40 protein-coding genes and 5 pseudogenes are annotated in these 45,008 nt (G+C 58.6%); 21 read left to right on the plus strand and 24 right to left on the minus strand.

All coding sequences use genetic code 11. From position 1 onward, the window contains the following. Window positions 1-103 precede the first annotated feature (103 nt). A complete protein-coding gene (locus M653_RS0126380) occupies window positions 104-1,132 on the minus strand; it encodes an ROK family protein (protein WP_245262365.1) in 1,029 nt (342 codons plus the stop codon). Here M653_RS0126380 and M653_RS1000000137875 point away from each other — a divergent pair. The 8 genes from M653_RS1000000137875 to M653_RS0126415 all read left to right on the plus strand — a co-directional run bounded on the left by M653_RS1000000137875 (window position 1,131) and on the right by M653_RS0126415 (window position 8,397). Beyond that, window positions 1,131-1,331, plus strand: coding sequence for a hypothetical protein (locus M653_RS1000000137875; protein ID WP_245262366.1), 201 nt, complete (start codon window positions 1,131-1,133; stop codon window positions 1,329-1,331). The genes M653_RS0126380 and M653_RS1000000137875 overlap by 2 nt on opposite strands. Before the next feature lie 135 nt (window positions 1,332-1,466). Continuing rightward, the gene (locus M653_RS0126385) at window positions 1,467-2,720 is read left to right on the plus strand and encodes an ABC transporter substrate-binding protein (protein WP_245262368.1); all 1,254 of its coding nucleotides are present in this window, start codon (window positions 1,467-1,469) and stop codon (window positions 2,718-2,720) included. Between the two features lie 66 nt (window positions 2,721-2,786). Next, complete coding sequence (locus M653_RS0126390; RefSeq protein WP_027146019.1) at window positions 2,787-3,722, plus strand: sugar ABC transporter permease; 936 nt, start codon at window positions 2,787-2,789, stop codon at window positions 3,720-3,722. Then, the gene (locus M653_RS0126395; protein ID WP_027146020.1) at window positions 3,715-4,620 is read left to right on the plus strand and encodes a carbohydrate ABC transporter permease; all 906 of its coding nucleotides are present in this window, start codon (window positions 3,715-3,717) and stop codon (window positions 4,618-4,620) included. The genes M653_RS0126390 and M653_RS0126395 overlap by 8 nt, the downstream gene beginning before the upstream one ends. A gap of 52 nt (window positions 4,621-4,672) precedes the next feature. After that, complete coding sequence (gene ugpC, locus M653_RS0126400) at window positions 4,673-5,779, plus strand: sn-glycerol-3-phosphate ABC transporter ATP-binding protein UgpC (protein ID WP_027146021.1); 1,107 nt, start codon at window positions 4,673-4,675, stop codon at window positions 5,777-5,779. A gap of 14 nt (window positions 5,780-5,793) precedes the next feature. Continuing rightward, window positions 5,794-6,561, plus strand: coding sequence for an SDR family oxidoreductase (locus M653_RS0126405; protein WP_027146022.1), 768 nt, complete (start codon window positions 5,794-5,796; stop codon window positions 6,559-6,561). A 26-nt stretch (window positions 6,562-6,587) separates the two neighbouring features. Further along, on the plus strand, window positions 6,588-7,568 hold the full coding sequence (locus tag M653_RS0126410; protein WP_027146023.1) for a sugar phosphate isomerase/epimerase: 981 nt from the start codon (window positions 6,588-6,590) through the stop codon (window positions 7,566-7,568). A 16-nt stretch (window positions 7,569-7,584) separates the two neighbouring features. After that, a complete protein-coding gene (locus M653_RS0126415) occupies window positions 7,585-8,397 on the plus strand; it encodes an SDR family oxidoreductase (protein WP_027146024.1) in 813 nt (270 codons plus the stop codon). Between the two features lie 543 nt (window positions 8,398-8,940). On the opposite strand, the gene M653_RS0126420 is transcribed toward M653_RS0126415, so the two are convergent. The 9 genes from M653_RS0126420 to M653_RS0126455 all read right to left on the minus strand — a co-directional run bounded on the left by M653_RS0126420 (window position 8,941) and on the right by M653_RS0126455 (window position 16,862). Next, window positions 8,941-9,159: a hypothetical protein gene (locus tag M653_RS0126420; RefSeq protein ID WP_027146025.1), complete on the minus strand. Its 219-nt coding sequence runs from the start codon at window positions 9,157-9,159 to the stop codon at window positions 8,941-8,943. 425 nt (window positions 9,160-9,584) lie between these two features. Continuing rightward, window positions 9,585-10,289 carry a hypothetical protein gene (locus M653_RS0126425; RefSeq protein ID WP_156938277.1) on the minus strand — a complete coding sequence of 235 codons (705 nt, stop codon included), beginning with the start codon at window positions 10,287-10,289 and terminating at the stop codon, window positions 9,585-9,587. A gap of 131 nt (window positions 10,290-10,420) precedes the next feature. After that, complete coding sequence (locus tag M653_RS1000000137880) at window positions 10,421-10,915, minus strand: hypothetical protein (protein WP_027146027.1); 495 nt, start codon at window positions 10,913-10,915, stop codon at window positions 10,421-10,423. Window positions 10,916-11,205: 290 nt separating this feature from the next. Next, window positions 11,206-11,973 (minus strand): hypothetical protein, encoded by a 768-nt coding sequence (locus M653_RS0126435; RefSeq protein ID WP_027146028.1) that lies wholly within the window; start codon window positions 11,971-11,973, stop codon window positions 11,206-11,208. Window positions 11,974-12,167: 194 nt separating this feature from the next. Further along, window positions 12,168-13,265, minus strand: a complete 1,098-nt coding sequence (locus M653_RS1000000136980; protein WP_156938278.1) for a hypothetical protein — start codon at window positions 13,263-13,265, stop codon at window positions 12,168-12,170. Window positions 13,266-13,479: 214 nt separating this feature from the next. Then, window positions 13,480-14,400 carry a M12 family metallopeptidase gene (locus tag M653_RS0126440; RefSeq protein ID WP_027146029.1) on the minus strand — a complete coding sequence of 307 codons (921 nt, stop codon included), beginning with the start codon at window positions 14,398-14,400 and terminating at the stop codon, window positions 13,480-13,482. Between the two features lie 26 nt (window positions 14,401-14,426). Further along, the gene (locus M653_RS1000000136985; protein ID WP_156938279.1) at window positions 14,427-15,254 is read right to left on the minus strand and encodes a hypothetical protein; all 828 of its coding nucleotides are present in this window, start codon (window positions 15,252-15,254) and stop codon (window positions 14,427-14,429) included. A 188-nt stretch (window positions 15,255-15,442) separates the two neighbouring features. Continuing rightward, entirely contained in the window at window positions 15,443-16,123 is a 681-nt protein-coding gene (locus tag M653_RS0126450) for an acyl-homoserine-lactone synthase (protein WP_027146031.1), read from the minus strand. An 82-nt stretch (window positions 16,124-16,205) separates the two neighbouring features. Continuing rightward, window positions 16,206-16,862, minus strand: a complete 657-nt coding sequence (locus M653_RS0126455) for a LuxR family transcriptional regulator (RefSeq protein WP_245262369.1) — start codon at window positions 16,860-16,862, stop codon at window positions 16,206-16,208. An 836-nt stretch (window positions 16,863-17,698) separates the two neighbouring features. Between M653_RS0126455 and M653_RS1000000136990 the strand changes: the two genes are divergently transcribed. Together M653_RS1000000136990 and M653_RS1000000135075 are read left to right on the plus strand one after the other, a co-directional pair. Beyond that, a complete protein-coding gene (locus M653_RS1000000136990; RefSeq protein WP_156938280.1) occupies window positions 17,699-17,908 on the plus strand; it encodes a hypothetical protein in 210 nt (69 codons plus the stop codon). 234 nt (window positions 17,909-18,142) lie between these two features. After that, window positions 18,143-18,586: an SGNH/GDSL hydrolase family protein gene (locus M653_RS1000000135075; protein WP_027146034.1), complete on the plus strand. Its 444-nt coding sequence runs from the start codon at window positions 18,143-18,145 to the stop codon at window positions 18,584-18,586. A 449-nt stretch (window positions 18,587-19,035) separates the two neighbouring features. Here the strand turns inward: M653_RS1000000135075 and M653_RS0126470 are convergent, their stop codons facing one another. Next, entirely contained in the window at window positions 19,036-20,064 is a 1,029-nt protein-coding gene (locus tag M653_RS0126470; protein ID WP_156938281.1) for a hypothetical protein, read from the minus strand. Window positions 20,065-20,752: 688 nt separating this feature from the next. On the opposite strand from M653_RS0126470, the gene M653_RS0126475 reads away from it, so the two are divergent. Next, window positions 20,753-21,322, plus strand: a complete 570-nt coding sequence (locus tag M653_RS0126475) for a hypothetical protein (RefSeq protein ID WP_027146036.1) — start codon at window positions 20,753-20,755, stop codon at window positions 21,320-21,322. A 337-nt stretch (window positions 21,323-21,659) separates the two neighbouring features. Here the strand turns inward: M653_RS0126475 and M653_RS0126480 are convergent, their stop codons facing one another. Continuing rightward, window positions 21,660-24,956, minus strand: coding sequence for a metallophosphoesterase (locus tag M653_RS0126480; protein WP_084636893.1), 3,297 nt, complete (start codon window positions 24,954-24,956; stop codon window positions 21,660-21,662). A gap of 262 nt (window positions 24,957-25,218) precedes the next feature. Continuing rightward, window positions 25,219-25,792: pseudogene (locus M653_RS1000000134710) on the minus strand (nucleotidyl transferase AbiEii/AbiGii toxin family protein); the annotation flags it as partial. Between the two features lie 384 nt (window positions 25,793-26,176). On the opposite strand from M653_RS1000000134710, the gene M653_RS0126490 reads away from it, so the two are divergent. Then, window positions 26,177-26,599 (plus strand): BA14K family protein, encoded by a 423-nt coding sequence (locus M653_RS0126490; protein ID WP_027146038.1) that lies wholly within the window; start codon window positions 26,177-26,179, stop codon window positions 26,597-26,599. Window positions 26,600-26,958: 359 nt separating this feature from the next. On the opposite strand, the pseudogene M653_RS1000000136120 reads toward M653_RS0126490, so the two are convergent. The 8 genes and pseudogenes from M653_RS1000000136120 to M653_RS01000000133605 all read right to left on the minus strand — a co-directional run. Further along, window positions 26,959-27,173, minus strand: a pseudogene (locus tag M653_RS1000000136120) (type II toxin-antitoxin system RelE/ParE family toxin); the annotation flags it as partial. Between the two features lie 27 nt (window positions 27,174-27,200). Next, on the minus strand, window positions 27,201-27,509 hold the full coding sequence (locus M653_RS0126495) for a type II toxin-antitoxin system RelB/DinJ family antitoxin (RefSeq protein ID WP_027146039.1): 309 nt from the start codon (window positions 27,507-27,509) through the stop codon (window positions 27,201-27,203). Window positions 27,510-27,841: 332 nt separating this feature from the next. Beyond that, complete coding sequence (locus M653_RS0126500; RefSeq protein ID WP_027146040.1) at window positions 27,842-28,165, minus strand: DUF736 domain-containing protein; 324 nt, start codon at window positions 28,163-28,165, stop codon at window positions 27,842-27,844. Between the two features lie 615 nt (window positions 28,166-28,780). Then, window positions 28,781-29,069, minus strand: a pseudogene (locus M653_RS1000000137885) (nucleotidyl transferase AbiEii/AbiGii toxin family protein); the annotation flags it as partial. Next, a pseudogene (locus M653_RS1000000138260) lies at window positions 29,062-29,142 on the minus strand (transcriptional regulator); the annotation flags it as partial. The pseudogenes M653_RS1000000138260 and M653_RS1000000137885, both read right to left, overlap by 8 nt. Window positions 29,143-29,293: 151 nt before the next feature. Next, a pseudogene (locus M653_RS1000000137890) lies at window positions 29,294-29,383 on the minus strand (methyltransferase); the annotation flags it as partial. Window positions 29,384-29,633: 250 nt separating this feature from the next. Beyond that, on the minus strand, window positions 29,634-31,940 hold the full coding sequence (locus M653_RS0126515; RefSeq protein ID WP_027146042.1) for a molybdopterin-dependent oxidoreductase: 2,307 nt from the start codon (window positions 31,938-31,940) through the stop codon (window positions 29,634-29,636). A 94-nt stretch (window positions 31,941-32,034) separates the two neighbouring features. Further along, a complete protein-coding gene (locus tag M653_RS01000000133605; protein WP_198028837.1) occupies window positions 32,035-32,772 on the minus strand; it encodes a nitrilase-related carbon-nitrogen hydrolase in 738 nt (245 codons plus the stop codon). A gap of 335 nt (window positions 32,773-33,107) precedes the next feature. Between M653_RS01000000133605 and M653_RS0126525 the strand changes: the two genes are divergently transcribed. Beyond that, entirely contained in the window at window positions 33,108-33,374 is a 267-nt protein-coding gene (locus M653_RS0126525; protein WP_027146043.1) for a DUF3892 domain-containing protein, read from the plus strand. Window positions 33,375-33,619: 245 nt separating this feature from the next. Here M653_RS0126525 and M653_RS0126530 read toward each other — a convergent pair whose 3' ends face one another. Further along, window positions 33,620-34,231: a DUF6338 family protein gene (locus tag M653_RS0126530; protein WP_027146044.1), complete on the minus strand. Its 612-nt coding sequence runs from the start codon at window positions 34,229-34,231 to the stop codon at window positions 33,620-33,622. Window positions 34,232-34,776: 545 nt separating this feature from the next. On the opposite strand from M653_RS0126530, the gene M653_RS0126535 reads away from it, so the two are divergent. The 3 genes from M653_RS0126535 to M653_RS1000000135080 all read left to right on the plus strand — a co-directional run bounded on the left by M653_RS0126535 (window position 34,777) and on the right by M653_RS1000000135080 (window position 37,520). After that, complete coding sequence (locus M653_RS0126535; protein WP_027146045.1) at window positions 34,777-35,355, plus strand: hypothetical protein; 579 nt, start codon at window positions 34,777-34,779, stop codon at window positions 35,353-35,355. 5 nt (window positions 35,356-35,360) lie between these two features. Beyond that, complete coding sequence (locus tag M653_RS0126540; protein ID WP_027146046.1) at window positions 35,361-36,305, plus strand: nucleotidyl transferase AbiEii/AbiGii toxin family protein; 945 nt, start codon at window positions 35,361-35,363, stop codon at window positions 36,303-36,305. 381 nt (window positions 36,306-36,686) lie between these two features. After that, on the plus strand, window positions 36,687-37,520 hold the full coding sequence (locus M653_RS1000000135080; protein WP_051442813.1) for a thermonuclease family protein: 834 nt from the start codon (window positions 36,687-36,689) through the stop codon (window positions 37,518-37,520). Between the two features lie 98 nt (window positions 37,521-37,618). Here M653_RS1000000135080 and M653_RS0126550 read toward each other — a convergent pair whose 3' ends face one another. Together M653_RS0126550 and M653_RS0126555 are read right to left on the minus strand one after the other, a co-directional pair. Further along, complete coding sequence (locus M653_RS0126550; protein WP_245262370.1) at window positions 37,619-38,662, minus strand: cytochrome-c peroxidase; 1,044 nt, start codon at window positions 38,660-38,662, stop codon at window positions 37,619-37,621. A gap of 389 nt (window positions 38,663-39,051) precedes the next feature. After that, complete coding sequence (locus tag M653_RS0126555) at window positions 39,052-39,762, minus strand: winged helix-turn-helix domain-containing protein (RefSeq protein WP_027146048.1); 711 nt, start codon at window positions 39,760-39,762, stop codon at window positions 39,052-39,054. 573 nt (window positions 39,763-40,335) lie between these two features. Between M653_RS0126555 and M653_RS0126560 the strand changes: the two genes are divergently transcribed. From M653_RS0126560 to M653_RS1000000136125, 5 genes are all read left to right on the plus strand, one after another. Further along, entirely contained in the window at window positions 40,336-41,730 is a 1,395-nt protein-coding gene (locus tag M653_RS0126560; RefSeq protein WP_027146049.1) for a trehalose-6-phosphate synthase, read from the plus strand. A gap of 326 nt (window positions 41,731-42,056) precedes the next feature. Further along, the gene (locus M653_RS0126565) at window positions 42,057-42,971 is read left to right on the plus strand and encodes a LysR family transcriptional regulator (protein ID WP_245262371.1); all 915 of its coding nucleotides are present in this window, start codon (window positions 42,057-42,059) and stop codon (window positions 42,969-42,971) included. Between the two features lie 139 nt (window positions 42,972-43,110). After that, the gene (locus M653_RS0126570; protein WP_027146051.1) at window positions 43,111-43,986 is read left to right on the plus strand and encodes a hypothetical protein; all 876 of its coding nucleotides are present in this window, start codon (window positions 43,111-43,113) and stop codon (window positions 43,984-43,986) included. Window positions 43,987-44,465: 479 nt separating this feature from the next. Continuing rightward, entirely contained in the window at window positions 44,466-44,762 is a 297-nt protein-coding gene (gene groES, locus M653_RS0126575) for a co-chaperone GroES (protein ID WP_027146052.1), read from the plus strand. Window positions 44,763-44,828: 66 nt separating this feature from the next. Continuing rightward, the coding region (locus M653_RS1000000136125; RefSeq protein WP_280940123.1) for a TCP-1/cpn60 chaperonin family protein at window positions 44,829-45,008 on the plus strand (180 nt) is incomplete at its 3' end.

A 45,008-nucleotide genomic window follows, 5' to 3' on the forward strand; every position in this document is an offset into this window, starting at 1 on the left:
ACCTCCAAAAATCAGCGTTGAATCTGATTTGCCCTTCCTTGGGAATCCCAACCCGTTAAATCGTCACTACGTCCTAGGTCCGCTTTCGCGACGTGACCCAAGATCAGCCGAGCGACAGTCTCGTCGTCTGGTGTCTCAGCACCAGGCCGACCGCGCCCAGCAATGCATCGTTCTCGGTGTGCTTGCCGACGATGATGCGCGTGCGCAGGGCCGGAGCGACATCGCGGGACTTGATGAGTGTGTGGCGTTCATAGGACGCGATCAGCGGCGTCAACAGAATGTCGCCCGCCAACGCCATCTGGCCCCCGATGATGATGAGCGGCGGATTGAGCACGGAGCCGATCAAGCCGAGACCCCGGCCGGCGATCTCGGCGGTATCCTCGATCATCCGCAACGCCCTGACGTCGCCCTCCTTGGCCATCATGATGACATCGCCCATGGTGACCTGCCGTCGCACAACACGCGAAATCTGTTCCAGTGGCCGGGCAAAACTTGCATAGAGTTCCAGGCATCCGCGATTGCCGCACCGACAAAGATCGCCGCCAGGATCGATGCTGATGTGTCCGAATTCGCCGGCGCCACCGGCGATGCCCGTCACCAGCCGGCCATGCTGGACAATGGCGCCACCGACCCCCAGATCGATCTTGAACAGCACGAAATCGTCATGGCCGATTGCCGCACCCCACATCAGCTCCGCGATGGCGGAACAGTTGCTCTCGTTGTCGGCGAAGATGGGCTGTTCCAGGACGGGTCCGAACACGTCTCGTATGTTGACGCCGGCCCATGTTGGAACGATGCTCGCGCGCAGGACCACCCCATCGCGGCTGACAGGACCAGAGACGGAAATACCAACCCCCAGGAGCCCCGCCACCGGCAGACCATTTTCCTCGTAAGATTGGGCAATTGCCGATTTGGCCATCTGGGCCGCCTGTTGCGGTTGGTAGTCCAGCGCCATGGGGATAGTTTGTTCGGCAATGACGGAATGCGAGACATCGGCAACAATCAGCCGTATCTGCTGAAGTCCCAGGTGAATTCCGACGCAGGTACCCGCTGTCGGATTGAGCGTCACGGCCGCGGCTGGCCTGCCGATGGCTCTAATCCCCTCGCGGCTGGTCGGGGTTTCGATCACCATGCCCGATTTTCTCAAGCCATTGAGCGCGGTTGAGACCGTCGAGCGCGCCAGACCGGTGACGCGCGTGATCTGCGACGCCGAGAGGGCGCCGCGCTCGCTCAGGCAACGCACGATCATGCTCTCCGGCGATGCGGACGGCCTGTCGATCAGCCAGCTTCTAAGCGAAGGTTTTGTCATAGATCAACATAAACATCGTTGACTGATAGCTCCAATATGTCATCCTGAAAAGAACTCGAGATTAACGCATCTCGCCGGCGGCGGCTTCAAACCGCGGCCATAAGCGGTCGATACGAACCGTGCAACACGATATGGGAGTGAAACTATGAAATGCGTCATGACCGCCCTCGCGGCCGCTGTTGCGTGCACCTTTGTCGCCGGGGCAGCCTTCGCTGAACCCAAGACGAACCTGCTGCACCAATGGGCGACTGGATCGGACGCCCAGGCGATCGCCAAGCTCGGCGAGATGTTCACCGCCAAGGGCGGCAAATGGGAACAGACCTCGATCGCCGGTCACACGGCCAATACGCTGGCCAAGCTGCGTGCCGACGTGATCGCCGGCAACGCCCCGCCCGCTGTGCAGCTTAAAGGCCCGGAAATCGCCGAGTGGAACGAGACCGGCATGACTGCTGATCTCGACGAGCTGGCGGCCTCGGAAGGATGGGAGAAAGTGGTCGCGCCGGAATTGCTTCCGGTGATGAAGCCAACCGGCAAATGGGTCGCCGCTCCCATGAACATCCACCGCATCAACTGGCTCTGGGCCTCGCCGAAGGTCATGCAGGCCGCCGGCGTGGCGGAAATGCCCAAGACCTGGGCCGAGTTCAATGCGGCCTGCGACAAGATCGTCGCCTCGGGCAAGATCTGCATCTCGCATTCGACCGCCGACTGGACGGATTCGACGGTGTTCGAGGTGGTGCTCTACGGCCAGGACATCGATCTCTATCGCAAGGCCTTCGTCGAGGGCGATGTCGAATCCATGCGCAGCCCGGGGATGGTCAAGGCCTTCCAGCAGATGCGCCTGATGACAACCAAGTACATGGATCCGGGCATGGTTGGCCGCGACTGGGATTCGATGTCGGCGCTCGTGGGCAAGGGCGACGCGGCTTTCCACATCATGGGCGACTGGACGATCGGCCTGCTGACCGCCGCCGGCTTCAAGGAAGGCACGGACTATGTCTGCGCCCAGGCACCGACCGATTGGGGCAAGCCCGGCTTCATCCTCAACTCGGACTCGGTCGTGTTCTTCAAGCAAAAGGATCAGGATTACATCGACGGCCAGAAGCTGCTTGCTAGCCTGATCCTGTCCCCCGACTTCCAGACGGTCTTCAATCAGGCCAAGGGCTCGATCCCCGCGCGCCTTGATATCGATCTGTCGAAGGGCTTCAATCCATGCCAGCAGCTCTCGCAGAAGGATCTGCAGGCTTCCATCAAGGACGGCACGCTGGTCCGCTCGATGGCGCACAATATGACCATCCCGCAGAAGATGCGCGGCGCGATCATGGACGCCATTACCGAGTTCGTAGCGACTCCCGACATGTCACCCGAGGACGGCGCCAGTGCGATGGCCGACGCGGCCGAAGCACAGAAGTAGACGGGAACGGCCGGGCGCAATTTCCATCCGCACCCGGCCATCCTCCATCCCAGTCCCGCGCCGCAAATGTCAAATCACGACCTGATCCTACCGACCCCGGCGCCCGCCCGCCCCTGGCGCGAGCGGCTGGGCTCAGCGATGCCCTTGCTGGTGCTCGGCCCGTCACTTGTGGCGAGCTTCGTCTACGTCTTCGTGTTCACGGGCTGGACACTCTACATCTCGCTTTCGAACTCCTCGCTGCTCCCCACCTACGGCTTCGTCGGCCTGGACAACTACGCCTCACTCTGGGCGAACCGGCGCTGGAACATCGCTTACAACAACCTTTTTCTCTTCAGCGGTTTCTACATCGTCGGCTCGATGGCGGTGGGACTGCTGCTGGCGATCCTGATCGACCAGCGCGTGCGCGGAGAAGCGGTCTGGCGCACGATCTTTCTCTATCCGTTGGCCGTCTCTTTCATCGTCACCGGCACGGTCTGGAGTTGGCTCTACAACCCGACCGACGGTATCCAGGCGATGGTGCGCGCATTGGGCTGGACGAATTTCAGTTTCGCACTCGCCAGCGACCGACACTATGCAATCTATGCGGTGATCATCACCGGTGTCTGGCAGTCCTCGGGCTTTGCCATGGCGCTCTTCTTGGCGGGTCTGCGCTCGGTGGATTCGGACCTCGTCAAGGCCGCGCAGATCGACGGCGCATCGACCTTCCGCATCTATCGCAAAGTGCTTCTGCCGACGATTGCGCCGATCTTCCTGGCGGTCGCCGTCATCCAGATCCAATTCGCCATCAAGACCTTCGACCTCGTGGCGGCCCTGACGAAAGGGGGGCCGGGTATCTCGACCACGTTCCCTGCCATTTACGTTTATGACCTGATGTTCCAACGCGGCCAAATCGGCGAAGGCGCCGCGGCGGCCATCATGATGCTTGCCGCTCTTGCCGTGGTGCTGGTGCCCTATTCGTTCTGGGTGGTTTGGCGCCGGCGCAAGGAAGCCGGCCATGGCTGACGTCTCGCTGGACCAGGTGCAGGATCATCACGCATCCACAGTTGCGGCACGCAGGCATTTCCTCGCCCGCTTCGTCATCTATGGGCTGCTGGTCATCTTCGCGGCGATCTACCTGGTCCCGTTGTTGGTCGTGGTGCTGAATTCATTCCGCGATCAGCAAGAGATCGCGCGCAACGGGTTGATCTCGCTGCCACGCAGCTTCCGCCTCGAAGCTTGGGGCCAGGCCTGGAGCACCTATTGCATCGGCGGCACCTGCGAGGGCATGCAGCGCAACTTCTACAACTCCCTGAAAATGACGATCCCTGCGACAATCATCTCGACGGCGGTCGGCGCGATGAACGGTTACATCCTGTCGAAATGGCTTTTCAAGGGTTCGGAAGCGCTGTTCACCTGCATGCTGCTCGGCGTCTTCATTCCGGGCCAGATCTCGTTGATGCCCTGGGCGTTCATCCTCGGCAATCTGGGCCTCAGCAATTCGGTCTACGGACTTGTACTCATCCACGTTATACAGGGCATTTCGTTCACCACCCTGTTCTGCCGCAACTACTACGTCAGCATCCCCGACGATCTGATCAAGGCGGCACGCATCGACGGTGCAGGCTTCTGGCGCATCTTCCGCAAGATTATTCTGCCGCTCTCCTCACCGATCCTCATCGTCACGGTGATCTGGCAATTCACCGGCATCTGGAACGAATATCTGTTCGGTGTCGTCTTCACCTCCGGGCAGCAACAGCCGATCACGGCCGCGCTCGTCGCGCTGACGGCAAGCGGCACCAACGTACGCGCCTACGATGTCATGAGCGCCGCCGTGCTGATCGGCGCGCTGCCGCCGCTGCTAATCTATCTCTTCGGCGGCAAGTATTTCGTCCGCGGCCTGACCCAGGGCGCGATCAAGTGAGCGGAGCCTGTCTCATGTCGCCGATCGTCCCGTCCCGGAAGAAGGGCATCGCATGTCGACACTGACCATCCGATCCCTGCGCAAGAACTTCGGCGCGGTCGAGGTGCTGAAGGGCATCGATCTCGAGGCGCAGAACGGCGAGTTCATCGCGCTGGTCGGACCGTCCGGCTGCGGCAAGTCCACCCTGCTGGCGATGATCGCCGGGCTGGAAACCGTAACCTCCGGCGAGATCCGCATCGACGGAAGGCTGGTCAATTCGGTTGCGCCGAAAGACCGCGACATCGCCATGGTGTTTCAGTCCTACGCGCTTTACCCGACGATGACGGTGCGCGAGAACATCACCTTCGGCATGGAAAGCCGCCGAGTGCCGAAGCCGCAGCAGGACGAGGCCGTCAAGCGGGTCGCCGCCTTCCTGCAGATCGAGCCGCTGCTTGAGCGCAAGCCCGGACAGCTTTCAGGCGGCCAGCGCCAGCGCGTCGCGATGGGCCGGGCGCTGGTGCGGGATCCGAAACTGTTCCTGTTCGACGAGCCACTCTCCAATCTCGACGCCAAGCTGCGCGTCGACATGCGTACTGAAATCAAGAAGCTGCATCACCGCGTCGGCAAGACCACGGTTTACGTCACCCACGATCAGGTCGAGGCGATGACACTCGCCTCGCGCATCGCCGTGATGCATCAGGGCTCGGTCCAGCAATTCGATGAGCCCGCCACGGTCTACAACCGTCCGGCTAACATGTTCGTCGCGGGCTTCATGGGCTCGCCCGCGATGAACTTCCTGCCGGCCGAACTGAGCGAAGAAGGCGGTCGCCCAGCCGTCGCCTTGCAGACCGCCAATGGCAAGACGGTCAGCCTGTCGATCGTCCAGACGCTTCCATCCGATACGCCGCGACAGCTCGTGCTCGGCGTCCGGCCGGAGCACATCTACCGGTTTGATCCCGATCTTGCGCGTCGCAAGCCAAGCATCGCGCAAATCGATGCCGTGGTCGAACTGGTGGAGCCGACAGGTGCGGAGACCATGGCCGTTCTGCGCCTGGGCGCCAAGGAGATCACCGGTCGTTTCGACCCCGACGGCACGCCACGGATGGGTGAGACGGTGACGCTCGGCATCGACATGGCGCGCGCGTGCTTGTTCGACCCGACAACCCAACGCCTGATCTGAAGAGAGCTCCGCATTTGTCCTTTGCCACCTATCCGAGCCTGGCCGACCGTGTCGTGCTGATCACCGGCGGCGCGTCGGGCATCGGCGCCGATACGGTCCGAGCCTTCGCCGCCAATGGCGCACGCGTCGCGTTTTTCGATCTGCAGCAGGAGGCTGGCGAGGAGCTCGCGCGGGAACTCGCCACCACGGCAGCGCACACGCCGCTGTTCATCCGCTGCGACGTGACCGATATTGCCGCCCTCCAGGCTGCGATCGGCACGGTGCGCGACCGCCTCGGACCTGTAGCGGTGCTGGTCAACAACGCCGCTGACGACAATCGCCACCCAGTCGCCGACGTGACGCTGGAGTACTGGGACCATGCCCAGGACGTGAACCTCAGGCACCATTTCTTTGCCGCCCAGGCCGTGCATCCGCACATGAACGAATTGGGCTTTGGTTCGATCATCAATTTTTCCTCGATCGCCTGGCGTTTCGGCGCGTCGGACATGGCCCCCTATGCGACTGCCAAGGCTGCGGTGGTCGGGTTAACATTCGCGCTGGCGCGGGCGTTTGGCCCCGACAACATCCGCGTCAACGCCATCGAGCCGGGTGCCGTCATCACCGACCGACAACGGCAGCTTTGGTATAAGACGCAGGCGTCGGTCGACCAGGTCGTGCAGCGCCAGATGATCCGCCGGGTTCTGCTCGGCGAGGAGATCGCGCGAACAGTGCTCTTCCTCGCCGCCGACGACAGCCGGATGATCACCAAGCAGTCGATCACCGTGGACGCCGGCCTGCGATGACCCCACCCCAATCAAAGGATCGCTCCATGCTCCAGGTCGGCCTGAACCCCTACGGTCTGACCTATCATCTCGGCCTCCAGGCCCGCGGCACGCAACGCGCCAATCCCAAGCCGGCAGGGCTGGAAGGTTTCATCGCGCTCGCGACCGAACTCGACGCGCGGGTGCTGGAGATCTGGGTGCCATGGCTGACGGAGCTTTCCGACGACGCGGTCATCGCGCTGCGCGAAAGGCTCGCCGGGCTCGGCATCACGTCGATCGTCAGCGGCGGCCTTCTGGTGGGCGAACCGCTCGACGAGGCATTTCGGGCCGCGCGCCTGCTGCGGGCCAAGATCATCCGAACCGCGCTGACGCCGGTTCTGTGTGGCGACCGGAACGCCGCCGGTGAGAAGTGGAGCGAGTTCGCCGGCATCATTCGAGAAAGACTGAAGGAATTGGGTCCCCGCGCGCTTGCCGAAGGCCATGTCCTTGCGATCGAAAACCACCAGGACTTCACCAGCCAGGAACTCGTCGATTTCTGCGCTCTCGGCGGCGAAGGCGTCGGCGTCACCTTCGACACCGGCAACACATTCCCCGTCGGCGAAGCGCCGCTTGATTTTGTCAGGCGGATCGCACCGCATGTCCGTCATGTCCACCTCAAGGATTACCGGGTGCAATTCACGACCGAAGGCTATCGGCTGATCCGTTGCGCCATCGGCGATGGCGCGGTGCCATTTCCCGAACTGTTCGCACTTCTTGCCGAACACCACGATCGCATGACCGCCGTTCTCGAACCGGGCGCATTGGAGGCGCGGCATGTCCGCTTTCTCAGCGACGACTGGTGGCACGGCTATCCGCCGAAGACGGCGCGCGAATTTGCCGCCTGCCTGCGAGCCGCGCAGCGCAATCGGCTGCCCGACGATGCCGACTACCGCACCCCTTGGGAGCGCGAAGACGACGGTTCCCTGGTATCCTATGAGCTCGAAATGATCCGGCGCAGCGCCGCCAACATGCACAACCTGGTTTGGTGAAAGTGGAGAAGATCTGGTGACGACGCGTGAACTCGATGGATTGACCGCCTTTGTAACCGGCTCCGGCCGTGGCCTCGGTCGCGTGATGGCCGAGCGCCTGGCGGAACTCGGCGCCAATGTCGCGATCCACGACATGGACGAAACAGCGCCGGCCAAATATGGCGAGTTCGCCAATCTCGGCGAAGTGGTCGAGCGCCTGAAGCGTCATGGGAGGAAGGTCATGTCGGTGACCGGCAACATTGGCGACCAGAAGGCGGTAGCCGAGATGAAGCGCAAGATCGAGGCTGATCTCGGTGACGTGCATGTGCTGGTCAATTGTGCCGGCGGCGACATCGGCGCCAAGGGCGGCAAGCCGAACCCGAACAACGCTCTCGACATCGAACTCGAGGACATCCGCGTGCTGACCGAGAACAATTTGATCGGCACCATGCTGGTCTGCCAGGCCTTCGTGCCGCCGATGAAGCAGCGCGGCGGCGGCTCCGTCATCAACATCGCCTCGGCGGCGGCACATCTCGGCTGCTCGCCCGAAGTCGTCTATTCCACGCTGAAGGCCGCGGTCGTGCATTACACGCGCTGCCTCGCCAAGGAACTGATGGACGACGGCGTGCGCATCAACGCGGTCAGCCCCGGCGCCACCAAGACGGCACGGTTCCAGGCGACCCGCGTGGTCGATCCCCAGCGCATGGATTCTAGCAAGAAATCGCTGAACCGCTATGCAGAGCCGGAAGAGATCGCCGAGGCGGTAGCCTTTCTCGCCGGTCCGCGCGCGCGCTTCATCAACGGCCAGGTCATCCGCGTCGATGGTGGTTTCACGATCTTTCCAGGTTGAATGGCCGCCGTTTGGCGATGTCCGCTTTTGGCGACGTGACGCGACCGGATGAATGACGGGCAATGGCGCAAAGCTGCCATTCGGTAGAAGATGAATGCGGTCAGCCAGTGGCTGGATCAGCTTCTTGAATCAATTTGGGCGAACCGCTTCGTAACCCCTTGACAAATAACGATTATGTTAGTCGCGGAGGGTGTGGGATCGCAAAAGAAAATCAATGGTTTACCGGATGGTTAGCCAACCCATATCCTTCGTATCGTCTCGTATGGTCTGGCGAACCTGAGGATCAGTAGGAAGACTGGTTTTTCAATGCAACGGCATTTCTCTTTCCTACAAGGGGTTCAGTAAGCGACCATAAGGAGCGCGGCCTTACTCGGGGACTTTCGTACGCCTGCCGGCGCCCGAAACTCTTATATGGGGATGGTCAACTACAAACGGCGTCACGTCGACATTGTCATGTACCTCCGGGGCAATCCGTAGATCCCATTCGATGAGTCCGTTTGCGTGACGCGGTTCGCGGACGAACCCAGTCCACCTTATATTCGGTCAGGGCGCATGCACCTGTTCCATGATCCCGCTTGCGGCGGATTCGGACCCAAGAGAGACGAAACCATTCTTCAACGGCGGCTGTTTGAGGACATGGGAAGCGAGTGTCTGCGCCTGCCGGCTGTCAAGCGGAAGAGCCTCCTCTTTGCAGGCGGTCCGGCACACGCGGGCGAGCATCTCCAGTTCGTCGGGCATGACGACTTGACCAGGAAAGAACATGGCTTCCTTCTCCCTCAGATGTGGTCAGTGACGCGCCGTATGTAGCGTCTACCACCGACCAGCACTCTTCAGCGCGGCCTGAGACAACGGCATCGCCGCTCAAATCCTCCGGCCGTTGCCTCCGCGTATGTTTACCTTTGCGATGTCAGCAGGACTTGCCGAACGCAGCATAAGCTGTCTCGTACGCCTCAATCAGTGCTCGCAGATTATCGGACCGTCCTTGGTCTGGACCCCTACGGCTCTGTCCCAAGCGCCGCTACCGCCACCCTCCGCCGAGCTCCTTGAGGTCGACGTCCTCGGGTAGCTGGGGCGTGCTACAGAAAAACCAAGTGCTAGCGGTGTGCCCAAATGCCCATGGCTTGAAAGTGAAACCGGCGCATGCGCACGATGCCGCAAGACATTTCGAAATAGCGCCGGTACATCACTTATCCTGGAATATTGAATTGTGGTCCGTGGGGACCGACCTTACCGTGCGGCCCCACGTGCACCGCGTCGATCGCGACTTTCAGGTTTTGGATATCAGATCGGCTGCTGCTTGCGGATGCCGACGCCTTAACTGGTACGATTGCAATCTCGGCTCCCGCCGTACCCGTCTTTTTCAGGACGAAGTCGCTCTCATATGTGTACTTCGATATCGACGCCTTCGGAGGGCCGGCAACAGCAAGATTGATTCCGGCGACCACTCGTCCCAGCCAAAGCGAGAAGCCCGCATCACGATTGGCAGCCCCGGTCTGCTTACAGATGGCTGGATCGGTCGTGGCCAAGTCGACAGCAAACTCCAGCGTTGTGTTGCGTGTCAGGGTTTGATCAACCGACCCGGATAATTTCGGAGTAATGGTGCCCGTGGAAACGGGGATGCCGACGGCGATATCGCCATTTGCCGTCCGACCTTGGATGACGTTGACCGAAAGCGTCACTTGGGCTTTGCTTCTAACCAGACCGCTACGGTTGAGGCGGTCTTCTGACACCGCACCTGCTAGACCGCACTTAAGGGAGTTTATTACTAAACTTACCGGAACGACCGGCACGGCTTCTGGAGCTTCTACGAAATCTTTTCCGCCGCCACAGCCTGCCAATGCAACAAGACTTACAGCGCCTATAGCACCGACAACGACTTTTCCGATTTGCATAGACCGTCCCCTTATACCGTTCATAATGACGCGTTATTTTAGAACATCGTAAATAGCCGCTCTGGCGGCAACACGACTTTTCGTAAATCTTACGGCAGGAAGTCTTCGCGGCGATTGGCTGAGTACGGTTGTCAGTAGACAAACGTGTGAGGCGCAAATTCCGTAACGAATGGGCATTTGCCGACTTCTAGCCGGCGTGGGATGTTCCTTGCGGCAGTCCTCCCCTCGTCGGCCCGTGGGATTAAGTCAATGGAGGTCACCTTTGGATGCAGATTCAGGCCCCAGTTCCTTGAGGCCAGCCCCATGGGCCAATCGATCTGCCCGAAAACGTGGTTGACATCACCCTTGACGGGAGTCCGTGCAATTTGAGAGATTTGACGTTGCGCCTCGACGAGCGTCTCGATGTCCAGCTCAATTGGACAGGTGACCTCACCCTGGATTCCACAAGATCGATCAGGATTTGAAGGTAACCTTCGAGTGCTGCACAGCAGATAGGTCGCCGCGTCCGTATCGAACTGGTCTAGTTCGCTACCGTCCGGGCTTGGTTGCCTGCGGCGCAAAAACTCATCGAACTCATTTTCATAGAGATGCTTGTTATGCGCATTGACGACATGAGCCGCAATCATCACGCGCTCCCCCCGATTGTTGTTGGAAGAATACTTGCAGTTCTTCTAAAGTACGTCACCTGTCCGATCGGACAGTTGACGCTGTTGGAGCTGAATGAGGCACCTGCGTTCCGCTTCCACGACGGCCCTGCGTGGCCGTGGCAACCCCGAAAGCCTCGCGAACCCGAGTTGCGTGCTATCCGAGGGTGGGCTCAGCGAGGCCGAGGATCTGCGAGGTCTTGCCTGGCGGTCGCAGGCTGTCGGTAGACCGTGTGAAGGTGGGCTCCGGATATTGCCCGGAGCCCGGCATATTAACTACCCACTGCCCCTTCCGGAAACTGGGCAGGATCAAGCTGATAAAATAGCACCTGAAGCCCCTTCAAGTCGCCGTAGTGAGCTTGCCAGGAATTCAAGGTGTATTTGTTGTAAAAGACAGCTCGGCTTGAGCTATTGGAGTAAATCTGTCCGCTTGGACCGACGATGCCCACGTGGCCGACGTTGCTTCCTTTGGTTGGTGATATAATCACGTTGCCAGGCATTTGACTACCAACGCTTAGTTGCTTATGCTTCGCCTTCAACACTAGGTACATGTTTGCAGTGGATAGCCCTCCACCGATCTGACGACCGAGAGCACGCCGCGCGACCTCATTGACAGCCCACGCGCACGCTAGATTCCCGCCGTCAGTGCCGGGCACGTCCTTGGTTACAAGGGTATTAACGCACGCTTTGGCCTCGGAGACCAAGGTGCTATTGAGCTGAGCCAGCGACAAAATGATGGCACCGGCGGGTGATTTCCAATCCAAATCAACTGCGCCTTCCGGGATCTTGAGATCCTTGAACGCGGACCTCAGGTCGTGGCCAGTATAAGCGGCGGTATCAGCGGAAAGGACGCCGGCATCTCCCGCAGGGAAACTAACATTGCCTGACTGGTCGATCTTGGCGAGCAACTGACCGCCTTCGTCTTCCGTGGCCACGTTCAAGAGATAGAAGGTGTCCGAGCCGACCGTGGTCGTGCTGACAAGGATTGCGGTTTGACCTGAGCCCAGCGCGCTGGATATGCCATTGGGTATGGCTGGCATAACAGTCCTCCCTTAAAAGTTGAATCAGGTGGATTTTCAGCTTGGCGAACAGCGTCCAGTATCGTTTCGGCCTCCATCGAAATTCGAAAGAAACGATCGTCACGGACTTCACACCGGCAACCAGCACTCCTCTCTGGTGTGGGGACAATGACCCTTCCACACAGTATCCTTAGGGCGCTGAGCCTAGTGCTAAATCACTTTAAGGCGTCATCCAGTTGTCTTTCATCAAAAACCACCCCATAATTCGAGAAGTACTTGCCCCGCGTAAAACCGCAGGCTGGTTCAGCGGCGGGTCCAAAATTTCCGGTATGGATACCCACCACTGCATATTCATTTTCATCCTTCTGCAAAATAGGCGTCCCGCTATATCCGCCATCAGTCTGGCATGTGTGAACCACGCAGGAGCCTATGACTGCCAACACCGAGCACAACGGACTGTCATCGCCACGAAGAGAGCTGTGGGCCGCCTCTGCAGAGGAGGATTCTCCGTACAAACGGGCGACCTCACCGAGAAACGCCGGAATTAGTATTTTGCTTCCTACTCGCGGCTTACCTGAGCGGAGGAGATTTGGCGAACCTGCGTAGCCGATTAGCTCCACCAATAGATAGTCCACGTCGCGCTCTGTAATTGGATCGTATCCATTTAGGTTTCGATTGAATGGCGTTTGAACCGGTCTCACATTATATTCAAGACCAACGTTGGCAAGTACGATCGCCTTTCGCCCCGGCACATCTGAAACTCTTAAAGGGGGGGGATGAATTCCGGTGATTAGAAACCTTGTCATCCAGCTTCGTTCGCCTGGCGCGAAGCAATGCCGCGCAGTCAGGACCAGATTTCGTTTAATCACGATTCCAGCACAAGCTATTTTGTCACCATCTATGAAGAATACTAGGCGATCAAATATTGCATCTGCCCCGGCATTATACAACGAAGTCAGGCACGATGCACGATAGTTTGCCCGGAGCAACATCCCAAGCGACAAATTGTCATTCTCTTTCCGCAATGCATAACGAAGAGCTTTGACTGCTATCGAGCAGATCGCACCACGTTCGCGTCGAGGGTAAGAGATTATATCAGAACGTAGTGCTGAAGGTAATTTGTCCAACTCTGGCGGGCCGGTGATGTCCGCGTCCGCGACATCCGGCCGGCTAAGCCATTGATCATATTCGGCCTGCGCTCGCGTCAAATACGAATAGTAGTCAGACCGGAGTCGGTCATCAACTACAAGTCCGAGTTCGCTCGCTGTACCGATAAGATAGTCACCTTTAGTTGCCGTCCCGAGCCTCCCCAAGTCAATACTTCGGCCATCCCCGGGCGCATCCTCAAGTGTATCTGGGATGGCAAAGCAACGAATTGGCGCGTCGCAGTTACGAACAACGGGGCCTAGCACGACATCCCCGCCTACCATAGGAAAGGTTTCATGGATGTCCTGACCTGGAGCATAGTGGCACCAGATCAAAATACCGCCCGCGAACGCAGTTCGTAAGAATTGAGAGAGTATCATCTCATTTCGGGTAGATTTTCTTGAGAAACTCGATGTCGGCCGAGGAAAGAACTATGTTCCTATCTATAATGTAGCACGGAGATCTGTCGCCATTCTTGAAGAAACTAGCTGAAAGCTGATAATGCATCTCGGAGGTGGGATCATACTGCGTTACCACCAACGTTGGACGTTGCTTTATCTTGTCGAAATTTGTTTGGACGTCGGCAAGTGTCCAATTGAGCAAAGCAGCTATTTCTTCATCGGTCTTGAAGCCACAATCGACATCCGGGTGTTGGTGCTCGTGCAGCATCCCAAGCATGTGCCCTATTTCGTGCCTCGCAATTCCCACCCAGGTTGGCGACCAATTTCCCTGTGCCCCCATTCCGCTCAAATTCAAAGTCCGTTGCGACTCGTCGAAAAGCAACGCGTCATTGCCGACGTAAGAATAGTACCCGTCGTCTGTAAAACTCACGTGAATCTGTGCCCCCGTACTGCCGCAGTCCGGGGTCGCGGTTTCTAGATGAAGATCTGTGTAGCTCGTCATCTCTTGTGCAGTCGATATAAATTTTTTCCTTGCAGCGACGTTGCCGTCCAGGAAACAGATGCGCAGCGTCTCTCCCCTGTCCCAGAAGGCCTGCGCGTCGGCAACTTGCTCAAGTATGTTCTGTAACGGCCCGGACGGCCTCGGCTTCGGCAGTTCGCCTGGCTTCGATGGAGCAGGTGTATGCGACGGGAGTGGTGCATCCACTGCTTGTTTGACTAGCCTGTATTGCGTGTCAGGGTCTCGTAGCTCCTCGTGGCGTTTGATTATTTTTTGATAGGCAGGAGGTATTGCAAGAATGCCTCTTTGCTGAGCTGCCTCACCATAGATATCGTGTCCGTAGACCGCACTGCCGCTAAACGCCACGAAATTGGCTGCAATAAGCCATATAGTTGCGCGCATTTCTCTGCCTCCTCTGAGTTGGTCCTCTATTGTGCAAACCCCGAGCCACCTAATCCACCGTCGCCCCCGCTGGACGGTCCTAAATCGGAGCCGCCTCCCCCAAAACCATTGGACGGCATTGTGCCGCTCGACGGAGGCACCGTTCCGATATCTCCAGGAGCAGAAGGGAGAGCTGTAGCGCCGTTTTGGGACAAAGGCTGGAAAGCGCCACTACTGTTCAGAAGCAGTAGGTAGGAATTCGATATCTCCGGACCTAGGATGCTCGGCCTAACGGTATAGTCAGGCGCGAAATCTGCCATACGGTTTAGCACCTGATCGCAAGCAGGATTGAGAAGACATCCAGTCGGATCGGTGGGGTCAATAGGTTCGCAGGCAACGCAATTATCGACTGTTCGTCTACACGCTGCAGAAGCACAATTGAAATCCACCTTCGGAAACTTTAGGTGGCCGACAACAATCGACAGTTGACCTGGTTGCAACTCAATAGGTTTCTTAACATCGACAATATGCCGATATATGCTACCAGACCATTTTGATTCAGCAAATTTGCAGTTTCGACTGGTACGTTGAATTTTCGCAAGATCAAATATTACATGGGTCTTACCGCAATCGATGAACCCAACGTTTCCTTCACTATCGACAAAGATTTCTCCGAGCAGCAAACCATCGGCGTTTTGAAGAGTAGCTCCAATGCGGTTGCCGTCAGAATCGACGATATAGGACAGACCAAGCTCCGAGCCAAATGCGGGAGCCAAAGTCGCCGCAAGAAGAAATGACATGATGAATAACAGGGCTCTTATGGTGACAAAATGGATAAGTTTATTCGGTTCACTGAGAAGAGAGACTGTCATCATTGCAATATCCTTAGAGCGCTGACCGGAACAGGATCCAATTTGCGCGTATCTAGAATTGACGATTTGCCTCCCGAATAGACTGCTGAGCCGACGTAAGACACTTGCGATGAATCGGGCGCCATTGTTTCCGCCAGGGAAACGACTCCCTGTAAGTTCGTTTAGAGCCATGTACAACTTCTCGGTCGAGCTCAGCTTATTGGTTGATCGTATCCGCCGGATACTTTGCTAATTTCTTGTGAACCGCGCATAAATGGCAATTGCGTTCCACGACGAGCCAACAATGTGTGGGTGATGCCAAGAATCTTTCTTGCGCTGTTCAGAGCGGCTTCATTCACCTCGATATACGCAACGATGTACCATTCCCCGTCTTCTTCCCTGGCCATGCCCAGCGGCTCTGCGTGCCATTTCAGCGCGCCGTGGTGGGGCATGAAGTAGGTTTCCTGGACGCCGCCGACCGCGCTCAGGCCCTCGTCGAGGGCGTATTCCATCACCGCGCAGCAAAGCTGGGTCAGCGTGCCCCGCAAACCGGCCGAGCGTTTGTCCGGCACAACGAATGTGCGGGTCCACTCGGCCCAATCAGGTCGTCTTGGCACGCCCGACTTCTCGCACATGTGAGGAAAGACCTCCGAGACCATGTGCGGCTCGCTCGTTGGGATCAACCGAGCCGAGGTCACAACGCGATCGTCTTCAATACCGAGCAGATAGGTGGCTGCGTCCGTATCGAACTGGTCTAGCTCGCGGCCGTCCGGGCTCGGAGGGCGCCAGCCCTTCTGATGCACGAAGAAGTCGTGCCGTCGGCGCAGAAATTCGTCGAATTCGTTTTCGTATAGGTGCTTGTTCTGCGCATTGATGACATGAGCCGCAATCATAGCGCGATCCCCGATAGTTCTTGGGGGAATAGTTGCAGCCTGTCTAATGTACGTCACCTGTCCGATCGGACAGTTGACGCAGTTAAGGGTGGATCAAACGCCTGCGCACGGCCTCGACGACGGCTTGCGTGGTGGTGGCCACACCGAAAGCCTCGCGGGCCCGCGTGGCGTGCCATTTCACAGTGCTCTCACTTAAGCCCAAAATTTGCGAGGTTTCCGATGACGTCTTGCCGGCCGCGGCCCAGAGGAGCACTTCCCTTTCCCGATCGGTCAACGGGCTTTCATCGTCTTCGTCGTCATGTGAGAAAGCCTGGATCGTCATCCCGGCATACACCGCCATGGTGACCAGTTGCACCTGCTGGCGCGGCGAGATTTTGCAGGCCTTGGCGGAGGAGGCAAATGACAGTACGGATTGCCAGTGATGGATGCTCAGCATCGGCACGGCGAAGCCGCTCCAGATGCCGAATTCCGTCGCCTCACCGGCGACGCGCCGCGACGCCTCCGTCCCAGACCACTTAGCCGGAATTTCCGACCAAAGGAACGGCTTCAGCGTCTTTGCCGAATAGATGCAGACGCCATCAACGGCAGCATGTTCGGCTTCGACATAGCGCTCGAACCAGCCTCTAGGCCAGCCGTTCAATTCCACCATCGGCGAGAGCTTCTGCCCGCCCAAAGGCACGCCGCTCAAGATAAGATGTTCGAATCCAAGATTTTTTACAGTATCGAGAAGGTCGCCCAAAAGCGCCCCGGCTGCGGTGTGCCTCCTGCAGCGCTCAACAAAGTCGAATACCTCTGAATCTATCATTGAGGAGACCCAATCCCCACTTTGGTCGATTTATAGCTTATTTTAGCAGCTCCGAATACCGCAATTGCAGGGCAAAGAGCGCAGACTTGCAAAGGGACGATATTTTGAACGACCAGGCAGCGATCCTTGGGAAGCTTCATCTTTATGTCAACATCTCTGACCCCTCAAAGGCTGCTCGCCTATTGTCGGCAGATAGCAACGAGTTTTCCGGATTTAGTCACCTGCGAAGCGGCTTGTCGCTCCGAACGCAATAAACGTTGGTGACCCAATTGCCATGGGCCTTCCCACTTATGCCTGTGGGCTTGACCATCTCCCGTGCGTTCATCCTCTGATTAATCCGTCACTTCTACATTGCGGCATGGGGACGAGATGTTGAGAGTAGTTCGCCCCGCGTTTCTTGCGCTCGCCCCGCTCAGCCTTCGTGGCTGGCTCAAACTCGCCGACAAGTCTAGAAAAGTCTTGAATTTCGATCGCCTCATTCCAATTCGTCGACTCCCACGTCAACCCAAGCACGAATGCGTCGAGGCGATGGTGCCGGAGATCGCCCTCCTCATTTTCTGGCTGGCCCGGGTCGACCGACCTTGCACACTTCGTTGGCAGTTGATCCGATTTATATCCAGGCATATCCCGTGCTTCTACTCCCTCGCTCAGCGGCTTTTATTTCCGATGCACATACCCACTCATGGCCGCGCAACTGCATGATCCAGGGTTTGGGAGCGTGCTTGAGCCAGAAATATTGAAGCGCAATCTCGAAGAAAAAGGAGTTGAACATGCTGTTCAAACAAAAGTTGCGAGCCGACATTGGCCGAGTGGCTCGGAATGCCGCCATAGGCGCCCTGGCACTGGTTGCGGCGGCCGCTGGCGGCACCGCTGATGCGCTTGCAGCAGGTTCAACATGGGTCGCCACCTGGGCCGCAAGCACTCAACCCAGCTGGCAAGGCGATTTTCCGCTGCCGCTTTCTTGCCCTTCAACCTTTTGAACCAGACTGTCCGTGAGAAAGTGCGGGTGAGCCTTGGAGGCGACCGACTGCGCATCGTTCTGTCGAACGAATATGGAAAGAGCCCACTCGCGATCGGGTCGGTCCATATAGCGCTGCCGGCGCGGACGGCGCCTCCATCGACCCGCGCACCGATCAGGCGGTCACCTTCAGCGGCGCGCAGCAACTGAACATTCCAGCCGGGCGCCCGCGGCAAGTGACCCAATAGATTTCAAGGTGGCCGCGCGCGGCGACCTTATTGTGTCATTCTTCGTTGGCGGCCCCGTGCCAGTCGATACCTTCCATTGGGACGCTGAAGCGACCGGCTACATCGGATCCGGCAATCAAGTGGCCGATGCGACAATCAGCCAGCCGACAAGGACCGTGACGCGGATTTTCCTCAGCGACGTTCTGGTCGAGGCGCCGGCAAGCGCGAAAGCGGTCGTCGCGTTCGGCGATTCGATCACCGACGGCGCGTCTTCTGGTCTCGACCAGAATGCTCGCTGGCCGGACTTCCTGGCCGAAAACCTCGCGCCGGATAACGTCGCCGTGCTAAACGCTGGCATCGCCGGAGCCCGCCTGCTCAACACGCGCATGGGCGAGAATGCAATGGTCCAAGCGCAAAGCTGCCATTCCGCAGAAGATAAATGCGATCGGCGAGTGGCTAAATCAGCTCCTTGAGTCGACTTTGGCGACCCACTTCGTAAGCTATTGATAAACAAAGATTATGTTAGTCGCTGAGGGTGTGGGATTCATGAGGAAGATCAATGGTTTGGCGGATGGTTAGCCAACCCATATCCTTCGTATGATCTCGTATGGTCTGGCGAACCTAAGGAGAAGAAGGAGGAATAGTTTTCAATGCAAGGTCCGTCTCTGCCTTATCGCACGAAAAGAGACGATAAAGGCCTTTTGAGCAAGGGTATGAGCACGCTGGTTTGGGGCCGTCCGCTGACTGTCCGGTTCGGGGCCGTCTGCTGACTGTCCGGTTCTGACCGGGAAACTGAGAAAGCCGACGTTCGGTCAACGGCCCCATTGCAGGCGTCGTGATGTGGATTGGAGCGCGACTACGGTACGCGAGTCTCTTGAGCACTCTGCTGGTGAAAGCTTATGGCGCGCGGGGAATCCGTCGATCAATCGGGTAGGTTGATCCACATAATGAACTCGTGAGGCTGGTACTCCACCGGCTCCGCGTCCTCAACGGGAATGGCGTCGAGCGCTTCCATCAGGAATGGATCGAGCTGCGTGCCGCCGATATTCTGACACCAGACGTTCGGCAGGCCTCCATCAACATGATCGAGCCGAAAATAGCCCGGCCTATGCGCGTGACCCTGCTCCTGCGCGCCGGCATGGAGCACTGCGAGATGATTCATGATGATCACCCCGTCGACAGCATCAAACGGGACCCGCACACCATTTACCTGATAGAAGGAGTGCTCGGTCAGCAGACCTGATCGCGGGTAGTTTAGCGCCGAAATGGGTTCGTACACATAGGCGTCCCAGAAAACGACGAGCACACCAATCGTCTCCTTCGCGGAGAAGCCGGAGAACTTGCCATCGGCGCTTTCGAGAAAATCCTTCAGGACGTTGTCACGGGGCCACGTGACGGGCTGGTTTGGATCCGGGTTGGCGCGAAGGGTATCTCCCAGTACGGAGCGGGCGGGGATCTGTCGCGGATTCGCACCCCGTGCCGCCTGATGATCGACGAGGGAGGGGCATTTGACCTCGAATAGATAGACACGCGCTTCGAGTTCAACGGCGAGTTCTGGCCGGCGACCGGTGGTGGGATTGGCTGGTTCATGCTGGAATTGTGCGCCTGCGGGCCAAGGTGCTTCGAGCAACACCCTAAGCACCAGGATTTCGGCGAACTTCTGCAGCAGTTGCTGGAAGCCCGCTCTCCATGCCGCGGGGTCCTGCGCCGTAGGGGTATATCCTGTATCGATTAGGTCATCGACCAGACGCTCGCCCAAACCAGGCAACCGAGACTCGCAGGAAGCCAAAGCTTGGATAAGGGCTTCGCCGAACTCCGTTACGCGGCCTTTGTGGAGGTGATAGGTCAGCCAATGCGTTCGGCCACCGACGCCGGCACGATAGCGGTCGGCGAGCGTTTCCGAGATAACTGAAAGATCTTGACCGACTACGCTTTTCACATCCTGGCTCAAACCTAGCCTCCAGTGCTCGTAAGAACGAAGAATCAAGGCGAGGACGTTAGTCCAACATCCGCTCCGCATAATGGAGTAAAACCTCATCTGGTTGCCGGTCATAATCCACCCCAACGGCCGTTCGCATTCACCCAGTACGCTGCGACCGGGATATCATCTCTTATGCCCGCTGTGGGGCCGTTTCGGGACCGTCAGGTCTAGGCTGCAGTTGTGCAGATAGCCGCCGATTGGCTTACGACCTGTTGCGGACCGTCATGCTAGGCGGTGTATGGTCTTAAAGGTAACGTCGCGCTGACCGGAAAGCTCCAGAGCTGACGGTTGGATTGCGCTGAACCCTGAACAATTCTTCGAGCGCCCTTGCGTCCATATCGAAGATTTCAACGCATAGGCCGACGGGCGCTCCAGCTGTCTTTGAGACGAAAGAGTTCCGAGAATTGACCATACCCGATCCCGCGTCCGGGTTTTGGGACACGTCGTGACGTCGCGGAGCGCGACGCGGAATGCCTCGCCCACACGGAAGGCGCCTCTTAGCATCTCGCGCACACGCGCTCCTTACTGCGCAAGGAATTATGACCGAATGGTCGTGACGGGTTCACGCCTCGGGGCAATGCTCCAGAGCCAGCTCCGCCGAAGGCTGGATGCGCCCGAACCCGGAGTAATCTAGGGTGACATCGGGCAGGAGGATATTATGCGTCGAACTTTACAAGACGAATTCAATATCATCGAATACGTGCTGGGATCCGGCTTGGAGACTCGCGGTGTCGATGCGTTTTGCCTCGCGTGGATCAAATACGAGCGGCAACAACGGAAGATCTGCACCTTTCTGGTATTCCAACCCTCGGCGATCGGACCGGATCAGGCCTCGTCTGTGCGCCAAGCGCTCGCCAACAACAAGGGCATAGCCCACACAGGCTTTCGCGGTGGGATACAGCGGCTGACCGGCCTTCGCTTCAAGGACGAATTCGGCGATCGCTATGGGCCACTCAACGCCGCGCTCGATCACGCTTGGAAAGCCCGCGATAAGATTTTCCACGGCCAGCAAACCGGGCAAGGCTATTCGAGAGAGCAGCTACTCGCAAAGGTCGATATCATCCGCGAGTGGTGCGGGCTACTCGCAGCGCCCGGGGCTGCCAAATTCGGCTATGATGGCTTTTCTGCCACAAATTCAATGTTCAAGGCAAAGAACGCGGAGCTGACGGCCGCCGTCGACAAGGCACTGGGGAAGCTCGGTTGGGAAGCTTTCATTAACCAGCTTTAGTCGTGCACAGGATGAAGACGTTATGGTAGGGAGCCGCCTTTCCATGCTGCGATAATGATGCGTTCATGTAGCGCATTCGGGAAGGCCCTCGATGAGCAGATGTCCTACGTCGGGACGGTGAATGCTGTAATCCTGGAAGCCTCCGGAAGTTCCAAGGTAACAATTGGACAATCCCACGCTCGGCAATCTGAGGGTGGAGAATGTCCGTCTTCAGAACATCCGTTTTTGCGGTGAACGGCCAGGTTAAGGCGGTTTGCGGCCCACCGGAGACAGTGGACGGTTCGTCCAGATCGCCGCTGCAGCCTTGGCATAGCCTGCCGCCGGCCGCGACCGCCAGTCAGCCTTCAATCGCAAGTGGAGCGCTGGCAGTGGAATGTAAGCGCGCCTTGAAATAGCTTCCGTCACGATTCTCCGGAATTGCACTATCATCTTCCTTGGCTATCGACGCCAGCGAAGAGATGTACTGCTCCTCCTTTTCTCCCACGCCCCTAATCCTCCAGATGAATGAGCTGTTACGGAACAACGCGAAGAGGTTATTCATCTCGCGGCGTCTGGCAAAGCTCTTCCAGAGTGCCCGGTGGCACCTGTCGAAAAGCGAGGGTATCCGTTGGATGAACAGGTACTGGTAGGCCGCGATGAGCCGGGAATGGTCTGCATTCGAAAGCGCTTCGCCGCCCTCGAGGACTCGCTCGGCCAAACTGACCGCGGCCCTCGCCAGGTTGTATATGTCGTCCGAATCCTTCTTTGGGCTCAGCACCTCAATCAAATACCTGTCCGCAACTCCCTTGTCGTCGCTCTCGCTTGCCAACTGAAGTGCCAGATTGTTCGCGACGATATGCGATTTTTTCTTGCGCGCCTCTAGCTGCAGCCGCACGAGTTTGGCCGTGCGCTCCGGGCTTGCGGGCTCGCTCTGGATGATGATCGATCTCGCCTGCAGCTTGTAAGAGTTGTCCTTAGTGGCCTTGAGAAGCTTCTCGGCGTATTCCTTAGCCTTCGGATCTCCGCCGTGAGCCAACGCCAGCGAAAGCCAGAGGGATTCGCGATCTGATCTATCAAACTGTGAGGCGTCCAGCTCTTCCAATATATGGATCGCTCTGGACCGCTCTCCAGTCAGCCGCAACGCCTGGCCATAGTTGAGCCGAACCCGAGCGACCATATCGTCGGCGACATCGGTCGGTGCCGTGTGCAAGAACGACGAGGAGAATTCGGAAGCACCGTAGTAGTGTGATCCTGAGTTGAGAGCGTCGGCAAAGGCTGCGCTCAGGTGCATCAGCGCGATAACCTCCTCCATGTCGCCGGCCCGCAACGCCGTTTTTAGTAGGCGCAATAGAATAGCCGAAGCATTCGCGATCTCATGGTGCGAGCACTTCGGACTGGAATACTTTCGGTCAGGGGGCCAACTGGTGGACCCAGCTCGCCAATTTGAGCCAAAATACAATTCCGCCGCGCGCCTGTTGTGCTGATTGAGAAGCTCTTCGGACATCTGCCCACGCACGACGTCGCGCACCGTGCGGGGAACGGTCAATATCCTGCGGATTTCAGCCTGACTCTGCTGCTCCAGTCCCGGAAGAGTAGAAGTGACTATAAGCGCGCGGTGGCGAAGCTCGGTTGCATTGGTGGGATAGAATCCGTTGACCCCGTTGAATCGCTTAATGTGCTCGAATTGAGCTCCATGAGGAAATGTTGCCAACGCTTGCAACATCTGCAGAGCGCGCTGCAGCATTGGCTGAGTGGCGGCGCCCAGGTCCTCGATCGCTCGCCGGAGACCCTGGGAACCGCTTGAAGGTTCGTTCTCGCCAGTCTCCTGATGGCTCGCGACCAGCTCGGACAAAGTTACGACCTGTAGTGCCTTTAGCGCTTGGTCGACCTGATCAGGAACGCCGCCGGTGATGAGCAGCAATTTGGCAACCGCATCCTGAGCCGCCAGCTCGATGCCGCCTTCTGGACTATTGGCGATGTAGGCTTTGAGATCGGGCTCGTCTAGGGCTCCGATCTTGACCTTCCCGAACTGGCTATTCGCCGGATCAGAACTGGTGCGCAACAGGATTGCTATGCCGGGGCAATAGTCGAGGATGGCTTGGGAAAGCGCCTCTAGCTCCGCCTCTCTAGGCATCGTGCCCTGCACTCGTTCTCCCAGGACCAAATCGTCCAGGAGCAGGACGGCCGCGTCGCCAGTCGCAAGCTCGTCCGATATCTGCTGGATCTTGAAGCCTAGCCTGGCCTCGATTTCCTGGGCAAGATCGCTGCCGGCGGACATTTCGCTTAAGTCGAACCGGAACACAGGCCAGTCCGACATCTCATGCATTTGCAGGACGGAAGACACAAACTCGTCCGAACCCAGCCCCCAATCGGCAATAATCCACAATGCACGCTTTGTCAGCGCGTTGGCAGCAATGTCTTGCTCCTCCTTCCTGACGAAGGCGTGGGGCCCGGGTGGCAGAAGGTGATGCCTGAATCTTGAAAGGAGGTTCGTCTTTTCTGTCCACGCCGTTGCGACGAATGCTTCCTCTCTTTCTGCCTGCGCGACAGGCGAGACGGAACTCACCACCCCAGCGGCTGCGGACTTGATCACTTGCTTGTCAGGCAGTTGCGTCACCGTGCTCTCATTATCGGGCAAGATGAACTCGAAATTGGGAGTGACCCGACCCTGGCCTGATCTCGTGGCTTGGTACGTCCGGGGCCAGATCCTGAGCTGCCGGCCCTTCTCGTTTATGACAAGCGCGCCGGCACTATAGCCGTGGATGCGTTGGGTCCTACCGTCGCCGAAATGCTCCAGGCCAAAAAGGGACGGCGACTGAAATATAGCCACCGGGGACGAGCCCATCTGCGACAGGCTGCTTGAGAGAGGCTCGTGCATGTGACCGAATAAATGGAGATCGAAACGGCCAGGCGGAGCGATCTCCTTCTTCCATGTGTCCAAGCTGCCTGGCGTCAACCACTCTGCCGGTTGATGGGTGACCAGAAGATTGAAGTCGTTTGCGCGGCACCAGCCTTCCGCATCCGGCAGTATCACTGAAAGCTGCTGATGGTCCACGTGCAGATCGCCGGCTTTGTTCTCCTTGCTCAGTTGAAGCCATGTGGAGTTTAGACCGATCAGGCCGAGCTGCCTCTCGTCCTTGGCGAACCTGACGACCTGATCACCAGGCAGGAAGCCATGGGCCGCATCAACGACAGATATCCCGACCGCGCCAAGCGCTTCGTACCAGGCCTGGTAGTTAGCAAATGCGCTCCTAATGGTTTCTCGATAGGGACCAGTAGGGTTGTTCAAGAAATCATCGCGGACATTGTGCTTCTTCGACCAGTCCTGCAGCAACATCGCGGACATATCGCTGGCGCTTGGGCGAACGAGGTCATGGTTCCCCGGAACCGCCATGAACTTGGGCGAGCAATCCAAGTCCGTCAACTTTCCGTAGAGTTCCACAAGCGCAGCCGTTGCGCCCTTAAATTCTTCGGCGTCGCCCTTCTGCACTATGTCACCGGAGAAGATCAGGAGATCCCACGGCCCCGACTGACGATGCAACAGAGGAAGGTCGTCGTAGAAATGATGCTTGAGGTTGGCCCAGAGCGGTGCTTGGCCTTTCATGCCGAAATGAAGATCTGACAAATGGAGCCAGCGGAAACTTACGTCAGACATCAATCAGCTATTCAGGTTTTCTCGTGATCCGACTCATCGGCTTAGACAACAGTCTGTCATTAAGCTTCACGCTCCGAAAGTGTCCCGGCAAATAAGTGAGGGATTTGGCTGACGTTCATCCAATGGGGCGATAGGAGGAGCTGATTAACCACCCCTCGCAGGATTGGCAGCTTTTGGTCGATCGTCAGAGCGCCTGTACGGCCGGAACTGGGCGCAAAGCTGCCCATTCGATAGAGATGAATGCGGTCAGCGAGTGACTGGATCAGCTTCTTGAATCAATTTGGGCGAACCGCTTTGTAACCCATTGGCAAATAACGATTATGTTCGTCGCTGAGGGTATGAGACTTCTACGAAGCAGGTCCAACTTCGCTGCTAAGGCGGCGCGAGGCATCAAGAACTGTGCAAGATCTGCGGCAACGCTCCCTAGATCACCCGGATCGTGGGCGACATCTTCGATTAAAGCACGCCATTGTCGCTGCTTCTATCGCTGTTCCGCGCCGCGCGAAGGTGTCGGCAATCGCTCTTGGGAGCCTGTCGCCGTCGAAGGAGAACGACCCGCTGAGAATCCAGATATCGTAGAAATCCTTCATCGCCTGGAACTTCTCGGCTATGACGGTCTCCCGCACATAGGCCCGCAGCCAGGGCGTGGGAAAGTCCAGCATGGATGGATAGTCCAGCATCTCCGCGCCGGGCTCCATCGCGTCGCCGAAGCCGATGTCGATCGTGAGACTGATCCGGGCGCCACTAACGGAGGCCATCGTCCTCAGCCTCAGCCCACCATATTCCAGCTCTGCGCGAATGCGGTCGACACGAAGCGCGTTGGCGTCGAATTCGACCATCGGCGCCACCCTTGTCACCAATTAGCAAGATTTCCGTCAGGGCTGGTGACTGCTCCTAATTGCACCGTGGTCATCGTGGCCACTGCCGCAGTTGATAGGTTGCCGGCCTGGGTGTCTTGGCACTGTGTCGTAAAAGTCTTTGGGAGACGACAGGTGCCAATGGCAGCAAGGAACCGCTGACATGCCCGGAGGAGCGTTTGCTGTGGCGCATTTTGGAGTGGGTCGATTGTCGGATCGGGACCCAAAAGGTCGGCAAGTTGACAATGCCGACGGTCAGAGACGCGCAAAATCAGAAAATTCAAGTAGGTACGCCGCTTGCTTGTTCACGGTATCGCCGGACCACATCTCCCAAATTCACGGGCCGGCAAGAAGGAGATCGACATGAACCGAATTTTCAAGACGGCCGTTCTGTCCGCCGCCGTGATCGCCACTACCCTCTCGACTTTGCCCGCTGCCAATGCGGGTGATTGGCGCCTTCACGGCCATCACGGCCACGGCGACGCGGTTGCCGCCGGCGTGCTCGGCCTTGCCGCTGGCGCGCTGATCGTTGGCGCGCTGGCCAATGACTGGCCGCCGCCGCGCGATTACTACGATAGCGATTACTATCATCGCGGCTTGCGGGTGCGCCCGGCACCGGTTCGCCGCTACTACGCGCAGCCGCAGGTGGTCTACGCCGGCCGTTATGCCGAACCGTGGACGCATGAATGGTATGTCTATTGCTCGTACCGTTATCGCAGCTTCAACCCCCGCACCGGCACATTCACCGGCTATGACGGCGAACAGTATTTCTGCATTGCCAACTGAGGCTTCCCTGCCCAGACAAAAAGGGCTGGCCTTGCGGTCAGCGCTTTTTGTTAGTCGGCAGTGAAGAAAAGCGATTTGCGGCATGGGGGTCGAAAGGGTTTGCTGCAGCGCACAGAGGCGCGCTCAGCCACAGCATTCCATTCACCCTGGCGCGACGGCGCATCAACCCAGACCTCAATCGCCTGTTTTGCAGCCATGCCTCACGAGGGCGTGCGCTTGCCCAACAGTCTTCGCCTGGTGAGGGTAAAGCATTTCCGACATGTCATCCCTTTTTAGGTTTGTCTTTCGTCGTCTGACGATCCCGCCGCCGAGTTGGCGGCCTCGCGGGTCAGGCGCGCGTGATGGCGAAAGGGTGATTATCAGCTCTCCGGGTGGTCGTCCGGCCACTGTTGTGCCCGTGCAGTACGCGGAGGATGCGGATCGTTTCACCGACCACACGATAGGCGGCAATGTAAGGCGTGCCGGCAATGACGAGTTCGCGAGTTCCTGATACGCGGCCGGGCCTGCCGCTCTCGGGAAAGTCGCCAAGACGGCGGGTCGCGGCCACGATCCGCTCGTCGATTGCGATGGCGGCCGCACGCGAAAGCCGACCGGGCGAGCTTCACGATTTCAGGTCGCCGGTCCTGCGCCGGCCAGCGGCGCGTCGCTCGGCGAAATGGGCTTCAACCTGATCGTCCGGGATGTCGGGCCGGGTATCGTCCAACGCCTCGAGTACCTTGGCCCGGAACCAGGCATCGTGTGCCTCGCTGTTGGTCAGCAGTTCGAGGGGGAGCGCACCTTCATTCGCGGTGCGGGTGAGCATAATCCGGACCGCGTCCGAAACCGTCAGGCCCATGTTTTCCAGAACCGCGGATGCTCGGTCCCGAACATCGGAATCGATCCGTGTCTGAACCAGCGCGTTTGCGGCCATGACCATCTCCTTCTGCGCTTAATGTGATGCAATTGAATGACATGCGCTAGTCCCATTGCAGCCCGCCCATGCTCGCGTTCGTTCGGCCACACATCGAGCTGGCCGTGATCGGCGGCGGTCCACAGATCGGCCCGGTCGATCGGGACACAGGAACGGTGCAGGAAGATCTCGCCATTCCGGCCTCGTTTATGATCCACGAGCGAGAGCGCTTGCGGGACGGGCGAAGAGTCGGCTGGGAGTTTTCGCCACCCTTGCGGCGGGCGATGTGCGGCTGGATGCCTTCGAAAACGCTCCCGCGCCGCCGGCGGCGCGGGAGTTCTCTGACCTGCCGGTCAGTCGACCGGGTTCCAGATGACGGCGTAGGTGTCGTCGTCATCCTGGCCGGCGGCGCGGCCGAGATTGGCGTAGAGCTTGCGCGGTCCGAACTCGGGTGCGGCAATCGACAGGCTGACATAATCCTTGCCGGAAGCCTCGCCGATCCTGATCCAGCCGGCGCCGACCTCGACGCCTTGCGTCAGCACCCGGAAGTCGGGATGGGTGTCGGCGCTCTTGGCCTGATTGGGCACGATGTCGATGTCGGCGCGGACGCTGAGCGTCTTGAGCTGGCCCTTGTAGCCGCCGTTGTCCTGCTTGGTGACGTAGCCGATCGCGGTCATTGGAAGTCTCCCTTTGGTGCTCGCCGGGGACCATTCCCCTGCGATGGCGGACCGTGATGGGCGCGTCCGGACCGCCCGACCCTGCAAAGGCCGCAGCGGCAGCGGAGGACCCGAGCGGACGGCTTTTTTGAAGCGAAGCGGCGCGAGGAAGCCGCGGCAGGCGGCGGGGAAAAAAGCTGGCGGCCGAGGGTTTCGGGCGGGCCGGATCCGCCCATAGGTCATCAGGCTAGCGGCAGGGGAATGGTCCTTGGAGAGCTTGGAGACGGCCTGGAAACCGGGTCGATGCAGCCGGCAGATGGTCCGGGGGGCGACAGGGTCGCGAACGCTCAAATGCCGTGCCGACATCGACATCGCGCCGAGACAGCACGCGCCATAACCCGCCGACCGGGCGCGTCTGCTGAGCGGGCGAACTTGTCGGGGGTGACGCTGAAAATCGGAGCGGCGCGGCGCTGGCGGGAGACTTGGCCGGGCAGTCGATTCTGCCTGAAAGGGCGGGCGAGCGGCGGCGTCCAGATCGTCGCCGCCCGCCTTGCCGAGGATCACTCGGCCACGAACAGCGGCCTGACTTTCGACCATTGCTCGGCGGTGCGGAAACCGCCGCGCCCGTCGCCTGCGTCTCGCCAAGATCTCTCGAAATATCGCCAACATCGGTTCGGGGCGCGGGTCCCCGAACCCCAGCAGATCCAGGTCGCGCGTGCCGCGGTGCGATCATCGAACCAGCCGATCATCAGCATTGCGCCCTTGAGCACGAAGCGGTCGGCATGCCGTGACTGACTGAGCCGGAAGAGCAGCCGCTCGAGGGCGAAGCGGGTCAGAACAAGGTTGAAGCTTTGACCTTTGCCTTGGATAGTTGCAGCAAGCGCGCGCGCACCGAAGCACCGACGTTCTTGATCTCTTTAGCCATTCGCAGTCAGGGCCTCGAGATAGGGACGGATTACGGTGGCGACACCGCCAACCTGAGCCAGCCTGGCGATTTCGCACTTTCATTGAGCAGGCTTTCGGTGAAGCGCACAAATCAGCGTTCATGTGCGATCTCTTTGCAGATGCGGCGCCGCGTACTCGGACCAGCCGAGCAAAATCCTTCAGGGTTCGAGGCCCGGAGGGTGTGAGACTTCTAAGGAAATCAACGTGGTCTACGATGATGTACGATCCACCAGGCTTCAGCCGCTCGCAGACGGCTCGATTGAACCGGGCCGCCGTCGCGCCCCTGGCGCTAAGCTCCCATTCCGCCGACAAGTGGCACGAGGAGTGGCTGAATCGGCTTCTTGAAGCGATTCGGCGAACTGCCTCGTAACCTAGCGGTAAACACCGACTGCGGAGGGTCAGCGTTTTGTACACAAATCGATATGGTAGCGGCTGGTTTGCCAACCCATATCCCTCGTATGATATCGTATGGTCTGGCGAACCCGATGATTGCATGAGACCGCAGGTAACCAGCCCGCAGGCAGCTGATACCGGCAGCTCACGCTCATTGGCTTTGCTTAACCTCGGGCATCTCAAAATGGCCTGCCTCCCGCTCGCCAGTGAATTTTTCCACCTCAACGAGAGCAGACTGAGCCGAGGGGGCCTGGCCGAGGAATGATGTGCCTTCGTCGCGCGTCAGCACGTTTGGGTTACCATGAAGATCTAGCGACCCCGGTGTCGCGTACGCTTCAGGGTGGTACCAGGCGCCTGACGCCAGTTGCACAACACCCTCCATGACATCGCTCGAAAGCAATGCACCAGCGAGGCATGCGCCGCGGTCATTAAAGACGCGCACGGTGTCGCCATTCTCGATGCTTCGGGCCGCTGCATCGATGCTGTTGATCAGAATCGGCTCGCGCCCAGCCACTTTTGACTCGCGGCTCAGCTTTGCGTCGTCGAGCTGGCTGTGAAGTCGCGTCGAAGGCTGATTTGAGATCAGGTGAAGCGGAAACCGCTCAGCGGCTTTTGCCGAGTGCCATTCTTTCGGAGGCAACCAGACAGGATGGCCAGGGCAATTTTCATAACCGAAGCTCGCAATCGTCTCGCTGAAGATTTCAATGCGCCCCGATGGCGTGCGAAGCGGGTGAGCCACGGGGTCGGCACGGAAATCGCCGAACAGAACAAAGTCCTCATCCGGCGCAGGCATTTCGACAAAACCATCTTTCCAGAACTTCTCGAACTCAGGAAGATCGACGTTTTGCGTTCGAGCTCTGGACCTGCATAGATCGTAGGCATACTCGATCCATCCACGAATATCGCGGCCCTCTGTGAAGTGCTCCTGGAAGCCAAGCCGGCCTGCCAGATCACTGAAGATGTCGTAGTCGTTGCGCGCATGGCCAACCGGTTCAATCAGTTGCGGCATCGCGACGATGAACCGGTCGTGTGGTGACGCACCGATATCATCTCGCTCATAAGTGGTCGTTGCGGGCAATACGATGTCCGCCTGACGCGCCGTCGCTGTCCACCAGATCTCATGCACGATGATTGTCTCTGGCCTGTCCCAGGCTTCGACCAGGCGGTTGATGTCCTGATGGTGATGGAACGGATTGCCGCCCGCCCAGTAAACGAGCTTGATATGGGGGAAGGTTATGGTCTTGCCGTTGAATGGGATAGTCGTGCCCGGCTGAAGCAGCAGATCCGCCATCCGGGCCACTGGAATTGCCAGCCCAAGCGGGTTCCTGCCGGCCTCCATCGCCGGAGAACTGGTTGGTCGACGCGGCGTACCCATGCCGTTGATCGAACCATAGCCGAAGCCAAATCCGCCGCCTGGCAGTCCGACCTGGCCAAGCATCGCGGCCAAGGCAATGAGTGCCCAGTACGGTTGTTCGCCATGGTCGGCGCGCTGCAATGACCAGGTTGCAGAAAGCATCGTGCGGGCGTCGGCCATGCGCAGGGCCAGACCAGCAATCCTGTCCGCATCAATCCCCGTCAGGCTGGCAGCCCAGGCCGGGGATTTCGGTTTGCCGTCCGCCATGCCGAGGACATAGTCGCGGAAATGCTCGTAGCCGACTGTGTACTTGTTCAGGAAGGCGCGGTCGACACGTTCATTGACAATCAGGGTGTGCGCAAATGCCAGGATCAGGGCGGTATCGGCGCCCGGCCTGATCGGCAGCCATTCGGCACCGAGCCAGTCACCGCAGTCGCGTTTGAGAGGACTGATCGACACGAACTCGACACCTGCGTCCCGCGCCTGTTTGAGCCAGCCCGGACTTTCGTGGTTACCGGCGCCTCCCGTGGTGACGAGCATGTTTTTCTCGGCCGCGCCGCCGAAAAGGACCATGAGCTTCGTGTTCTTGATGATGCTCGGCCAGTCGGTGACAGGCCCTGCAACGGCTTCGATGCCGCCCACAATGTGCGGCAGCAGCACTGCCGCCGCACCCCAGCTGTAATTGGTCACCTGATCGACGCAACCGCCGAACCCGTACAGGAAACGATGGACAAGCGTGCGGGCGTGATTGATCCGCCCCGCGCTCGACCATCCATACGAACCGCCGAAAATCGCCTTGTTGCCATGCTCTTCCTTCACGCTGCGCAGTTGCTGCGAGACCAGCTGAAGCGCCTCCTCCCAGCTTACCGGAACAAACGGCTCGGCTCCGCGCCGCCGGGACAGGTCGCCTGGCCCTCGCAGCAGATAACCCTCGCGCACCATCGGCTGCGCTACGCGCGAGGCGGCGTGCACGGCGCTCGGAACGGACTGGATCAGAGGCGATGGGTGGCTGTCATGGCCGAAGGGCGAGACAGAATCGATCCGACCGTCCTTCAGGTTCGCTTCGAATGCTCCCCAATGTGCGTGACTCAGCCTACGGCTCATTGCGCCCGATTGCCTCCGGTGCCGAGCGCCACAACCTCACTTCGGTAGAGGTCGTCACGGCGTGTCTCCATGTGGCTTTGCACCATGGTGCGGGTCAGCGCCGAGCCAGGCCATTCCGAAGGAGACAGTCATCGCTGTTTGCCCCAGCCGGGCCTGCCAGAAGGCGGCCATTGGGGCCGACGATGAAGCTTTGGCCGAGGAAACGTACGCCACCCTCCTCGCCGGTGCGGTCAGCGCAGGCGATGGTGATTTCATTGCTGCAGGCGGCAGCCATCGCCAGGTGCATCGCCATCGGCGCGGCGTCTGGGGCATCCTGGGACTGACGTGGTGGGACGGACCAGTTGCTCGGAGAGGCGACAAGCGTTGCACCGTTTTTTGCCAGGGCGCGGGTCACTTCCGGAAACCAGAGATCGTAGCAGACTGCCAATCCCACTCTCCCCCAAGGCGTGTCGATGCAGACGAGTCGCTCGCCGAGGCTGAAAAGGCTCCTCTCGCGGCCAAAGACATGCGCCTTGCGATAGCGCGAAACAGCCCCGCCGGGCGTGACGATCACGGCGGTATTATAGAGCTGTTTTCCATCCCGTTCCGCCATCCCGGCGATCAGATAGATGTTCAGGCGCATGGCAATCTCACACCACGGTTTTACGCTCGGGCCGTCTATGCTCTCGGCGATCGAAAGCAGTTGGGATCGGTCAGGGAAGACAAGCCCCGTCGTGCAGCATTCCGGCAGGATCACGATCGAGGCTCCGTGCCGCGCCGCCTCATCGACCTTTGACAGGGACAAAGCGAGATTTGTGCCGACCGCCCCATACAATGGCGCATACTGGGTCACAGCGACCCTTGAGCCAGTGGACGCGAAGTAAGTCAGCCTTGCTGACCTTATCGCGACCAATATTGTTAACAAAAGGTTACTAGCCGTTTACACAAGCCTATTTCTGCGTAAAAAAGAGGCAGACGGTGATTCGCCGTCTGCCTCTGTCTGTTGCGTACTCACGGTCGTGTGGTGCCGAGTGGACGATTAAGACCGCGAGTCCGCTCCTTGGCAGGTCGGTAGCTAGCGCCCTGAGGCTAACTTGGCAAGCCACAGGAGCTGCGAAATGGTCAGACATCCTCCCAAGCCCTGCCATTCTCAATTGCTCCGCAAAGCGCTCGAAAGGAGCAATTGCAATGGCAGACGTGCAGGTTACTTGCATCAACAAAGTCCCTCGTGAGAACAAGCACGAGGGTATTACAAATCTCGGCAACGCCACAGGGAAGTGGTCGAGATCTCAAGTGATCCAGTGGATCGAAACGAGCACCCATACTTTCTACACGTCCGTAGGCGGAAAGCGCGCTGATGTCGCTGTGGTCAACGGCCCGAACGGGAAATACGTCCGTACTCACGCGGATGGCCAGTGGAACGACAATTTGTTGGCCCTTTCTGAGTGCGCATAAAAAAGAGTTAATTAGAGTTGGCGGGCCAAAAGCCCGTCAGCTTCCGCTCGCGAATAGAAAAGGTGAAGAAAGATGCCTGAAGACAAGTCAAAATCTGGCGCAGGTGGTCGCCAACTCAACGAAAACTACGTACCGAAAACCGAACAGAAGAATTATACCCCTCCTGCAAAGGAGCAGGGCAACTATGTGCCTCCAACGAGCGAGTCACCCAGGACGCCCGCACCGGCCCCAAAAAAGAAGTGATCCTATGTGCGGCGGATGTCTATTCGGGCTATCTGCTCTTTCGGAATATAGGTGATCTCTGGTCCCCACTCACCACTTTCAACGTCTGGGCACTCATAGAACTCTCCGCCAGGGTCCTGCTGATGAGTAACAAACATCAGCAGGTCGCCCGACCCTCCTAACACAAAGGGACCATTTGGCTTCTTACCAAAACGTGCAGCATCGTCGCATTTTAGCCAAGTACCGTCCTTCAGCTTCACGCTGATTTGCTTGGCGAACGTCTCGGTTCGAGTGAACAGTGCAAGCCATGCGCTAGGGAGGTCATCGCTGTGACTGACGTTTGAACTTCTCAGAACCAACGTTAGAAGACCGCGCCCATACCTGTTCCACAGGCCTCCAAGTAAGGAAGCGAGCAGAAAAGAGAGGATGGAGGAGGCCAGGATGTCGGACACGATAAATCTGCGAAGAACTTCATAAGAAAACGCCCCAAAAAAGCCAAATACAAGTGTCGATAACGCTATATCGATACTTTTATGATGCTCTCTTACACCAACGTTGGCCACGAAATACGCAGCATAGCCGCTTGCAAGCGTCAGAAGCGCTTCCCAGGGAAGCTTAAACAAGCTCGGATCCATTCCAACTCCTTATTCCAGTCTTCGGTTTAAACAGTAGACTATATGTTAGATGATTTTGCCAGACCACCTTGCGGTCGCCGGTCCCGAACGGTCGTTGAGACCGGGAAGGGCACACCCTTTACTCGACCAACTTACGCATGTTTTCGACAATGCGCCTGCCTGCGGTCTGTGCGTTCGCCACAATCTGGTCCGATGTGAAGGTGGGCCGGCGGCATGCGAGCCACAGGGATTCTGCCTCACGCATTGGGCCACGCGGTGAGCGTCGGTAGTCCATCGCTATCATTGACCGGCGGTGCGCCCATGAAACTTCACATGCGTCGCCACGGCGATAGCTGCGCAGTGGGACGAGCATGGACAGGGTCCGACCGTCGGCAGGATACTTGAAACCAAAACTCCCACACCCCACCCGCTCGACGTCCACACCCTGAGCGGAGATTCAACGTATCGATAGCGGGCGCCCCCGGCTGCTCGCATGCATGAATTTTAAACAAAAAACGTTGCAAAATGCGGCACAGCGGCCTATGTGGAGGATAAAGGATTTGACGATGTCCGCATTGAATGAACTGAAGAAGCGGTTGCGGCCTGGGCAGGTCTATCGGCGCAAGGACCTGGCGAAATGGTCCACTGCTGTCGACCGTCATCTACGTCAGCTTGTCGAGGAAGGTCGGCTCGATAGGGTGTCGGGTGGACTGTACATGGCTCCGCGCAATACGCGTTTCGGCAAGGCTCCGGCTGTGGCGGAAAAGCTGGTCGAGACGTTCCTCAACGACGATCGCTTTCTGATGGTCTCCCCCAGCGCCTATAACAGCTTGGGGGTGGGCACGACCCAGCTCTACAACGAGCCGGTGGTCTACAACCTCAAGCGTCACGGACGCTTTCGGCTCGACGGCCGTTTCTACGACTTCCGCAAGAAGCCCTCGGTGCCCGCGAAACTGACCCAGGAAGTGTTGCTGGTCGACCTTCTCCAGAACCTTGATCGTCTTGCCGAGAGCAAGGCCGAGGTGTTGCCTCGCGCCCTCAAGCGCGCCCGCGACATGAATCCCGCGCATCTGGCCAAGGCAGCGCGGGACTTCGGTTCGGTTCGCGCCGAGCGGCTGGTGAGCCAAGCGCTGGAAGCGACCTGATTCCCGTGCCGCTTCTACACGACCTCGCCGACTTCAGCGATCTGATCACGGTCGTCGCCGCGGACATGAAGATTGATTCCGGCTTGGTTGAGAAGGACTACTGGATCATGCATGCCCTCTGGGGCCTGCAACAGCTCGGTTTCCGGTTCGAGCTCAAGGGCGGCACCTCGCTGTCGAAGGGATATCAGCTGATCCACCGCTTCTCTGAAGACATCGACATTCTAATTCATCCGCAGGACACTCTGCCGACCGGCAGAAATCATGACAAGCCGGTCCACATCGAACAGCGCCGGGAATTCTTCAACGGTCTGGTTCCTCGACTGGACATACCCGGTTTTTTGCGCGCCGAGCGTGATCAGGCCTTTGACGATCCCACGGGTCGGATGCGGGGTGCTGGAATTCGTCTGATCTATCGGGAGCTCAATCCCTTGCCCGCGGGGCTCAAGGCTGGCGTGCTGTTGGAAGCGGGCTTCGATCGGGTAGCGCCCAATCAGGCCCGCCTCATCTCTTCCTGGGCCTACGATCGTGCGGTCGCATCCGACGTGCCGGACCTGATCGACAACCGTGCCATCGATGTTCTCTGCTATGAGCCCGGCTACACTTTCGTCGAAAAGTTACAGACCCTTTCCACCAAGTTTCGCCAGCAGCAGGCTTCCGGAGAGATGCCTGTCAACTTCATGCGTCACTACTATGACGTCTCCTGCCTTCTGGAGGACGATGGCGTCCAGGCCTTTATCGGTAGCCCGGCATACCGCGCACACAAAGCCGATCGGTTCCGCGGCGGGGACGAGCCGGACCTGCGGCGGAACGAGGCGTTTCGCCTCAGCGAGCCCACGACCCGGCAAATCTACGCCGACGCCTATGAGCGAACCCGCGCCCTCTACTACAGGGATCGGCCTTCGCTCGATGCAATCCTCACTCAGTTGGACGCGCATCTCGATAGATTGTGATCCCACGAGGGTTGCTGCACATGACTAAAGTGCATTCAGAACTGTGAGGCGCGGCGGACTCCGGGTCACCGAACGAGTCGTCCCCCTTCTCTGGCAGGTTTGACCGATCCGGGGCAAGTTGTCGGCTTCGCGATCGCGGCTCACCACCGCGGCAGCATTTTGCGGTCCAAGCGCATTCGGCGGGAAGGATTCTAAGTACCATGCGCAGTGTTCCGAGAATCCGCCGCACTATCGCGCATTGGTAATCAAGGCCAAAGCAAAGGGCACGTGACACCGCTGGCTCCATCGATGGCATCGGCCTTCAGGCTGCTTCGTATGAGGCCGGCACAACTATGGACTCTCCGCCCGGATCGACGCATTCTTCCCCCAGGGGAATGGGCTTTGGACAAATCTCGGCATTACAATCGGCTTGACCAGTTCCGAAAGCGCACCGCCGCCAAGCGGAGACGCGCCCGGCGTTGGGCACTCGTTCCACAGCGGCTGATCTTTGTCAGTGTGGCTGCCGCTGGTGTGTTAGCCTTCCTGTCGGCCATACAGCAAAGCGACCGCCAGCCCGAGACCAGTCTGTCGAATCTAACCCGCCCGAGCCCTCCATCGATCACCGGGATCGCCTCCATCGTAGATGGCGACACGATTGAGATCCACGGTCAGCGCATTCGCCTCAACGGGATCGATGCGCCTGAGAGTAAGCAGTATTGCAACGACGCTAAGGGGCTCGACTATCCCTGCGGGCGCCGTTCGGCCGAGGCGTTAGACGCGTTCCTGGCAACATCTAGACCAGTTAGCTGCCGGTTCGTCTCCTGGGATCGCTACGACCGCTTCGTCGGCGAATGCCTGCGCTCAGATGGTGCTAACCTATCCGCCTGGATGGTCGAGCACGGCCAGGCCCTGGATTGGCCCCGCTACAGCCACGGCGCATACGCTCAGCAACAATCGAAGGCGGAAGCTATGAAGATCGGCATATGGGCCGGCAAGTTTCAAGCGCCTTGGGAGTGGCGAGCGGAGCATGCAGATGGCCCGGCGCCGTCGAGCCCGACAACACAAGGATTCGTCAGCCGCAGGCTGCTCGCGCAGACCGGCTACTCGTGTCAGCCGCGGCGGACATGTTCTCAAATCAGCTCATGTGATGAAGCCAATTGGTACCTCGCAAACTGCTCATGGGGAGGCAAGTTGGACCGAGACAAGGACGGTATCCCCTGCGAAACGGTTTGCTAAGCTCGGTCGCCGCCTGGGGCCGGGATACCGCGCTCTTGAACTGACGGGAGGGGCGTCGTGCACCGCCGGCCGCGGAGGCAAAATCAACCCATCAGCGATCACGGCGCTGGGCGAGGTGTCGTGGCGACGCTCGGCGGCAGGGTGGGGTAAGTTACCTGCGGCTGCTCGCCGGTTAGTGTTCGCAAGAACGCCACGATACTGGAGACTTCCTCAGGGGCCAATCGGGTGCCAAGCTGGGCAGTGCCCATCGCCGCCACCACTTCGTCCAGGTCCCACGCACGGCCGCTGTGGAAGTACGGGGCAGTAAGTTCGACGTTTCTTAAGCTAGGGACCTTGAAGACATATTGGTCCTGCAACTCTCCTGTCACCCGTTTGCGACCTTCATCGTCGGGCGGCAGGAAGTCCCCGCCCGGCTTCTCGACCACGCCAAAAGGAGCGTACATGCCGCCCCCGACATTGACGCCGCTGTGGCACGAAGCGCACCCCTTGCCGATAAAAAGCCCGAGGCCTTTCTTCTCCTCCACGGTGAGCGCTTTTTCGTCACCCTCGAGATATCGATCGAACGGCGCATTGGGTGTGGTCAGCGTCGCCTCGAACACGGCAATCGCCTTACCGATGTTGTTGTAGCTGAGAGGATCGATTTCCTCTGGGAAGGCTTTGCGGAATGCATCCACATAGCCCGGAATGCCCTTGAGCTGGTCGACAGCGCGCGCAGGGGTGCTTCCCATCTCGATCGGGTTGGCGATGGGTCCACCGGCCTGCTCCGTCAGGTCGGCTGCCCTACCGTCCCAAAACTGAGCGATGTTGAACACCGAATTGAGCACAGTTGGTGCGTTGCGGCCGCCGTGCTGCCAATTGTGGCCAATTGACGTGGGGCGGCCATCTGCCCCGCCGAACCCAATTTGATGGCAGGTGTTGCAGCTGATGTTGTGCGACTCCGAGAGCCGCGGCTCAAAAAACAGCATCTTGCCCAGTTCGACCTTCTCTGCAGTCGCCGGATTGCTGTTCAGGACCGGCGGGTCCTTGGCAATGGGGCTGAACAGCGATTTCGCGTCATCAAGCAGATTGTCCTGCCCCATCGCCATTGAGGTGAGCAGACAAAATCCGAGTGCAGCATACCGAAAGTTCCACCCAATCCCCAACAAGCCTCTCCTTTTCCTAACCCGAGACTGTGCGCGAAATGAGCGGCTTCCCATTAAAAGGGGTAAGGCGCGTCCTGGGCAGCATCTGCAGTGTCGCGAGGGAGGAGAGCAAAAATCGAGCCAAAGGCGTGGGAAGAACTCGGAAACGTATTTTCCAAAAGCCTTTGTCTCTAGCCGGATGCAAATCGACCGTGACAGCGTCGTGGGCCTGACAAACCCGACACTGGCCGTTGCCCCATGGTTACACCAGTCCACACAGCTCAATGTCCGCGACGTGCCACGACGGAAATGCGCGCAAGCATCAGTTGACGCTCTGATCGGGTGCGCCGCGGAAGAGCTTCTCAGCCACCTTAGCCGGTTAGGCCGGCAACATAAGGAAGGGCGCCGCCTTAGCTGCGCGTCCTGAGCTCCTCAACGTCCACGGCGCTCTCGAAAACATACCCAGCGCCGCGCTCGGTACGGATGTACTGCAGGGCCGAGGGGTGTGCCAGCTTACGGCGAAGGCGCAGGATCAGCACGTCGATGCTGCGGTCATAGACCTCTTGATCATAGACCCTTGTCGCCCGCAGAAGCTGCTCGCGCGAAAGCACCCGGCCTGGGTTCTTGAGGAAGGCCAAGAGCAGGTTGAACTCACCCGTGGTGAGCTTGACTTCAAGATCCGTCCCTCGGCGCAAGCGGCGTCGTTTGGTGCTGACTTGCCAATCATCGAAATTAAAGATCGCATTTCGCTCACGCCCCGGGCGCTGGCGCACGGCGGCGCGCACGCGGGCCAGGAACTCCGGATGGCCGAAGGGCTTAGTGATGTAATCGCGGGCGCCGGTTTCGAGACCGACCACCTTGTCGGACTCGGCTAGGTGGTCGGCGCTGATGATGATGATCGGAAGGTCCCTGCTGGCGCCAAAATCCCGAACGAATTGCAAGCCATCCTCTCGGTCGAGGCTCAGATCGACAATTGCCAGATCAATCGCTTCAGAAACCATTTTGCCGGCGGCCTGTTGGCCGTTTTCGACCGCACGGACCCTAAACTCCTGCTTGGACAAGAGGTCCACGAGCAGTTCTCTCGTTGAAGCGTCCTGACTCAAAACGAGAATCTTCTTCATGCTTACCCCTGTTGATGCAGCTTGGCTTCCCCGATGATCAGCCAAATTAGGCAGGGTCCGCAGGCGGGACAATCTTCGTTGGGCGCATGACATAATAGCGCAGATACATAGGTGCTAGACGGGACTGCCGCTGTGAACCAGGACCGAGCTCGCCAAGCTTCGCATGTCCGGCCGTCTTCTCCGATTTGCTCAGAGTGTTGGTCCTACTCGTTTGGCTGCTCGCCCGTGCGACAGCCGGCCCTTAGCCCTGCGGATCCCCTCCCCTTGCGACCTTGAGGCTGGTCTCATGAGGCGTTCCGCGCCTGCAGCGCACGTGATCGGATTCAGCCTCATTTCATCTGAAACCCCGAAAAAATTGACATTCCTACCGTGAAGATGGATTTGTTGCCCCATGGATTTGTATAAACGCACAACTCAGGAGATCATCATGGTTTGGAATGCTTACACAGCACTGCCGCTTACCGCATTAACGTAGCCAGTAACTTGTAATGTACTTTGTCGTAGATCTATCAACTTGGCAGAAACTGGGGGCATGAGCTTCTATTTTTTCTGCAACAGCCGCAGGAGATGAAAATGAGCAGACTGATCGTTGTATCCAACAGGGTTCCGCTGCCCAAAAAAGACGGGGCACCGCCCACGGGCGGGATGGCCATTGCGCTGAAGGCGGTCCTCAAGAAACAGGACGGCTTCTGGATGGGCTGGTCGGACAATGAGGTGGCGCCGGACGGCCCGGAGCCGACACCGCGGGACGATGACGGCATCAACTACCAGCTTGTCTATCTCTCGAAGAACGATCTAGACGAATATTACCACGGCTTTGCGAACAGTGTTCTTTGGCCGATCTTCCACGGTCGTCCCGATCTCGCCGAATATTCCGAGGCACGAAGGGCCGGATACTATCGTGTCAACAAGAGATTTGCAGAGCTGCTGAAGCCGCTTTTGCGCGATGAGGACGTCGTTTGGGTGAACGATTACCACTTGATTCCGCTTGCGGAAGAGCTCCGTAAGCTCGGGTGCAGCAACAGGATCGGCTTTTTTCTGCACATTCCTTGGCCGCCGGCGGACATTTTCTCCACTGTCCCGAAGTACGATACGTTGCTGCGCGGGCTTTCCTGCTACGACCTCGTCGGCTTTCATACCGATTACGATCTGAGCAACTTCTTGGAATGCCTGGCCCGCCAGAAGCAGGGCAAAATTGTCAAAGAGCGCTTCCACGAAGCCTATGGGAACAAGTTTCGCTGCGGCGTTTTTCCGATCAGCATCGACACGGCGAATTTCGAAAGCCTTGCCGAGAATGCGGCCCGCAATGAGCGTCTGCAGGAGACTTATGCGAGGATCGCCGGCTATGACATCGTGATCGGCGTCGACCGCCTCGATTATTCAAAGGGTATCGAGAAGCGCATCGTCGCCTTTCGCGATTTTCTGCGGCGCTACCAGCCACGTGTGAACAAGACGCTGCTGCTGCAGATCACCCCGAAGTCCCGGGAAATTATACCGGCATATAAGGCGGTCGAGAAGGATGTGGCCGAACTGGTGGGATGCGTTAATGGAGAATTCGGAACCGTCGATTCAGTGCCAGTGCACTACATTAATGCCTCGATCGAGCAGTCGGACCTGGCCGGCCTCTATCGGAAGGCGCGCATCGGTCTGGTGACTCCGCTTCGCGACGGGATGAATCTGGTGGCGAAAGAGTATGTCGCTGCGCAGAACCCGCTTGACCCGGGCGTTCTCGTCCTCTCGCGATTTTCCGGCGCCGCCAGGAAACTGGACGCAGCGATGCTGGTCAATCCCTACGACACGGAGGAGATGGCGCGCACCATGGAAGAGGCCCTCGTTCTGCCGCGAAGGGACCGGATTGACCGCTGGACAGCGATCATGACGGTTCTTCGCGAGCACGATGTCTACAAGTGGTGCGGCGACTTTCTCTCGTCACTGAATGAACACCGTGCCGGCCACAGCAACGAGTGAGGGTTCACCCGCTACTCAACGACGATCGCCTCCACAGTGCCGAGTGTTTTGCTGCCGTCACCGGCGCGAAGCCATAGGAGGCGCTCGTCGCCGCACCGACTGATCGGTTCGCTGATCAAGACCAATGACCTTGAACCACGTCAAACCAGCTGGGCGACATCGCAGTCGTCAACCGCAGGCTCGCGCCGCAACGCCCACTACCAAGAGCACACCGCTACAAAGACAAGGAGAGGGGCATGGACCTCGTTTACAGTCGGGATCGTTCAAACAGGAGTGAGCGGGGGCCACACATTGTCAATGGCGGGCGGGCCGCACGGCAAGAACGGATGCTGGCGTCGATTGACCTGAAATTGCTGTTGGCTCTTGAAGCGCTGCTGGAGCATCTCAACGTTACGCATGCGGCTCGGCACACGGGCGTGAGCCAGCCCTCGATGAGCCGATCGCTGACTAGGCTGCGTGAAATTTTCAACGACGATCTTCTGGTTCGTGGATCGAGCAGTCTGGTTCCCACGCCGCAGGCGGAGCGCCTGGCCAAGATCCTCCCGACAGTCTTGGATGCCGTCCGCGCGATGATAGGCCGCAGTTGTGCCCAAGGGGAATGGCGATCGAAAGCCACAATGGTGATGCCCGATCACCAAGCGCTGATCTTGCTGCCGCCTCTCCTACCACTTCTGCGCGAGAACGCGCCCAATCTCGATATCGTCACCGACCCGCTTCTAGCCAGCGCGCTCCGGCGGCTCGAGCAAGGCGAAATCCATCTGGCCATCGGGCAGATCGATGCTGCACCACTGGGGTACTTGCGCCGGACACTCTATGCCGACCACTTTGTCTGCCTGCTACGCCATGATCACCCAGCCCTGGCGCGGGAATGGACGATCGATACCTTCGCGACCTTGCACCACGCTGCCCTCGCCTCGGACTCCAAGGACGGGTTCGGCCGGGTGCATGATGAATTGGTCAAATTGGATCTCCTGGATCGTGATCCTGTGCTGGTTTCCAACATATTGACGGCAGCCGCCTCAGTCGCGACGAGCGATCTGGTGCTGATTGTCCCACGGCGCGTCGCGACACGGATCGCCGCCTTGCTGCACCTGGCGATTGTCGATCCGCCCGTGGAACTGACCCCCTACGAGGTCGCCCTCATTTGGCACGAACGCTGCCATCGCGACCCGGAGCAACGCTGGTTGCGCCATGAGATCACGGCAGCAGCCTTGCAAACAGAGCCGGGGCAAACACAATAACGGATGCTTCCTCTCAAAGCTCTCCCTGTTGACCGCCATTCTATGCAGCCAAGAGGCACACAAAGGTCAGCTGATAGTGCTCGCACTCAGACGCCTCGCCACTTCCCAAGCAACCGTAGCTCTCACATAGGAGAATAAGATGTCCAACGTATTTTCGCTTGATGTTAAGGAACGCGAACAAGAATATTCTGACAACATTTATAAATCCGCTCGCGAGTTCTTCCATGCAAGGCCCTTGGTTCGTTCGCTGGCAAACGCCGCACCTGCGAGAGACGACATGATCGCCAACGACCAAGGGACGGTACAGTTCCACCTCATCGGCCAGAACACCCGTGACCGTATGTATAGCGGAATCTTGAATGAGAATCAGGACAATCTCCTGGCGATTGGCGGGCTCATTTACGACTACATGCATTCCAATTACCCTAACATTGACACAAAGAAATTGGACATCAGAATCTGGGCAGACGTTCTCAGCAAGATTCCGAATCTTTCGATCGGAGCGCAAAACCAGAAGAGTTATTCAAAAGCTGTTTTCGGGACTTCTGTCTCAGCCACGTTCCTTTCCTTGGTTGCCCAGGCGATCATCACCGACGGGGCATCGCTGCTGACGGATTTCGAGTCCTTCCTGACCGCGATGGGTGACATCACTTTCAGCACCAGCGCCAAAGCGCAGCAATACAGGGCGCTGACATGCACCTACCAGAGTTACCTTCTCGACAATGGGGCAGGTGGTTATTACGATTACGGAGCGATCGTTCTGCGCCAGATCGAGTTCAAAGAGAATTTCCTTGAGCTGAAATCCTGCTGCTCGTCGACGCAACAAATCGATGTGGACCTGGACTACACCGAGGTCATCAGCGTCGTACAGGCACGCCGGATCCGGAAGGGCGGGCCCGACTATGAAAACTTCCAACAGCTCGTGAACGCGAACTCGACTGACCAGTTCAAGAAGGCGAAGAACTTCTTCAACGGCGGTTCGACGCCGCAGCATGACATTAAGCCGCAGGTCTGATCCTCAGTTCGTCGGTGGCTGGACCAGCGCACCATACCAGCAGCGTGGATTTTAGATGACCTCGCCAGCAGTTCGAAGCAAATCCATCCTGACGATTGGCGGCAAACATCGCCGATCGTCCCCAGTTGAATACGAGAACCGCATCAGGCCGAAAAACCGACAAAGCGAACCGTGCAAGGCACTGTATCAGCAGGCGTTTATCGATCGCATTGTGAACGGCCTTGATGCCCAGCCCACTGCCGGCCGCCGACGGTTGGGGAGAGATATCCATGCAAGAAACGAGCCCATACTCCTGCTCGTTCTGAAGATTGATAGAGGCCCTCAGCTCACGTTACTGCGGCTCGGTTTCGCCGTCCTTCGCGCCTTGACTTGCAACCGCCAACGGCCTACTTACCCCCTTGTTAGCACTCGACCTCGGTGAGTGCTAATCGCGCTCCGGCAACGGGGAACCGTTCAACATCCGCACCAGGGAATCCAAAATGGCACGATCGAAATTCCGCCCACTTCATGACCGTGTGGTCGTTCGCCGGGTCGAATCCGAATCCAAGACCGCCGGCGGGATCATCATCCCGGATACGGCAAAGGAAAAGCCGCAGGAAGGCGAGATCATCGCCGTCGGNTCCGGCGCNNGNGACGAAGCTGGCAAGCTGGTNCCGCTGGACGTCAAGGCCGGCGACCGCATNCTGTTCGGCAAGTGGTCGGGCACCGAAGTCAAGCTCAATGGCGAAGACCTTCTGATCATGAAGGAATCCGACATCATGGGCATCATCGGCTGATCATCGGCCCTACCCTCACCTGAATCTCATTTTCGGGCTCGATTGGAGCCCTGCCAGGAGCTAACCATGTCAGCCAAAGACGTAAAATTCTCCCGTGACGCCCGCGAGCGCATGCTGCGCGGCGTCAACATCCTCGCCGACGCGGTGAAGGTCACGCTCGGCCCCAAGGGCCGCAACGTCGTCATCGACAAGTCGTTCGGCGCCCCGCGCATCACCAAGGACGGCGTCACCGTCGCCAAGGAAATC

The sequence above is a fragment of the Mesorhizobium sp. WSM3626 genome (assembly GCF_000513935.1).
In the GTDB taxonomy this organism is placed as follows: Bacteria; Pseudomonadota; Alphaproteobacteria; order Rhizobiales; family Rhizobiaceae; genus Mesorhizobium; species Mesorhizobium salmacidum.

What these genes read in the sequence shown, in the direction of transcription:
- M653_RS1000000137875 (WP_245262366.1), top strand. Translation starts at nt 1,131, where the DNA reads ATGCCCGATTTTCTCAAGCCATTGAGCGCGGTTGAGACCGTCGAGCGC.
- M653_RS0126380 (WP_245262365.1), bottom strand. Translation starts at nt 1,132, where the DNA reads ATGGTGATCGAAACCCCGACCAGCCGCGAGGGGATTAGAGCCATCGGC.
- M653_RS0126385 (WP_245262368.1), top strand. Translation starts at nt 1,467, where the DNA reads ATGACCGCCCTCGCGGCCGCTGTTGCGTGCACCTTTGTCGCCGGGGCA.
- M653_RS0126390 (WP_027146019.1), top strand. Translation starts at nt 2,787, where the DNA reads ATGTCAAATCACGACCTGATCCTACCGACCCCGGCGCCCGCCCGCCCC.
- M653_RS0126395 (WP_027146020.1), top strand. Translation starts at nt 3,715, where the DNA reads ATGGCTGACGTCTCGCTGGACCAGGTGCAGGATCATCACGCATCCACA.
- ugpC (WP_027146021.1), top strand. Translation starts at nt 4,673, where the DNA reads ATGTCGACACTGACCATCCGATCCCTGCGCAAGAACTTCGGCGCGGTC.
- M653_RS0126410 (WP_027146023.1), top strand. Translation starts at nt 6,588, where the DNA reads ATGCTCCAGGTCGGCCTGAACCCCTACGGTCTGACCTATCATCTCGGC.
- M653_RS0126420 (WP_027146025.1), bottom strand. Translation starts at nt 9,159, where the DNA reads ATGTTCTTTCCTGGTCAAGTCGTCATGCCCGACGAACTGGAGATGCTC.
- M653_RS0126425 (WP_156938277.1), bottom strand. Translation starts at nt 10,289, where the DNA reads ATGCAAATCGGAAAAGTCGTTGTCGGTGCTATAGGCGCTGTAAGTCTT.
- M653_RS1000000137880 (WP_027146027.1), bottom strand. Translation starts at nt 10,915, where the DNA reads ATGATTGCGGCTCATGTCGTCAATGCGCATAACAAGCATCTCTATGAA.
- M653_RS0126435 (WP_027146028.1), bottom strand. Translation starts at nt 11,973, where the DNA reads ATGCCAGCCATACCCAATGGCATATCCAGCGCGCTGGGCTCAGGTCAA.
- M653_RS0126440 (WP_027146029.1), bottom strand. Translation starts at nt 14,400, where the DNA reads ATGCGCGCAACTATATGGCTTATTGCAGCCAATTTCGTGGCGTTTAGC.
- M653_RS1000000136985 (WP_156938279.1), bottom strand. Translation starts at nt 15,254, where the DNA reads ATGATGACAGTCTCTCTTCTCAGTGAACCGAATAAACTTATCCATTTT.
- M653_RS0126450 (WP_027146031.1), bottom strand. Translation starts at nt 16,123, where the DNA reads ATGATTGCGGCTCATGTCATCAATGCGCAGAACAAGCACCTATACGAA.
- M653_RS1000000136990 (WP_156938280.1), top strand. Translation starts at nt 17,699, where the DNA reads ATGCTGTTCAAACAAAAGTTGCGAGCCGACATTGGCCGAGTGGCTCGG.
- M653_RS0126475 (WP_027146036.1), top strand. Translation starts at nt 20,753, where the DNA reads ATGCGTCGAACTTTACAAGACGAATTCAATATCATCGAATACGTGCTG.
- M653_RS0126480 (WP_084636893.1), bottom strand. Translation starts at nt 24,956, where the DNA reads ATGTCTGACGTAAGTTTCCGCTGGCTCCATTTGTCAGATCTTCATTTC.
- M653_RS0126490 (WP_027146038.1), top strand. Translation starts at nt 26,177, where the DNA reads ATGAACCGAATTTTCAAGACGGCCGTTCTGTCCGCCGCCGTGATCGCC.
- M653_RS0126495 (WP_027146039.1), bottom strand. Translation starts at nt 27,509, where the DNA reads ATGGCCGCAAACGCGCTGGTTCAGACACGGATCGATTCCGATGTTCGG.
- M653_RS0126500 (WP_027146040.1), bottom strand. Translation starts at nt 28,165, where the DNA reads ATGACCGCGATCGGCTACGTCACCAAGCAGGACAACGGCGGCTACAAG.
- M653_RS0126515 (WP_027146042.1), bottom strand. Translation starts at nt 31,940, where the DNA reads ATGAGCCGTAGGCTGAGTCACGCACATTGGGGAGCATTCGAAGCGAAC.
- M653_RS0126525 (WP_027146043.1), top strand. Translation starts at nt 33,108, where the DNA reads ATGGCAGACGTGCAGGTTACTTGCATCAACAAAGTCCCTCGTGAGAAC.
- M653_RS0126530 (WP_027146044.1), bottom strand. Translation starts at nt 34,231, where the DNA reads ATGGATCCGAGCTTGTTTAAGCTTCCCTGGGAAGCGCTTCTGACGCTT.
- M653_RS0126535 (WP_027146045.1), top strand. Translation starts at nt 34,777, where the DNA reads ATGTCCGCATTGAATGAACTGAAGAAGCGGTTGCGGCCTGGGCAGGTC.
- M653_RS0126555 (WP_027146048.1), bottom strand. Translation starts at nt 39,762, where the DNA reads ATGAAGAAGATTCTCGTTTTGAGTCAGGACGCTTCAACGAGAGAACTG.
- M653_RS0126560 (WP_027146049.1), top strand. Translation starts at nt 40,336, where the DNA reads ATGAGCAGACTGATCGTTGTATCCAACAGGGTTCCGCTGCCCAAAAAA.
- M653_RS0126565 (WP_245262371.1), top strand. Translation starts at nt 42,057, where the DNA reads ATGCTGGCGTCGATTGACCTGAAATTGCTGTTGGCTCTTGAAGCGCTG.
- M653_RS0126570 (WP_027146051.1), top strand. Translation starts at nt 43,111, where the DNA reads ATGTCCAACGTATTTTCGCTTGATGTTAAGGAACGCGAACAAGAATAT.